This is a genomic window from Bradyrhizobium sp. USDA 4454 (assembly GCF_054822705.1).
Genome location: NZ_JBTRCN010000001.1, coordinates 7725408 through 7782460, shown reverse-complemented (window position 1 = coordinate 7782460; position 57053 = coordinate 7725408). Strand labels below are relative to the sequence as shown.

48 protein-coding genes and 5 pseudogenes (1 of these 53 only partly in view) are annotated in these 57053 nt (G+C 63.1%); 24 read left to right on the top strand and 29 right to left on the bottom strand.

The genetic code is table 11. From position 1 onward, the window contains the following. The first annotated feature begins 121 nt into the window (after nucleotides 1-121). From ACVIW0_RS36215 to ACVIW0_RS36200, 4 genes are all read left to right on the top strand, one after another. Nucleotides 122-1327 carry an HlyD family secretion protein gene (locus ACVIW0_RS36215; RefSeq protein WP_461346282.1) on the top strand — a complete coding sequence of 402 codons (1206 nt, stop codon included), beginning with the start codon at nucleotides 122-124 and terminating at the stop codon, nucleotides 1325-1327. Continuing rightward, complete coding sequence (locus ACVIW0_RS36210; RefSeq protein WP_461356692.1) at nucleotides 1327-3297, top strand: glycosyltransferase; 1971 nt, start codon at nucleotides 1327-1329, stop codon at nucleotides 3295-3297. Before ACVIW0_RS36215 ends, ACVIW0_RS36210 begins: the two co-directional genes overlap by 1 nt. Before the next feature lie 58 nt (nucleotides 3298-3355). After that, nucleotides 3356-4420: a cache domain-containing protein gene (locus ACVIW0_RS36205; RefSeq protein ID WP_461356691.1), complete on the top strand. Its 1065-nt coding sequence runs from the start codon at nucleotides 3356-3358 to the stop codon at nucleotides 4418-4420. Between the two features lie 376 nt (nucleotides 4421-4796). After that, nucleotides 4797-5051, top strand: a complete 255-nt coding sequence (locus ACVIW0_RS36200; protein WP_461346285.1) for a hypothetical protein — start codon at nucleotides 4797-4799, stop codon at nucleotides 5049-5051. Nucleotides 5052-6000: 949 nt separating this feature from the next. Here the strand turns inward: ACVIW0_RS36200 and ACVIW0_RS36195 are convergent. The 7 genes and pseudogenes from ACVIW0_RS36195 to ACVIW0_RS36165 all read right to left on the bottom strand — a co-directional run bounded on the left by ACVIW0_RS36195 (nucleotide 6001) and on the right by ACVIW0_RS36165 (nucleotide 13250). Continuing rightward, nucleotides 6001-6156, bottom strand: coding sequence for a hypothetical protein (locus tag ACVIW0_RS36195; RefSeq protein WP_461346286.1), 156 nt, complete (start codon nucleotides 6154-6156; stop codon nucleotides 6001-6003). 694 nt (nucleotides 6157-6850) lie between these two features. Beyond that, complete coding sequence (locus ACVIW0_RS36190; RefSeq protein ID WP_461346287.1) at nucleotides 6851-7465, bottom strand: hypothetical protein; 615 nt, start codon at nucleotides 7463-7465, stop codon at nucleotides 6851-6853. Between the two features lie 1739 nt (nucleotides 7466-9204). Further along, complete coding sequence (locus tag ACVIW0_RS36185; protein WP_461346288.1) at nucleotides 9205-9747, bottom strand: hypothetical protein; 543 nt, start codon at nucleotides 9745-9747, stop codon at nucleotides 9205-9207. A 134-nt stretch (nucleotides 9748-9881) separates the two neighbouring features. Continuing rightward, entirely contained in the window at nucleotides 9882-10673 is a 792-nt protein-coding gene (locus ACVIW0_RS36180; RefSeq protein ID WP_461357525.1) for a PDDEXK nuclease domain-containing protein, read from the bottom strand. An 81-nt stretch (nucleotides 10674-10754) separates the two neighbouring features. Then, a pseudogene (locus tag ACVIW0_RS36175) lies at nucleotides 10755-11246 on the bottom strand (DUF1016 N-terminal domain-containing protein); the annotation flags it as partial. Further along, on the bottom strand, nucleotides 11243-12484 hold the full coding sequence (locus ACVIW0_RS36170; RefSeq protein WP_461346289.1) for a tyrosine-type recombinase/integrase: 1242 nt from the start codon (nucleotides 12482-12484) through the stop codon (nucleotides 11243-11245). The gene ACVIW0_RS36170 and the pseudogene ACVIW0_RS36175, both read right to left, overlap by 4 nt. 164 nt (nucleotides 12485-12648) lie before the next feature. Beyond that, a pseudogene (locus ACVIW0_RS36165) lies at nucleotides 12649-13250 on the bottom strand (JAB domain-containing protein). A 180-nt stretch (nucleotides 13251-13430) separates the two neighbouring features. Here ACVIW0_RS36165 and ACVIW0_RS36160 point away from each other — a divergent pair. The 3 genes from ACVIW0_RS36160 (at nucleotide 13431) to ACVIW0_RS36150 (ending at nucleotide 16093) form a co-directional block, all read left to right on the top strand. Then, a complete protein-coding gene (locus tag ACVIW0_RS36160) occupies nucleotides 13431-14150 on the top strand; it encodes a DNA-3-methyladenine glycosylase I (RefSeq protein ID WP_461356690.1) in 720 nt (239 codons plus the stop codon). Between the two features lie 62 nt (nucleotides 14151-14212). Next, nucleotides 14213-14836, top strand: coding sequence for a TetR/AcrR family transcriptional regulator (locus ACVIW0_RS36155; protein WP_461356689.1), 624 nt, complete (start codon nucleotides 14213-14215; stop codon nucleotides 14834-14836). Between the two features lie 57 nt (nucleotides 14837-14893). Then, the gene (locus ACVIW0_RS36150) at nucleotides 14894-16093 is read left to right on the top strand and encodes an MFS transporter (RefSeq protein ID WP_461356688.1); all 1200 of its coding nucleotides are present in this window, start codon (nucleotides 14894-14896) and stop codon (nucleotides 16091-16093) included. A gap of 49 nt (nucleotides 16094-16142) precedes the next feature. Here the strand turns inward: ACVIW0_RS36150 and map are convergent, their stop codons facing one another. Next, the gene (gene map / locus ACVIW0_RS36145; RefSeq protein WP_461356687.1) at nucleotides 16143-16967 is read right to left on the bottom strand and encodes a type I methionyl aminopeptidase; all 825 of its coding nucleotides are present in this window, start codon (nucleotides 16965-16967) and stop codon (nucleotides 16143-16145) included. 169 nt (nucleotides 16968-17136) lie between these two features. Continuing rightward, nucleotides 17137-18453, bottom strand: a complete 1317-nt coding sequence (locus ACVIW0_RS36140) for a mechanosensitive ion channel family protein (RefSeq protein ID WP_461356686.1) — start codon at nucleotides 18451-18453, stop codon at nucleotides 17137-17139. 370 nt (nucleotides 18454-18823) lie between these two features. On the opposite strand from ACVIW0_RS36140, the pseudogene ACVIW0_RS36135 reads away from it, so the two are divergent. After that, nucleotides 18824-20618: pseudogene (locus ACVIW0_RS36135) on the top strand (potassium/proton antiporter). A gap of 9 nt (nucleotides 20619-20627) precedes the next feature. On the opposite strand, the gene ACVIW0_RS36130 reads toward ACVIW0_RS36135, so the two are convergent. From ACVIW0_RS36130 to mepA, 6 genes are all read right to left on the bottom strand, one after another. Then, complete coding sequence (locus ACVIW0_RS36130) at nucleotides 20628-21896, bottom strand: hypothetical protein (RefSeq protein WP_461356685.1); 1269 nt, start codon at nucleotides 21894-21896, stop codon at nucleotides 20628-20630. Between the two features lie 189 nt (nucleotides 21897-22085). Next, complete coding sequence (gene modC / locus ACVIW0_RS36125) at nucleotides 22086-22757, bottom strand: molybdenum ABC transporter ATP-binding protein (RefSeq protein WP_461356684.1); 672 nt, start codon at nucleotides 22755-22757, stop codon at nucleotides 22086-22088. 2 nt (nucleotides 22758-22759) lie between these two features. Then, complete coding sequence (gene modB / locus ACVIW0_RS36120) at nucleotides 22760-23455, bottom strand: molybdate ABC transporter permease subunit (RefSeq protein ID WP_456750827.1); 696 nt, start codon at nucleotides 23453-23455, stop codon at nucleotides 22760-22762. After that, nucleotides 23455-24240 (bottom strand): molybdate ABC transporter substrate-binding protein, encoded by a 786-nt coding sequence (gene modA, locus ACVIW0_RS36115; protein WP_461356683.1) that lies wholly within the window; start codon nucleotides 24238-24240, stop codon nucleotides 23455-23457. The genes modB and modA overlap by 1 nt, the downstream gene beginning before the upstream one ends. A gap of 189 nt (nucleotides 24241-24429) precedes the next feature. Further along, nucleotides 24430-24939: a hypothetical protein gene (locus tag ACVIW0_RS36110; RefSeq protein ID WP_461356682.1), complete on the bottom strand. Its 510-nt coding sequence runs from the start codon at nucleotides 24937-24939 to the stop codon at nucleotides 24430-24432. Between the two features lie 133 nt (nucleotides 24940-25072). Next, complete coding sequence (mepA, locus tag ACVIW0_RS36105; RefSeq protein ID WP_461356681.1) at nucleotides 25073-26020, bottom strand: penicillin-insensitive murein endopeptidase; 948 nt, start codon at nucleotides 26018-26020, stop codon at nucleotides 25073-25075. A gap of 252 nt (nucleotides 26021-26272) precedes the next feature. Here mepA and ACVIW0_RS36100 point away from each other — a divergent pair, with 252 nt between their 5' ends. Together ACVIW0_RS36100 and ACVIW0_RS36095 are read left to right on the top strand one after the other, a co-directional pair. Then, on the top strand, nucleotides 26273-26653 hold the full coding sequence (locus ACVIW0_RS36100) for a L,D-transpeptidase (protein ID WP_461356680.1): 381 nt from the start codon (nucleotides 26273-26275) through the stop codon (nucleotides 26651-26653). Between the two features lie 438 nt (nucleotides 26654-27091). Further along, the gene (locus ACVIW0_RS36095) at nucleotides 27092-29296 is read left to right on the top strand and encodes a putative bifunctional diguanylate cyclase/phosphodiesterase (RefSeq protein ID WP_461356679.1); all 2205 of its coding nucleotides are present in this window, start codon (nucleotides 27092-27094) and stop codon (nucleotides 29294-29296) included. Nucleotides 29297-29529: 233 nt separating this feature from the next. Here the strand turns inward: ACVIW0_RS36095 and ACVIW0_RS36090 are convergent, their stop codons facing one another. The 4 genes from ACVIW0_RS36090 to ACVIW0_RS36075 form a co-directional block, all read right to left on the bottom strand. After that, a complete protein-coding gene (locus ACVIW0_RS36090) occupies nucleotides 29530-29973 on the bottom strand; it encodes a DUF1801 domain-containing protein (protein WP_461356678.1) in 444 nt (147 codons plus the stop codon). Nucleotides 29974-30006: 33 nt separating this feature from the next. Next, a complete protein-coding gene (locus ACVIW0_RS36085; protein ID WP_461356677.1) occupies nucleotides 30007-30789 on the bottom strand; it encodes a sulfite exporter TauE/SafE family protein in 783 nt (260 codons plus the stop codon). A gap of 10 nt (nucleotides 30790-30799) precedes the next feature. Next, entirely contained in the window at nucleotides 30800-31405 is a 606-nt protein-coding gene (locus ACVIW0_RS36080; RefSeq protein ID WP_461356676.1) for a TetR/AcrR family transcriptional regulator, read from the bottom strand. Nucleotides 31406-31467: 62 nt separating this feature from the next. Then, nucleotides 31468-31800 (bottom strand): hypothetical protein, encoded by a 333-nt coding sequence (locus ACVIW0_RS36075; RefSeq protein WP_461356675.1) that lies wholly within the window; start codon nucleotides 31798-31800, stop codon nucleotides 31468-31470. A 74-nt stretch (nucleotides 31801-31874) separates the two neighbouring features. Between ACVIW0_RS36075 and ACVIW0_RS36070 the strand changes: the two genes are divergently transcribed. Next, nucleotides 31875-32411, top strand: a complete 537-nt coding sequence (locus tag ACVIW0_RS36070; protein ID WP_461356674.1) for a sterol desaturase family protein — start codon at nucleotides 31875-31877, stop codon at nucleotides 32409-32411. 279 nt (nucleotides 32412-32690) lie between these two features. On the opposite strand, the gene ACVIW0_RS36065 is transcribed toward ACVIW0_RS36070, so the two are convergent. Continuing rightward, complete coding sequence (locus ACVIW0_RS36065; protein ID WP_461356673.1) at nucleotides 32691-34658, bottom strand: methyl-accepting chemotaxis protein; 1968 nt, start codon at nucleotides 34656-34658, stop codon at nucleotides 32691-32693. 340 nt (nucleotides 34659-34998) lie between these two features. Between ACVIW0_RS36065 and ACVIW0_RS36060 the strand changes: the two genes are divergently transcribed. From ACVIW0_RS36060 to ACVIW0_RS36050, 3 genes are all read left to right on the top strand, one after another. Then, nucleotides 34999-36030: a c-type cytochrome gene (locus ACVIW0_RS36060; RefSeq protein ID WP_461356672.1), complete on the top strand. Its 1032-nt coding sequence runs from the start codon at nucleotides 34999-35001 to the stop codon at nucleotides 36028-36030. Between the two features lie 279 nt (nucleotides 36031-36309). Further along, nucleotides 36310-36846, top strand: coding sequence for a TetR/AcrR family transcriptional regulator (locus ACVIW0_RS36055; protein ID WP_461356671.1), 537 nt, complete (start codon nucleotides 36310-36312; stop codon nucleotides 36844-36846). A 71-nt stretch (nucleotides 36847-36917) separates the two neighbouring features. Next, nucleotides 36918-37778 (top strand): DMT family transporter, encoded by an 861-nt coding sequence (locus tag ACVIW0_RS36050; RefSeq protein ID WP_461356670.1) that lies wholly within the window; start codon nucleotides 36918-36920, stop codon nucleotides 37776-37778. Nucleotides 37779-37805: 27 nt separating this feature from the next. Here the strand turns inward: ACVIW0_RS36050 and ACVIW0_RS36045 are convergent, their stop codons facing one another. After that, on the bottom strand, nucleotides 37806-38666 hold the full coding sequence (locus ACVIW0_RS36045) for a LysR family transcriptional regulator (protein WP_461356669.1): 861 nt from the start codon (nucleotides 38664-38666) through the stop codon (nucleotides 37806-37808). 143 nt (nucleotides 38667-38809) lie between these two features. Here ACVIW0_RS36045 and ACVIW0_RS36040 point away from each other — a divergent pair, with 143 nt between their 5' ends. The 5 genes from ACVIW0_RS36040 to ACVIW0_RS36020 all read left to right on the top strand — a co-directional run bounded on the left by ACVIW0_RS36040 (nucleotide 38810) and on the right by ACVIW0_RS36020 (nucleotide 42961). Beyond that, nucleotides 38810-39676, top strand: a complete 867-nt coding sequence (locus ACVIW0_RS36040) for an NAD(P)-dependent oxidoreductase (protein WP_461356668.1) — start codon at nucleotides 38810-38812, stop codon at nucleotides 39674-39676. A 101-nt stretch (nucleotides 39677-39777) separates the two neighbouring features. Continuing rightward, nucleotides 39778-40626: an alpha/beta fold hydrolase gene (locus ACVIW0_RS36035; protein ID WP_461356667.1), complete on the top strand. Its 849-nt coding sequence runs from the start codon at nucleotides 39778-39780 to the stop codon at nucleotides 40624-40626. Between the two features lie 104 nt (nucleotides 40627-40730). Beyond that, the gene (locus tag ACVIW0_RS36030) at nucleotides 40731-41261 is read left to right on the top strand and encodes a VOC family protein (protein WP_461356666.1); all 531 of its coding nucleotides are present in this window, start codon (nucleotides 40731-40733) and stop codon (nucleotides 41259-41261) included. A 247-nt stretch (nucleotides 41262-41508) separates the two neighbouring features. After that, complete coding sequence (locus ACVIW0_RS36025; RefSeq protein WP_461356665.1) at nucleotides 41509-41991, top strand: hypothetical protein; 483 nt, start codon at nucleotides 41509-41511, stop codon at nucleotides 41989-41991. Nucleotides 41992-42394: 403 nt separating this feature from the next. Next, nucleotides 42395-42961: a hypothetical protein gene (locus ACVIW0_RS36020; RefSeq protein WP_461356664.1), complete on the top strand. Its 567-nt coding sequence runs from the start codon at nucleotides 42395-42397 to the stop codon at nucleotides 42959-42961. Nucleotides 42962-43266: 305 nt separating this feature from the next. On the opposite strand, the gene ACVIW0_RS36015 is transcribed toward ACVIW0_RS36020, so the two are convergent. Together ACVIW0_RS36015 and ACVIW0_RS36010 are read right to left on the bottom strand one after the other, a co-directional pair. Next, nucleotides 43267-44520: a flavin-dependent oxidoreductase gene (locus ACVIW0_RS36015; RefSeq protein ID WP_461356663.1), complete on the bottom strand. Its 1254-nt coding sequence runs from the start codon at nucleotides 44518-44520 to the stop codon at nucleotides 43267-43269. Next, nucleotides 44517-45683 (bottom strand): ABC transporter substrate-binding protein, encoded by a 1167-nt coding sequence (locus ACVIW0_RS36010; RefSeq protein ID WP_461356662.1) that lies wholly within the window; start codon nucleotides 45681-45683, stop codon nucleotides 44517-44519. The genes ACVIW0_RS36015 and ACVIW0_RS36010 overlap by 4 nt, the downstream gene beginning before the upstream one ends. Nucleotides 45684-45823: 140 nt before the next feature. Here ACVIW0_RS36010 and ACVIW0_RS36005 point away from each other — a divergent pair, with 140 nt between their 5' ends. Then, complete coding sequence (locus ACVIW0_RS36005; protein WP_461356661.1) at nucleotides 45824-46762, top strand: LysR family transcriptional regulator; 939 nt, start codon at nucleotides 45824-45826, stop codon at nucleotides 46760-46762. Between the two features lie 223 nt (nucleotides 46763-46985). On the opposite strand, the gene ACVIW0_RS36000 is transcribed toward ACVIW0_RS36005, so the two are convergent. The 3 genes from ACVIW0_RS36000 to lepA all read right to left on the bottom strand — a co-directional run bounded on the left by ACVIW0_RS36000 (nucleotide 46986) and on the right by lepA (nucleotide 50781). Next, nucleotides 46986-48158: an acyl-CoA dehydrogenase family protein gene (locus ACVIW0_RS36000; RefSeq protein ID WP_461356660.1), complete on the bottom strand. Its 1173-nt coding sequence runs from the start codon at nucleotides 48156-48158 to the stop codon at nucleotides 46986-46988. Between the two features lie 282 nt (nucleotides 48159-48440). Beyond that, entirely contained in the window at nucleotides 48441-48770 is a 330-nt protein-coding gene (locus ACVIW0_RS35995; RefSeq protein WP_461356659.1) for a hypothetical protein, read from the bottom strand. Between the two features lie 199 nt (nucleotides 48771-48969). After that, the gene (gene lepA, locus ACVIW0_RS35990; protein ID WP_461356658.1) at nucleotides 48970-50781 is read right to left on the bottom strand and encodes a translation elongation factor 4; all 1812 of its coding nucleotides are present in this window, start codon (nucleotides 50779-50781) and stop codon (nucleotides 48970-48972) included. A 162-nt stretch (nucleotides 50782-50943) separates the two neighbouring features. Between lepA and ACVIW0_RS35985 the strand changes: the two are divergent. From ACVIW0_RS35985 to ACVIW0_RS35970, 4 genes and pseudogenes are all read left to right on the top strand, one after another. Beyond that, nucleotides 50944-51960: pseudogene (locus tag ACVIW0_RS35985) on the top strand (caspase family protein). Nucleotides 51961-52128: 168 nt separating this feature from the next. Next, nucleotides 52129-52302, top strand: coding sequence for a YARHG domain-containing protein (locus ACVIW0_RS35980; RefSeq protein WP_461356657.1), 174 nt, complete (start codon nucleotides 52129-52131; stop codon nucleotides 52300-52302). Beyond that, nucleotides 52303-53106, top strand: coding sequence for a M15 family metallopeptidase (locus tag ACVIW0_RS35975; protein ID WP_461356656.1), 804 nt, complete (start codon nucleotides 52303-52305; stop codon nucleotides 53104-53106). A 273-nt stretch (nucleotides 53107-53379) separates the two neighbouring features. Next, nucleotides 53380-54990: a glycosyltransferase family 39 protein gene (locus ACVIW0_RS35970; RefSeq protein WP_461356655.1), complete on the top strand. Its 1611-nt coding sequence runs from the start codon at nucleotides 53380-53382 to the stop codon at nucleotides 54988-54990. 205 nt (nucleotides 54991-55195) lie between these two features. Here the strand turns inward: ACVIW0_RS35970 and ACVIW0_RS35965 are convergent. The 3 genes and pseudogenes from ACVIW0_RS35965 to ACVIW0_RS35955 form a co-directional block, all read right to left on the bottom strand. Next, nucleotides 55196-56185, bottom strand: a pseudogene (locus ACVIW0_RS35965) (IS30 family transposase); the annotation flags it as partial. Between the two features lie 208 nt (nucleotides 56186-56393). Further along, a complete protein-coding gene (locus tag ACVIW0_RS35960; protein WP_461356654.1) occupies nucleotides 56394-56720 on the bottom strand; it encodes an HPr family phosphocarrier protein in 327 nt (108 codons plus the stop codon). After that, a protein-coding gene (locus tag ACVIW0_RS35955) for a PTS sugar transporter subunit IIA (RefSeq protein ID WP_021076632.1) crosses the window boundary here: on the bottom strand, nucleotides 56717-57053 show its 3' portion. The gene runs 65 nt beyond the window's last position; the window shows 337 of its 402 coding nt (coding positions 66-402); its start codon lies off the right edge, out of view; it ends in the stop codon at nucleotides 56717-56719. The genes ACVIW0_RS35960 and ACVIW0_RS35955 overlap by 4 nt, the downstream gene beginning before the upstream one ends.

Genomic DNA, 57053 nt, shown 5'->3' with positions numbered 1-57053 from the left:
TGGGGGCGGAGGGTCGGTTAGAGGAGGACGTTTCGACCTCAAGCTGGTCAGTCTATGTTTGCGCCGGGCTGGCAATACGTCTGTGCGACCTTCCCATCATAGACGTAGTTGGAATGTCCTTATGAAGCTCCTACGTGCAATCGTCGGCTTGGCCATGTTGACAGTGGGATTGTACGTTGTCATCGGTGAACACTTCGCTGGAACATCGGCGGACGCAACGCTCAATGCTCGACTCAACATCGTTCGCGCCCCAATCGAAGGAAAAGTAACGCTTGCGACAAAGAGCATCGGTGCGCGCATTAGCCCCGGAGAGCTCGTAGCAGAAATCAACGACCAACGCTTTGATATCGCGAGGCTACTCGAGCTCGATCGCGATCGCGCAAACCTGCATATCGAGCTCAACCGCCTTCTTGGCCAGCGAGAGGCCTTGTCGGCATCCAGGTCTCGCTTCGATACTCAAGCTACTGAATACCAGCGTGGCAGGGTTCGGCAGATCGAGGCCCGAATTGCTGAAACCAAAGCAGCGCAAGACGCTGCGGCCGCGCGCCTTCGTCAAGCTGACGCAGAATTCAAGCGAGCAAACGAACTGAGCACGCGTGGTGTACAGACGGCGGCGAATCTGGATCGCGCTCGCGCAACTTACGACGTCGCGCAACAAGAACTGGAGAGTGCGCAGCAGCGAGTAAATTACCTAGAGACGGAACTCACGTCCGCTCGCGACGGCGTCTTCATCGGGGAGTCGTATAACGACGCTCCCTCCTCGGCTCAACGTATCAGAGAGCTCCAGCAGCGACTGGCCGAACTAAATGTCGACAACGAACAGGTGAAAGCGCGTATTGTCCAGCTCGATCGGCAAATCGATGCCGAGCGTCTTCGTGTCAATAGTCTGAGCTTCGCTACGCTTAATGCCACCGTCGTTGGTCTAGTCTGGGACATATTAATAGACGATGGCCAATATGCGCGGCGCGGCCAGGATCTTGTCAAGGTCGTCGACTGCAATACGCTTATCGTCACCGCGGGCGTCAGCGAATCTCTATACGATAGTCTTTCGGTGGGAACGGCCGTCCAATTTCGGTTGTTTGGAGATGATCGCATTTTCAATGGGACCATAACCCGCCTTGGGGGATCTGGTGCAGCTTCACTCTACACCAATCTAGCGGTGGGTCCGAGTGCGCAACATCTCCAGCGCTTTGATGTCACCGTGACTATTTCAGACCTCGCAACAGAGCCAGATCTCAGCTGCGCAATTGGGCGTACTGGACGCGTTATCTTCACAAGTGGCCCAATCGCTCAATTCCGTCGGTTTTTTACGCGGTACGGATTCTGATGCTTCTGCTGTCACCAATCGCTGCTGCCTTCGCAGGCGCCGCTTTCATAGTTGGCCTCTGCTTTACTGTCTTTCCGTTGCTTAATCCGATGAAGTGGTATTGGCGCACTCTCGTCCTAGGGACGGCTGCTTTACTGTCTTGGCGTTATACGACTTGGCGCTTCAGCGAAACGCTGGCGCCGCTCGACTGGACTGCTGACGCGTTGTTCAGTTGGGGATTCGCCGTGCTCGAAGCTCTGACCGTGCTGTCGTCTACCATCGCATTTTTTATATTGTCGCGGGTGAAAGACCGGACGGCCGAAGCAGACCAGTACTCCGAATGGTGGCTGCCGGGAGAAGCGCCGCACGTTGATGTCTTCATCACGACTTACAACGAGCCCTCGGAAGTACTCGAGCGCACGATCGTTGGTGCGACGGAAATCCGCTATCCACGCCTTCGGATTTTCGTTCTCGACGACGGTGCCAGAAACTGGGTGCGGCAACTTTGCGAACTGCACGAAATCGGATACCTCGCTCGCGCGAATAAAGAGCACGCTAAGGCAGGGAACATCAACCATGCACTTCGCGCGCGCGCTCGAGATCCCGCACCGCCAGCCTTTGTTGCTGTACTTGATGCCGATTTCGTTCCCCATGCGGACTTCATCGAGCGGACGCTAGCGTTGTTTCACGAGCCAAGCGTAGCGCTCGTGCAAACCCCGCAGCACTTCTTCAATCCCGACCCGATCCAACACAACCTGGGAATAAGCACCGCATATCCGGATGAGCAACGTCATTTCTTTGACAACGTTGAGCCGGCGCGGGATGCTTGGGGCATCGCCATCTGCTGCGGAACCTCATCCTTAATGCGGGTCCAGGCCGTCGAGCAGATTGGCTGGATTCCGACACAAAGCGTAACCGAGGACTTCCTGCTCACGCTTAAGCTCGCGGAAAACGGCTGGCAAACAGTGTACCTTAACGAGCCCTTAAGTGAAGGCTTGGCTCCCGAAGGGCTGAAAGAATATATCACTCAGCGTGGACGGTGGTGCCTTGGTTTGATGCAAATCGTCCGCAACTCCTATAGCCCCTTTGGCATGCGCAGCCTTAGTCTGATGCATCGAATCGGCATTGTTGATTCCTTGCTCTACTGGATCAGTACCTTTCCCTTCCGGCTTGCCAGCCTGATTCTCCCTCTCTTGTACTGGTGGTTCGGCATCACCATCGTGAACGCGTCATTGGTGGACATCATCAAATATTACGTACCGTATTACCTCATGGTTCTGATGTCCCTGAACTGGCTTTCAAAGGGGTTGTTTGTCCCGCTTCTCAACGATACGGCTCAGCTGATTGCGGCATGGCCCATCAGCCAGGCGGCTGCTCTCGGGTTGCTGACCGGAAGATCGCATAAATTCTCGGTGACGGCCAAAGGCGGCGACCGAACCAAAGTAGTTGTTCAATGGACTTTGATGCGACCATTTTTACTCCTGCTCGGACTGACGATCGGCGGCCTGATCGTGCCACTGAACTCGGATTTCGTCTTCAATACGTCTGCGACAGCCGGCGACGGCACGGCTGTCGTGATGTTCTGGACGGTTTACAACATTCTGGTGTTGCTCGTGGCAGTCGTGGTGTGCATCGAACGACCGCGATACGATCGACCTCAGCGCCAGATCCCAGAACCGATCACCCTGGTGATCCAAGGTGAGAAGCACCGCGGATGGCTCCTTAATCTGGGCCGAGGAGGCGCGCGAATCAGTGGTCCGTCCGGACTATCCACCGGAGCAGCAGGGAAGCTCAACCTGCCTGGAATTGGCGGAGTAGACGCGCATGTTGCTGCGACAACGCGTGACGGCTATCGAGTCAAGTTCTCTCCAACTCCCGCGCAAAGGGCGAAACTTATCAAGAAGCTTCATACCGAATCCGCCACGCCAGGAGCCGATCGAGGGAACATCTGGCAAATGATCCGGGAGTTGGCGCGAGCTCTAACGAGGTGAGGAGCGCGAGATGCCTAAAAGACCTAGCCTACTTTCCTTGGTGTTCTGTGGAGGCGCCTTGCTCATATTGGTCCCTGCGATGGTGACCGCAACGGTCTACACGGCTTTGCTACAGCAGCGGGGAGAGCAGCTGCAATTCGACGCGTTAAGGATTCGCGGCGAGTTAAGCTCCGCGCTGCTGGCACGCCGGCTCTATGGCGTCTGGATGGATGTAGCTCGGTCCGCTCAGCTCATTGACCTAACGGATCTTAAAAATGCACGGGAACAAATAGACTTCTTGAGCCGCCTTGATGCGCGCTACACTTGGCTCGGCGTGGCGGATATCGAAGGGACCATTCTTGTGGCTAAAGACGGCATGCTCGAAGGAGTGAGCGTTGCACAGCGACCCTGGTTTAGGCGGGGCCTTGTCTCGCCGACGGCTATCGATGTCCATGCTGCTCAATTATTGGCCACCCAGTTGCCCGCAGCTCGTGAGCCATATCGGTTTATCGACCTGGCTGCGCCGTTGCACCACGCCGGCTCCGTTGCCGGAGTCATCGGCGCTCATCTTGACTGGAAATGGGTCGCAGAAGGCATGGACTCGTTACAGGTACCCGGCATTGACGTGCTGCTGCTTTCGGGTGATCGAACCATCCTATTTGGTCCGCCGGATCTCATCAACAAGCCGCTTAACATCGGCTCCGCGCTTGCAGCTAGCCGCGTCACGACTGCGTCTCTACGCGAGCGCTGGCCTAATGGTAGGGACTACTTCACGGTGATCGTTCCGACGATCGGCTTCGCGAACCTTCCAAGCTTTGGCTGGTCTCTTCTGGTTCGGCAGAGTGCCGACGAGGCGCTTGCGTCCACCCGTGATTTGATACGATCGTTCTGGATTAGTTTCGGTGCTTGCGCCGCTGCCACACTGGCGCTGCTCTTAGGTGCGGCTCAGTGGCTGAGGACGCCTATCGGCCGGCTCTCAAATACAGCGGAAGCCCTCGTACACGACGCGTCCGCGCGCCCGCCATACCCGGAAACACGATTTAATGAAGCGGCGAGGCTCAGTGACGCTCTAGCTCGAATTCAGTCGAAGCTGATGGGCCACTCGGGTCACAATTGGACCCAATCACTGGATGGAGACGACTAGCTGAATGACGAGAGACTGTTCTGACAAATCGAAGTTTTGTATCGAAAAAGGATTTCTGGTTCATCGCAGCCACCGGTATCATAGACGAAACAGAACTCCGATCGACAAGGGGCGGAGAATAAACGCTAAGGGATATCCGGCGTCACATCCGCTTACTTCGGCCGGATGGTACGGTCTCTATACCACCGATTGGAGGGGAGGCATACGATCCGGTGAAGGCCGCCTTGCCGGGTGAGCGTGTTATTGAGAACTATCCTGATGGACATGGTTGGACACCCCATTATGGCTGGCAGAGCATAAATTAGCAGGATGGGTTGGACTGTCATTAAGGTGGTCCACGCCCTATTGCGCTTGGGGTATTGGCGGTGCTGGTGCCATGGACCACGCTCGCTATCGTCGCAACGCCGCGCGCATTCCTATTTCATACTGGCACGGAGTGGCAAGCTTCGTCGCCCGATACATAGCGACGCTCGTGATGATCGTGATCGTGGCCCCCATCGCCGCCGTAGGCTCGATGATGGCGGCCCGGCTCATCGCGCGGCGAAAGCTGAGTCGATTTGACACTGAAGCCTGCGAGCCCCGATGCTTGCCAAAAGAACTGGTCATCCAGTATGCTGCAACGGATGCGTAGTCTGGGCGCATTCATAGCTCGATGAGGCCACGCTCGGCAGCAATGCGGCGAGTGCTGACTTCAAGGTAGAGACCCGCACGTGTCGCTTGCTCACGAGCCCAAGGGCTTTGCCCTAGTAGCCGTTGGAGCCGTGACCTACGCCATTCCTCCACGCGACGAAGTCGTCCAAGGGACCGCCGGCTCCACTACAACACAGAGCCGCTTCTTCCTAGTCACTTCGGCTGCTCGCAATGCTCAACTGCCCGTTCGAGGCCGGGATGTTGCAAACTGTGGGCTTAGAGCTCGGAGAGCTGATCGTTATGCACAAAGACGAGATTGATCCGATTAATGCGCGACATCGGCGTCATTAGCGGCATGTCCGATCCCGTTCAACCGCGTCGGATTGACGACATGCATGTCCGAAATCCCACAAGCGGTTAGCTGGCGTGCTCTGATAGCGCGCCGCTTCTCCCCCTCGTCTTTCTCGAGTGATCTGGCACGTGGGCTGCTGAGCCTGGTATGGCTTGGTCACCTATCGAATGACCCTCGTGAGGGCCAAATCTTGTTAGCGGCGCCACGGTGTGCGGGCGATCCAGCAGCCGTCCGCATGCTTTCGGGGCGCGTTGGCCTTAGCCGCTGTACCTTGATTGCTCGCTGTTTGTATCGACTCCTGCACAGCGACCGTGTGGCATGCGAATTGCTGAGAGGCTTACGGCTCGGTTGTTTTATCCTCACGCAACCCCAGACAGCCAAGCTTGACGATCCAACTTAGCGCGGATGGATCCTCCCGATCCCCGCGCGCTTTTTTTGTATCGGTAGGTCGCGCGGTTCGCAATGCCGCCTCGGGCCGGAAGCGGTCGCGCAGCGAGGCAAGATCGGGTAACTTGTCCGGCGTCCAGATCCATCGCGATCGCCTCGGCGAGTTCTGCTTCGCATGCGCGCTCGCGAGCCAGCGCCAGAAGCTCGACCGTCACTTGCAGGCGCGCCGGTCATCACCATGCTCCCGCAAGGTCTCGAACAGACGTTTGTAAGCTGCGCGCGGGAAGAGTTGGTCGCGATAAACGAGATTTAGGAGCGCCATCGGCTTGCGCCGCAGGGCATGGATGACGTCGGTAATCCACGACATGACCGCCCGATCTCTCGGACGCAGGCCGACCGCGCCGCAGCGTCAAGGCCGGTGTGGCGCCAAGGGAGCATTCGAGCCGGTCGTCGAAGATGCGCACACGCAGGCGATGGCCGATCAATCTTGAAGGCACGGTGTAGAACTCGCGCCGCAGGATGAAGCACCTGACGACGTCACCGAGATCACTTTCTCGTGCGGCCTTTTGGCAGCGGCGCCAACGCCTCCGTCTCGAGCGCGATCGACTTGGCGAGGTGGCGTTGCATCGGCCGACAATCTCGTCGACAAAAGCCCGGTACGCATCGAGACTGGCGAAGTCGCGCGTCCCCGCAGCAATAGCGCTTCTTCCAGTGCCCGCTTGAGATGGCCGTGCGCGCTTTCGATCGAGTCGTATTCTCATGCGCGATGCCCGCATTGTTGCGCGTTGGCCATGCCATAGTGACCCATCAGTCCGGAGTAGCGCTGCGTCAGATCCTCCTGTGCGTCGGCGGCCCCGATGCCGGACTGGTACCATTACTGCTGCGCAGAGTTATGCTGACGGCCGCCTGGAAATTCGATACTTGGATGCGCGCTCCGCGGACGAGGTCGGGACGAGGCAGCGCGCGCTAAGGCCGCTGACCCGGCAACCGCAGAATGACTCAATTTGAAATTTGGCACCCCGAAAGCCGACGGAAGACCATCGCGTGATCATGGTCCTGTGTCATGGCACTCCATCCGTACTGCTGCCCCGCCGGTCACCCTTCGTAACCGCTTGTTCTGGAGTTGCGCAGAATCGGCTATGGCATACCATCTCACCCTTGTAGTTGGCCAGCGTTTGAACCAATTGCGACGCTGCACGCTCCTTCCAGTCCTCTGCGATCAGATCCGAGGTGCCGAGCGACCCGAGCGACAGCTCCACCAATTCGACAGCGCGCTCCTTGTTGTCGATTGCATAATAATATTGAGCGACCGCCTCATACGAGCATGTTTTCATGCCGCTACAGCCGGGAGGGTTGAGCTTGAGGATACGTTCCGCCAGGTCTTTCCCGATAGCGAGGCGCTCGGCCGATGGAAAATCGGAGTTATCCTTCGATGGATCGAATAGTTCGCCCATGGCGAAGGCCATCCAGACTTCCGAGTTTCTGTCGATCGCTTCGCGGACCAGCTGACGCATCACCGGCGGTCCCTGGACGTCATGCATTTTGTGAAGCAAGAGATCCGCCTCTCGCGTCCGTAAGGTGACATCGTCAGGCGTTGCACGAAGAGCCAGCTCGATGACGGAGAGCGCAGCAGGCCAGTTCCCGGCCTTCACGGCTGACGTGAGCTCGTCCAGCATTGCAAATCTGCGTGCAAGCTGTCATTTTGAAGCGATCCGGTGCCTTTCTTCTATCCTGGCTTCGTCACCGCCAGTTGCCGTCGAGAACCCTGGGCAATAGATCATCGAGGCGAGACAGGATCAGCGCAAGAGAGAGGTGGCTTGGCGGTCAATTTCACGGAGTTCCTCCTTTCGTCGCGAGCACCCGGGTGCGCGAGGCGTGTCTGTCAAATCGGCTTCAACCACGAGCTCCCGCGGGGGGAACAACAAACCTGCTTGATCCAGTAGTGGTCGTGGTCGAATAGCTCGGCCATTTGGCTTTGCCCTAACATATCCGAGCGGGCGGCTCTCCCGCACCCGGATCTTCCCAAGAGTAACCCGCGTCATATCCGCGCCCATTCGCGTCCTCTTCCCTCGTCAGAATGATCGGCATTGCTCAGGATGAACGCGCTTGACCTCTGCGTTCGGATCGCGGGTCAAGAAGTCGAACACATCGATGGTAACTTTTGCCTTCCATTTTCACTCCCTCCATCCACAAGGACAACAAGTAGTAGGCGATCGACTTGATTACCAGCTTGATCCCTGAAGAATGATCATCAGGAAGGGCCGGAGACTATGACTGCCTTCGTCCGGGGCCGGTCCAGCGAAAGGCCTCCTGCCGCCGTCCATGCGCTGAGGTCTCTCCAATCCTGCCGGCTAAGTGGAAGCCTGAGAAAGAAAAGTGCCGGATTGCAATCGAGGGCTGCCATGACGTCGTAGGGCGTAAAGTCTCGCTTGCCACACAACTCGGCAAGCCTTTTCCTGAGCTCTGACCTTAACTGCAACGGGTTGGGTTGCCGTGGCAACATCGATGCTTCTTGCAGTTCCGCTGCGCGCTTCACGCAGGCATCCTCACGTTCGAAAATCTGCTTTACGCGCGCCGCGGAAATGCCGAAAGACCTTCCAATCGAGCTTAAGCTTTCACCATTCTGGCGGCGTTCCAGAATCGCCTGGTTACGAGGGCTAGGTCTTCGTTTCGGAGAGGCCATGGTTCACCTAACTGAACAGGATGCAAGCGAGGCGATCAATAAAGCGGGCTGCGCAAGCCAGAGGCCCAAACATAGGCCATTGCGCAAGCTGTCGCTCCTGACAGGAATGATAGGTCATCTAGCCTAGGCGACGCAGAAGTTTGCGCCAGAATAAAGTCTCGAAGACTTGCAAAATCGCAAATATGATTCTGCGTGGGCGAGGGTTCCGCATCGTCCGGGGCAACCTGACGAGCAACTGCAGACGGCTCCGCGGCTATCAAACGGAGCCAAGCTAAGGTTGCCAATGGGCGTTCCGCGCGAGGCTGCGCGAAGGCTATTCTCTCAAGAACCGATTCCGTCGGTCAAGACAGCCGAGGCCAGCGCCCCAATTATCAAGCGGTCCGCTTATGCCGCGTCTAACGCTGCGGCCGCCAGGAATTCAGCTCATTTCGCGAGGCCGCGGCTCTTCCCGTAGCGCTCGGTCATCACTGGAAACGGCGATGCCGCCAACGCAGTTGTACGGTCATCGCTGATCACACCGATGTTGCTACTGCAACGATTTAAAGGTGCGGCGGATAGGTTCTTGATCCGCGGCATCGTCGTCTCAATGACCCGATCGGTTTGATGAGAAGTCGAGGCGGGGGTAACTCCCCGACCCATGGCCATGCGGGTTCCGAACGTGAATGAAGTAGGCCTTCAACGTGTCTCCCTCCCATGGGACAAGGCCGTCCGTTCTGATGGCTAACAAGATTGTCAATGTAATTGGGCGCCACGCTCGCGGCCCGTCGACCAGCCCTTGTCGTCGGATATGATCTTGATTGTGCTCTCGAGCGCCTTCGCCGCATGAAAGGCTTCATCATGGTGCTGCACGTCGGCGTGCTCGATTGCTTCCTTCAGTTCGCGATCGACGTCTGCCCATTTGCATCTCGCATTAACGCCTAGCAGGGCATCCGCGATGCGCGTCTTGGTCAGCTCGTCTCGCGCAAAAGTAGGATCCCGTCGTGATAGTGCATCCCCATCCGGGCCTGCCGGAATCGACTGTTCAGCGCGTGCGACCTTGGTGATTGCCTCTGGGGCAGCTCGGCTGAGTTCGCGAGCACGCTCTTCCGCCGAACGGAAGAGCAGCTCGACTAAGCTGAGACGCACTTTCAGAGAGGTGTCTGTGGTCCCATGACAATCCTTCCATAGTTCATACACCTCGGTCAGGAATTCAAGCTGCGTCCCAGGACGGCGCGTCGTAGAGACACTCGCGTCTGTTTCGCGTGCGAGCGCGTCGTGCGCGCTTGAAGAAGTCATTGTTGAGCTACAAAGGCTCAACAAGGTCGCAAGATGATGTGTGCAATCTGAACGAAAAGTTGGTGAATCTCAGCGGCCCGGCAGATCGCCCCATTAGATCTGGTGAGGGTAACGGCGAAAAAACACGTCCTCGATCATGATGTTTCCCCCTTAACGGGGCCATTTCCACGCAGGTTTTGAAGTTCGTTTAGAAAAATTGTGCCGACATCGACGGCTTGCTTCGCGGTCGCCGGGTCGACGTCCATACCGTGCGCGGCCTCGTTCATGACTCTCAGTGAGTCCAGAAGCTGCGCGGTGCTGGCGGAGGCGAGGCTGCGACGATGCAGTTCGCGCAGCATGTTGCTGAGGCCAGTCGGTCGAGTCGGAGCAAAGCCGTGGTCGTCCATAAAGTCGTGCAGGGCTCTCTCGATCTCCATGCGCATTTTGACGAGAGACATGAGCGGAAATTCACGAGCGAACTCCTCCACAGTCGGCAGGTCTTGCTGAAGCTGGGGCGGCAGTGCAGGTGAGAGCTGATATTGCGCTACACCCATCGGCTTGCTCGCGTCGCGTAGAGCATATTCGACGATCACCTCGTTACGGCCCTTACAGAGGATGATGCCGATCGTCGCCTGATCGTCGCGGTGCCGGAGTTGATCGTCAACTGCCGAGAGGTAAAAGTTCATCTTCCCTGCGAATTCGGGCTTGAAGTCGTCGATCTTCAGTTCGATTACCACGAAGCAGCGCAATCGAAGGTGATAAAAGAGTAGATCAAGATAGTAGTCCTGGCCGGCGACCTCGAGATGATACTGGCTGCCGACGAAGGCAAAGCCCTTACCAAGTTCGAGGATGAGCGACCGGAGGTGCTCGATCAGCCCACGTTCGAGGTCACGCTCGAGCATCTCGGGGCCGAGCGATAGAAAGTCGAAAGTGTAGGAGTCTTTCAGGATCTGCTGGACGAGCTCCGATTGCTCGGCTGGCAGAGTCCGCGAGAAATTTGTGAGCGCGCTGCCCTGGCGCGCGAACAGGTTGCTATCGATCTGATGGATGAGGACGTTGCGGCTCCATCCGTGTTCAATCGCTTGGTGGGCGTACCAAGCGCGCTCCTCGGGCGCCTTGACTGCATCCAGCAGGCGGACGTTATGGCCCTAAGGCAAAAGTGCAACAACCTGTTGCACAAATCCGCCATCCGGCCACGCCTCCGCGAAGGCGCGCATATACTTCAGGTTTCGGGCCGAGAGCCCGGTCATCTCAGGGAAGGCTCGGCCCAGGTCGTCGGCTAGACGATCGATGACCTTGGCGCCCCATCCCGCCCGGTCCTGTCGCGCGAGGATATCGCGTCCGATGTTCCAATAAAGCAGGATCAGCTCACGGTTCACCGAAAGAGCGGCACGATGCCGCGCCTCCGCGATCTTCCGTTTAACGTCGCTGACGAACGCCGAATAGCTTTGGGCGTCAATTTCGGTCGTTGGCTTGGCCGCTTTTCGGGCCGAGAGGGATTTGGAAGGTCGCTTGCTCACGCGGCCACCTTCAAGCGCTTCTTCGCCAGCATGGCGCGCACGAACTTGTCCCACTTTGCCATTCCCGCGCGCTTCTCGGGCATGTAATGCCAGCGATCATAGTTCTTGGAACTGACGTCCTGGAGCGCATGATTTTGCAGACGATCTCGAATTTCTTTGGACACGCCCGCCTTGCCGGCCAGCGTCTTGAAGGTTCGTCGAAGGTCCCGATTTGTTGCGTAGGGGATCACGCCGCGGTCCCGCTGACGCCAAACGAAGCTATAGAGCGTACCGTGGCTTACGGGCTTGGATGGGTCCTTCGCTGAGGGAAAGAACCAGCCGTACTTATTTGGCTTGATCGACTCAATCAATTCGGCGGCGGTCGACGGCACTGGAACAGCGTGCGGCTGAAGGTTTTTGGTCTTCGACCAATCGATGATCTTCTCCGGCGCATCCCATTGATCGACATGCAGGCGCGCGATTTCTTCGACGCGTTGACCAGTCAGCATGATCAGCTGCACGGCGCGAGGATAGGAGGGATGAACCGGCGTATCGGGGCATTCCAGCCAGCGATAGAGTTGCACGAACTCTTCTTCGTTGAGCCAGCGCGTGCCCTGAACCTTAGGTTCGGTCGGAATTTCCGAGGCCGGATTGAATGGGATACGGAAGCGGCGCGGGGATGTATTCCGATAATCGTTGTCCGATTTCATCCCCCAACTATAAGCCGCGTGGATGTAACATCGCACGTGATCGGCCATCGAGCGGGCGCCACGCTCGTAAATCGGCCGGATAAGCTCGACGATCTCCTCAGATTCGATCTCGCGCGCGAGCCGGTTGCGTCCGAGCGTATCGGCGATCTTGTTGAGGCCCTTCTCCGTCTCCTTCCAGGACGGCTTCCCGGCGGCCTTCAGCGACCCGACGTAGCCTTCGAACAGATCAGCGACGGTGCCGGGGCGGGTGTCTGTTGCGATCTTGATGCTCCGGCCCTTCTGGATCACATCGGCGTAGTCACGCTTGAAGACCTCGCGCGCCTGGGCCAAGGACGTTGACGGATAGGCGCCGAGCTTCTTTTTAGCGCGTTTACCGTCGCGCCATTGCTGCGCCATCCACTCAGCGGTCACCCGCTTGGGCATCGGTTTGAGGACAAGGACGAGACGGCCGGTGCCGCGACCTTCACCATCTGCGAGGTTTTCTTGTTTCCGGCTGAGTTCGACGCGTTTCATCGCATGTCGGATCGCGGTGTCGGTCAGGCTTGGCATGGCGTCTCTACTGTTCCGCAACTGGGATCGGTCGGGGAGAAACGGGGATCGTTTACTGGGATCGGAAAACCGTTTTCTATCCCTCTAACCGCTCCCAATTTGCCATGAACACCCTCACCACGCAATGCGAGGAAAGAACTAATTTTATAGGTGTTTCAGAGGGATCAAGCGTGATCTAGCGTGATCGAATAGGGGTAGTGGGGTGGTTGTGCACCAGGATCAGCGCGGTGGCGGACAATTCAAGCGCGCGCTTGATCACCTCGCGCGGATAAACAGGCGTGTGATCGACGGTGCCGGTCTGCTGCACCTCGTCGGCGATCAGCTGGTTGCGCTTGTCGAGGAACAGCAGGCGGAACTGCTCCTTGTCGGCGAACGCCATGCCGGTGCGGCAATAATCAATGACGTCGTTCCACGATGACAGTGCGATGTTGCGCCTGATCTCGCCCTTGGCGATGCGCCCGGCGGCGGCGGCGAGCAGCTTGATCTGGTTGATCGAGGCATCCTTGACGCCGTCGACCTCGCGCAGCCGCGCCACCGGCGCATGCACCACCTCGGCGAACGAGCCGAACTTCTTCAAGAGAGCCTTGGCCAACGGCTTGGTGTCGCGGCGGGGGATGGCGGCGAACAGCGCCATCTCCAAGAGCTCATAGTCGGTCAGCGCGTCCGGCCCGGCGGCATAGAAGCGCTCGCGCAGCCGTTCGCGATGGCCGTGATAATGCGGCGTCTCGTCGACTTCGTCCTGGTTGGCATCGGGTTTGGCGGGCATCGGGCACAACCATGCCGTGCCTGCCGCGATTTGCAAGGGGCGACGCAACTTCCCGGTTTGCCACAATGCGACGGGCGAATTACCGTCGGCCGCAACGTTCGGGATCGAAAAGAGTGTTTTCGAGCGAAGTGGATACCGGTTCGCGTAAAGAAAACGCGTCAAAACTAGGGGGAGGGCGGGGTGACATCGTTCAAGGTGATCCGCGCACGCGCCGAGAAGCGCAAGGGCGGGCCGAAGGCATTGGAGAAGCTGCTGCGGCCGCCGGCCGGCGCCAAGGCGCTGGCCAAGCTCGGCGACGACCGCGTGCTGGCCGAGATGACCAGACGCGTGTTCTGCGCGGGTTTTGCCTGGAGCGTGATCGACGCCAAATGGCCGGGCTTCGAGGCAGCGTTCTTGGGCTTTCAGCCCGCCAAGCTCGCGTTCAAGCCCGACGAATTCTGGGAGAAGCTGACCAGCGACGCCAGGATCGTGCGCAACGGCGCCAAGATCATGTCGGTGCGCGACAACGCCCGCTTCGTGCAGGAGATCGCCCGCGAGCACGGCAGCTTCGGAAAATTCCTTAGCGCCTGGCCGTCGTCGGATGAGGTCGGATTGCTGGATCTGCTGACGAAGCGCGGCAGCCGGCTCGGCGGCAACACCGGGCAGATGCTGCTGCGCTTCCTCGGCTGGGACGGTTTTGTCACCTCGCGCGACGTCGTCGCCTGCCTCCGCGATGCCGGCCTCGATATCGCCGAGGAGGTCAAGTCGAAGCGCGATCTCGCCAAGGTGCAGGCGCAATTCAATGCCTGGGCCGAGGAGACCGGGCTGTCCTATCTGCATCTGTCGCGGATCTGCGCGATGTCGGTCGGCGAGAACCACACGCCGGAGGAGATCGTTGCGCGGACGCGGAGCGACTATTGATTTTTGCGCACCGCACAAAGACGTGAATTGATTTAGGGAACGATCCCTCCCTAAAAGAGGCAATGACGACCATGGTCCAGCGATTGCAGCAGTTGGCCCGCCCGCGCGGCCGGCCGCGGGAATTCGACGTGGACCAGGCGCTCGACAAGGCCATCAGGGTGTTTCGCGAACAGGGCTACAACGCCACCTCGATCGAGGACCTGACCGCGGCGATGGGGCTTGCGTCCGGCAGCATCTACAAGGCGTTCAAGGACAAGCGCGCGGTCTTCCTGGCGGCGCTCGACCGCTACATGCGGCTGCGCAACGATCAGGTTGCCTCGATTGCCCGGACGCAAGGGTCGGCGCGCGAGCGGCTGCGCGCGGTGCTCGGCTTCTATGTCGATTCGGCCAAGGGCATCGAAGGCCGGCGCGGCTGCATGATGGTCGGCAGTGCGGTGGAGCTTGCGATCGCCGACCGCGAGGTGGCCGCCCGGGTCGGCGCGACGCTGGCGCGCAACGAGGCGTTCTTGGCCGATCTGATCCGGCAGGGGCAGGCGGACGGATCGATCTCGAGCCGGATCGATCCGGAGGATACGGCACGGATGATGGTCTGCCTCACGCAGGGCCTGCGCGTGGTCGGAAAGTCCGGGCGTGCTCCGGCGGATACCGCCGCCGCCGTCGATATCGCAATGAAGCTGCTGGCATGAATGGCCGGCCAGTTTCGTGGCTATTTAGGAAATGAACATTCCCGAAATGGAGTCCCTATGACGATAATCACCTCCGAGGCCGGCCCGGAGCCGGATTCGGTTTCGACCTGGCTGACTTTCCTGCTGGCGCTGTCCTGCGGGCTGGTGGTCGCCAACATCTACTACGCCCAGCCGCTTGCCGGGCCGATCGCCGCGGACCTCGGCCTGTCGCCGGAACATGCCGGCCTGCTCGTGACCATGACCCAGCTCGGCTACGGCGCGGGTCTTTTGTTGATCGTTCCGCTCGGCGATCTCATCGAGAATCGCCGGCTGGTCTCGACCGTGATTGCGCTTGCCGCGGTCGCGCTGGCTGCGGCTGCGCTGTCGAGGCATCCGCTGCCGTTCCTCGCCGCCGCGCTGTCGGTCGGCTTTTCGTCGGTCGCCGTGCAGATCCTGATTCCCTATGCCGGCCATCTGGCGCCCGCGCGTATCCGCGGGCAGGTGGTCGGCAATGTCACCAGCGGCTTGATGATCGGCGTGATGCTGGCGCGCCCGGTGTCGAGCTTCATCGCTTCGGTGTCGTCCTGGCACATGGTCTACTGGATCTCGGCCGCGCTGATGGTGTCGCTTGCGATCCTGCTGCGCTGGACGTTGCCGACGCGGATGCCGCAAGCGCGCCTGAGCTATGGTGCGCTGCTGCGCTCCATGGTTCACCTCGCCCGCACGACGCCCGTGCTCAAGCGCCGCGCGCTCTACCAGGCCAGCCTGTTCGGGGCGTTCAGCCTGTTCTGGACCACCGTGCCGCTGGTGCTTGCCGGACCTGCTTTCCGATTCACACAGTCGGGCATCGCGCTGTTTGCGCTGGTCGGCGCGGCCGGTGTCGTCTCGGCGCCGCTTGCCGGCCGCGTCGCGGATCGCGGCTGGACGCATCCGGCCACGGCAGCGGCGCTGCTGCTGGCGAGTATCGGCTTCGCGCTCACCATGATCGTTGAACCGGGGTCGTCCCTGTCGCTGGCCCTGTTCGTCGTCGCGGCGATCGCGATCGATTTCGGCGTGCAGGCCAATGTCGTGCTCGGCTTTCGCGCATTGTTCGTGCTCGGCGCCGAATCGCGCAGCCGGCTCAACGGGCTCTATATGGCGACGTTCTTCCTCGCCGGCGCGCTCGGCTCGGGCGTCGGTGGCTGGGCCTATGCGTCGGGCGGATGGTGGCTGGCGGCCGCCATCGGCGGCGTGCTGCCGCTCTGTGCGCTCGCTTATCTTGCGACGGAAACCAAATAGGGCGTGCGGGTCGCTGCCGCCTCGGGCGGCGACCCGATTATGAACCCGATCACACCTGCACCCACGGCTTCTCGCCGTGGCGCTCGGACAGCGTGAAGATCTCGACGCCATCGGCGGTGACGCCGACCGAGTGCTCGAACTGCGCCGACAGCGAGCGGTCGCGGGTCACCGCGGTCCAGCCGTCGGACAGGATCTTCACATGCGGCTTGCCGAGATTGATCATCGGCTCGATGGTGAAGAACATGCCCGGCTTCAGCGGCGCGCCTTCGCCCGGGCGGCCGATATGGATGATGTTCGGCTCGTCGTGGAACAGGCGGCCGAGGCCGTGGCCGCAGAAGTCGCGCACCACGCTCATGCCCTGCGGCTCGACGAAGCTCTGGATGGCGTGGCCGATATCGCCGGTGGTGGCGCCGGGCTTCACTGCCGCAATGCCGCGCATCATCGCCTCATAGGTCACCTCGATCAGCCGCTCGGCCTTCCGCGCGATGGCGCCGATCGCATACATCCGGCTCGAGTCGCCGTACCAGCCGTCGACGATGAAGGTGACGTCGACATTGACGATGTCACCTTCCTTCAGCGGGCGGTCGCCCGGCATGCCGTGGCAGACCACGTGATTGATCGAGGTGCAGGTCGAGTAGCGATAGCCGCGATACATCAGCGTCGCCGGATAGGCGCCGTGGTCGAAGGCGAACCTGCGGACGAACTCGTCGATGACGGAGGTCGGGACACCCGGCTTGACGATGTCGGTCAGCGCATCGAGGCACTTCGACACCAGGGCACCCGCCTTGCGCATGCCGGCAAAGCCGCTCGGCCCGTGCAGCTTGATCTGGCCGGTCTTGCGAAGCGAGGTGTCGGTGGCGTCGATATAGCTCATGGGCGGGATGTTTCTGCGGGCAAGGGGCTGATTTCAGGCTCTAATTTAATGATCGGCGCGCCCGGCGCAAGCCAGGCTTGGGCCATGGGGGTAATGTCCAAACGGCTTGATTTCCAGGCGAAATCCGGAAACGACGGCCTCCGGCGGTCCGAAAAGATGGTGCCAACCGCTAGCTGGAGACCTCCACCACGCTCTCGACCGGCAGCGCGCCGCCGCGGATGCGGAGTTCCCGCACCGGATAGGGGACCTTGATGCCGTCCTGCTTGAAGGCGTCCCACAGCGCCAGCATGACGTCGCTCTTCACGTTGTCCATGCCGTCGGGATCGGCGATCCAGAAGGTCAAGGAGAACTTCATCCCCGCCTCCGCGAACTCGGTCAGGATGCAGTTCGGCGTCCGGCCCTTGGTGGCGCGCGGATGGGCCGCTGCGGTTTCGATCCCGAGCTTGCAGACCTGCCGCGGATTGGCATCGTAATCGGTGGCGAAGGCGATCTTCACCAGCGTGTTCTTGTCGGTATAGGTCCAGTTGGTGACCTTCTGCGTCACCAGATCCTCGTTCGGGATCAGGAACTCGCGGCCGTCGCCGGCGGCGACCGAGATGTAGCGGGTCTTCATCGCGCTGATGCGGCCCGAATTGTCCCCGATCGTGACCAGGTCGCCGGGCTTCACCGATTTGTCGACCAGCAGAATCAGGCCGCTGATGAAGTTGGCGACGATCTTCTGCAGACCGAGACCGATGCCGACGCCGGCCGCACCGGTGAACACTGCAAGCGCGGACAGGTTGATGCCGACCGCGCCGAGCGCGATCACGATCGCCAGCACCATCAGCCCGATGCGGATGATCTTGACCAGCAGCACCTGGATCGACGGTGTCAGGTCGGTGGCGCGGTTGATGCGGCTCTCGGCGAAGTTGCCGGCGAGGTTGGTCAGCCACAGCGCCACGATCAGGAGCGCGCCAGCCTTGATTGCCAGCAGCGGGGACAGGCGGAGGCCGCCGACGACGACCGCATACGCATCCAGCGTGTCGGCCGCCCAGTCGAGCTGGCCGATGATGCTGAGGGCTGCGACCACCCAGGCCGAGATCGACACTGTCTTCACGATGAAGGCGTTGTCGATCACCGAGGTGACAAGCCGGATCACCAGCCAGGCCAGCGCCAGCTTGGCGGAGACCGCGATCAGATAGCTGCGGCTCGGCCAGGTGGCGTGCCACATCACGATGCGCGAGATCACCATCAGCACCGCGAAAACCGCGGTGGAGGCGCTCTCGACCACCACGCGGACGAAATGCCGGAGCGGCAGCGGCCAGCGCATCGCCAGCGATGCCATGTTGACCCGCGCATGGATCGCGGTATCGGCGGCGTAGGCGAGGCCCGCGGCGGCGAGGATGATGCCGAATTGCAGATAGAACCAGGGCGAAGCGACCTCGGCGCCGACCGAGCGCGCCGCCAATTGGATCGATTCCAGGACGTCCTTCCAGCTCATGTCCATCGGCAAAGTCTCAACTTGAAGCGCGGGTCAGGCAAATGTGATTCGAGGCTGCGCGCAGAATCCCACATTGGCGCGCACGCGACCATCGATACACCACAGTGTCGGGGCGACCTAGGGCTGTGTCTCTGACAGCCCATTCCGTCATTCCGGGGCGCGACGAAGTCGCGAACCCGGAATCCAGAATTTGTGGATCGAGATTCCGGGTTCTCGCTTCGCGAGCCCCGGATGACGCCGAGTGATCACGCGTCAGAGACACAACACTGTGGCGCACGGGACCGGGCACATTGCCGCTCATGGCAGAAATCGGTTGGCGTCCCAGTGTGGCGACGATAAGGATGCAATTGCAAGTATTTGAGACCTTTGAAGGCGCATGGCATCCCTCGACTCCGTCAGTATAGCGATCCTGCTCGGCGCGGTGCTGGTGATGGCCGGCATCCTGTCGAGCCTGCTGGCGTTGCGGTTCGGTGCCCCCCTGCTGCTGGTGTTCTTGCTGGTCGGCATGCTGGCGGGCGATTCTGGGCCCGGCCGGCTCCAGTTCGACGACGTCCGCACAACCTATCTGGTCGGCTCGGTGGCGCTGGCGCTGATCCTGTTCGACGGCGGATTGAAGACGCGATTTGCGAGCATCCGCACCGTGCTGGCGCCCTCGATGATGCTGGCCACCGCCGGCGTGCTGCTGACCGCGCTGATCACGGCGCCGGTCGCCCGCTACGTGCTCGACCTCAACTGGACCGAGTCGCTCCTGGTCGGCGCCGTGGTGGCCTCGACCGATGCCGCGGCGGTGTTCCTGCTGGTGCACACCCAGGGCCTGCGGCTGCGCCCGCGCGTCGGCGCCACGCTGGAGGCGGAATCCGGCACCAACGATCCGTTCGCGATCTTCCTCACCTTGATGCTGGTCGAGTTCATCTCGATCGGCCAGAGCTCGGCCTCGCATATCGCACTGGAGTTTATCCAAGAGGCGGTGCTCGGCGCCATCATCGGGGTGATCGGCGGCCGGCTGGTGGTGATCGCGCTGAATTACGTGGCGCTGCCGCAGGGCCTGCATGCGCCGTTCGTCACCACGGCAGCGCTCGTCATCTTCGGCGGCTCGCAGATCGTGCACGCCTCGGGATTCCTCGCGGTCTATCTCGCCGGTATCATCATCGGCAACCGGCCGACCCGCGCGCATAATTCGGTGGTGACGTTCCTCGACGCCGCGACCTGGCTGGCGCAGATCGTGATGTTCGTGCTGCTCGGCCTCCTGGTCTCGCCGCATCGGCTGCTCTCCAGCGCCGGCGGCGCGGTGCTGGTGGCGTTCGCGCTGATGCTGGTGGCGCGGCCGCTGGCGGTGCTGATTTGCCTCGCGCCGTTCAAGTTCAACTGGCGGGAGAAGGTCTTCATCGCCTGGACCGGCTTGCGCGGCGCGGTCGCGATCTTCCTCGCCTCGATCCCGATGCTGGTCGGCCTGTCGAAGGCCTATCTCTATTTCGACGTTGCCTTCGTCGTCGTCATCATCTCGCTGCTGTTGCAGGGCTGGACGCTGGCGCCGGCAGCGCGGAAGCTGCATGTCGCGCTGCCGCGCACCGAGCGCGGCCCGCGGCGTGTCGAATTGGATCTGCCCGGCCAGCTCGAGCAACAGCTGGTCGGCTATCCGGTACGGCCGAAGAGCCTGTATTTCCGCCGCGGCCTGATCCCGTCCTGGTCGAAGCCGACGCTGGTGATCCGCGACGAGCGGATCCTGACGCCGACCGAGGCCGATCCGGTCGCGGCCGGCGACTACATCTATCTGCTGGCGCCGCCGGAGCGCGCCGAGGCGCTCGATCGCTTCTTCGTCGACATGGCGCCATCGAGCGCGCCCGATCCGCATCTGCTCGGCGACTTCATGGTGTCGGCCGAGCATACGCTGGGCGAGCTCGCCGAGATCTACGGCGTCAAGGTCGACGAGCAGCAGGCCAAGCTGACGCTGGCGGATTATTTCGACATCAATCTCGACCGCGCGCCGAAGGAAGGCGCCGAGCTTGCGCTCGATGAGATCGTGCTGGTGGCGCGCAGCATCAGCGGCGGCCCGCGTCAATGTCGTCGGCCTGCGCCTGCCCGAGGAAGAGGAGAAGGTCGCGCCGCAAACGCGGATGCAGATCGTGCGGCGCAAGCTCGCCGATATCTGGGCGTCGGTGGCAGGGGTCTGAGCCGCGGCCTCACTGCTTGCGGAGGAAGTTCGAATCCGGGGCGAACTTCCTGATCATGTCGGACAGGCCGTCGTTGGCCGGCGCGCCGGGGTCCTTCGCAGCCGGCTCGTCCTTGAGCTTCTTCTGGCCGGAGATCTCGGCCAGCGCCGCGAGCAGCGTCTCGTCGAGATTGTCGGCCACTGTCTTGGCAGGCGCCGTATTGGCAGGTGTTGTCTCGGCAGGCGCCGTGTTGGCGGGCGGAGGTGGCGCCGGCGGCGGTGGTACCGTAGCCGCGGCCCGCGGCGGGGTCGGCACCTCGGGCTCGCGCTTCGCCGGCGGCATTGGCTCCGGCGCCGGCGGAGGCCTGGATGCGTCCGCCCGCCGGGCTGCGGCCTCGCTGACGGCCGCGATCAGCGATGCTTCGAGGTCAGTGGGCGTTTCAGCCGGCATTGGCGGCGGTGCAGTCGGTATCGGCGATGGCACAGCGGACACCGGCGGCAATGGCGCATCCGGCTTCACGTCCCGGGCTGCGCGCCCGAACAGCGGTTCGCGCTGGCCCGCCATCGCCGGACGGCTGTCGGTAACCTTGCCGGGCTCCTTGTTGGATTCCTTGGCCGACTTGAAGAGACCGGCACGTTCGGCGGCAACCCTGGCAGAAGCCTCCTCGACCGCGCGGAACAGGGACGCTTCCGACGCATCGGCGGGATTGCTCGGCGGCGTCGCCGGCTTGGCGGCAGGGGCGGCCGGCGGCTTTGGCTCCGGTCGCGGCGGCAGCGGCGCTGGCCGCGATCCTTCGACCGGCGCGGGCGGAGCGGCGGTCTGGCCGTCGCGGGCGCGTGCGATGATGCCGTCGACGATCGCCCCGAGGCGGCTCTTGTCGGGGGCGTCGAGATAGCTGGCGGCCAGCTCGTCGACATATTGCGGGCCGTAATCGGCCAGCACCTTGGCGAGCTGGGCCAGATCTGGGTCGCTCTCGACCAGCCGGCGCCAGGTCTGCCGGTCGTAGGGGGCGTCCCCCTGATGGTCGGGCCAGGCCACTCGGCGCGGCTGGCGCTGCGGTCCGGTATCCTGACCGGTGACGGGGGCGAGGGTCGGCGGCTGCAGCCCGGCGCTGAGGCGGGGAGGGTTAAATCCGCCAGCGCCGGCCAGCACGGGGTCATCGGCTTCGCGCCGCCGCCGCTCGGCAACCTGGAGCGAGATCAGGCCAATGCCCATCAGCAGGAAGCCGAGTGCAGCCCACGAAATCGTGGCGCACAACAGTCCGCCGATCAGCAGCAATACCCAGCCAGTCAGTCGCACGATGCACCTTTCCCCATGGCCCGATCGGGAAGTCCCGACGCGGGCCTAGCAGACAAGATGGGCTATCTTATGCCGACTTTCGGAAAAACGGCCAGCTGGAGCAGGATGAAGTTAGGTTGGATCGGTTTGACCGCGGGTTTTGGTCCACCTCTCCCCAGGGAGAGGTGACAGGTGAACTTCCGCCACGCTTTAGGCACCCGACGTCAGCACCTTGACACCGCCGAATGCGGTCACCTGGCCGTGGCGCAGCATCACGATCTGGGTGGCGAGCTGGCGCAACTCGGCGGCGTCGTGGCTGACATAGACCATCGGCACGCCGGCCTCGTCGCGCAGCCGGATCAGGTAGGGCAGGATCTCGAGCTTGCGGCTTTCGTCGAGCGCGCCCAGCGGCTCGTCCAGCAGCAGCAGCCGCGGCTTGGACAGCAAAGCGCGGCCAAGCGCGACGCGCTGCCGCTCGCCGCCGGAGAGCTTTCCGGGACGGCGGTCGAGCAGGGCGCCGATGTCGAGCAGATCGACGACGCGCTTGTGTTGCGCGGGGTCCTCGGTGAGGCCGTTCATGCGGCGGCCATAGTCGAGGTTCTGCCGGACATCGAGATGCGGAAACAGCCGCGCATCCTGGAACACGTAGCCGATGCGGCGGCGCCAGGTCGGGATGTGGATGCCGGCGGCGGTATCGTCGACGGTCTCGCCATCGATCACGATGGTGCCGCGATCGGGACGCAGCAGCCCGGCGATGGTGTTGATCAGCGAGGTCTTGCCGGAGCCGGACGCGCCGAACAGGCCGGTGACGCGGCCCTCGCTGGTGAACGACGCCGCGAGCGAGAACTCGCCGAGCTGCTTTTTGATGTCGACGCGCAGCATCGCTATTGCCCATGCAGCCGCGCGGTGGCGCGGCGCGCAAACACTTCGGCGGCGATCAGTGCGCCGACCGCGAGCACGATCGAGATGATCACGAGCCGCGCGGCGGCAGTGTCGCCGTCCGGTGTCTGGATCAGCGAATAGATCGCCGACGAGATGGTCTGGGTCTCGCCGGGAATGTTGGAGACGAAGGTGATGGTGGCGCCGAACTCGCCGATCGCCTTGGCAAAGCCGAGCACCATGCCGGCCAGCACGCCCGGCAGCGCCAGCGGCAGCGTCACCGTCGCGAATACCCGCCAGGGCGCCGCGCCGAGCGTCTCGGCCGCCTGCTCGAGGCGGCGGTCGACCGCTTCGATCGAGAGCCGGATCGGGCGCACCAGCAGCGGGAACGACATCACGCCGCAGGCGAGCGCCGCACCGGTCCAGCGGAATGCGAACACGATGCCGAGATGATCGGCGAGCCAGCCGCCGACCAGGCCGCGCTTGCCGAAGGTCAAAAGCAGCAGATAGCCGGTGACGACCGGCGGCAGCACCAGCGGCAGATGCACGGCGGCATCGAGCAGCGATTTGCCCCAGAAATCGCGCCGCGCCAGCAGCCAGGCGAGCGCGATCCCGAACGGGGTCGCCACCAGCGTTGCGATGACGGCGACCCGCAGCGACAGCAGGATCGCCGTCCATTCGGTCGGCGAGATCTCGAACATCAGGTGGTCGGGCTGACCAGGAACTTGAAGCCGTACTTCTCAAGGATCGTCTTCGCCGCGGACGAGCGCAGGAAGGCGAGATACTCGGTGGTCTCGGGCTTGGCGGTCGTGGTCGCCGCGACCGGATAGATGATGGCGGGATGGCTATCGGCCGGGAAGGTGCCGACGACCTTGACGCCGGTCTCGACCTTGGCATCGGTCGAATAGACGATGCCGAACACGGCCTCGCCGCGCGCCACCAGCGTCAGCGCCGCGCGGACGCTCTCGGCCATTGCGAATTTCGGCTCCGCGTCCTGCCAGGCGCCGAGCTTCTCGAGCGCCGCCTTGGCGTATTTGCCGACCGGCACCGCCTTGACGTCGCCGGTTGCGATCTTGCCGTCGCCGGCGAGCTGGGCGAGAGCGAAGCCCGGTCCGATGTTGACATTGTCGATCTTGGAATCCTTCGGCGCGATCAGCACGATCGAGTTGCCGAGCAGATTGACCCGCGTCGGCTCATTGATGGTCTTCTGCTTGATCGCATAGTCCATCCAGTCGGTGTCGGCGGAGACGAACACGTCGGCCGGTGCGCCCTGCGCGATCTGTTTTGCCAGTGCTGAGCTCGCCGCATAGCTGGCGCTGATCTTGACGCCGGTCTTGGCGGTGTAGGCCGCATCGATCTCGTCGAGCGCGTTCTTCATCGAGGCGGCGGCAAAGACGGTGAGCGTCTTGTCCTCGGCTCGCGCAGGCGAATGGATCGCGCCGAGCAGGATGACGAAGGCGGTGAGAAGGCCGGCGAGTCGTGGCATGGAAGCGCTCCGTGCGAGATCGCGCGCGAGCGAGCGCGCGCAAATCAGGCGTTCAATGAGGTCTGGGCGCGATGGACGGAAGCGCTGTTCCGTGGATCCCCGACGGACTTACGGTCCTCGGGGATATCGCACTGCAAACATAGCAGGCTGGGGCTTACGGTAAAGCCACTCTTTGTCTAACGGATCGTCCTATTCGTCCGACGGCTGGATCGCGATCGACAGCGAATTCTCCTTTGCGCCGCTGACCTGCAGCACGACAGGGCTGGCGGCGAGGTCGTACTTCATGGTCTTGCGGATACCGTCGCAATCGGTCGCGCCGCTGAATGCCTTCGGCTTCAGGAAATGCCCGTCCTGCACCAGGTCGACCCAGGCGCCAGCCGAGAGGCTGACGGTATAGAGCCCGGCCTTCGGCGCAGCCTTGAAGCCGGTGAAGCCGGCGAAGGTGCCGTCCTTCGGCGCGCGCTCCGGCGGCAAGGGCAATTTGGCATCGCTCGGGGTTACCAGCGCCAGCGTGATGGCGGTCGACGGCCATGCGGTCTGCTCGCTGCCCGAGGCGAGCTTGGCGCGATCGGGCGCGGTGAGCGCGGCGCGGGCGCGGTCGATCGACCATTTGAACTTGTCACAGCCGCTCGGCTCCTCCGCCGCGAAAGCGGGAACTGAGACGAGCAGCAGCGATGCGGCGAGGAGCGATGTGCGCATGTCTGGTCCAATACAATTGTGACGGATGAAAGTGATCGGTGGCCCCGATCCATCGCTCGCGCGCGCTTACGGCGCGCCGACGTCAGATTATAACGCAGTTCGCGCCGGCCGGCATAGCCGCCTGACGAAGATGTTATTGCTTGGCGTCGGGTGCGTTGAGCACCGTCTTGCAGGCCGCCGGCATCTGCGCCAGCGTCATCGGCGGGCGCGGTTTCGGCGGCTTCGGCGGCGGCTTCGGATGCAGCACCGTATCCTTGAACCAGAACGCGAGATCGGACGGCTTGCAGCCTTCGCCTTCCGCTTGCGGTTTCTGTGCCTCGCAGGCTGGGCTGCCGGGCGGACATCGCATGCGGATGTGGAAGTGGTAGTCGTGGCCCCACCACGGTCGGATCTTCGACAGCCAGCTGCGGTCGCCCTTGGCCTCGCGGCACAGCGCCTTTTTGATCGCCGGGTTGACGAAGATGCGCTGCACCGCCGGCTCCCGCGCAGCGTCGCGGATAACCAGCATATGACCCGGCGTGAAGACGCGCGGATCGACATCGAGCCGGTCGTCGCGCACCATCATCACCGCCGACATCTCCTCGCGGTCCTCGCGCGGCAGTTTGCGATCCGGCATCGGCGTCAGCCAGATGTCGGCGTCGAGCCCGATCTGGTGACTGGCATGACCTGACAGCGCCGGGCCGCCGCGCGGCTGGCCGATATCGCCGACCAGGATGCCGGGCCAGCCGGCGTCCCTGTGCGCGCTGGCTGCCAGCCGCTTCAACAGCGCGATCATGTCGGGGTGACCCCAGTAGCGGTTGCGCGACAGGCGCATCACCTGCCAGGTGTCGCCGTTGAGCGGCATCTGCACGGCACCGGCGAGACAGCCTTTCGCATAGCCACCGATCGATTGGGTCGGCATCGCCGCCGGCAGCACCTTGCGCGCGAACAGTTCCTTCGCCCCGATCTTTGGATCGTTAGGGTTAGCGAGCGGCGGCAAGGACTGCGGATTGAGCGAACCCTTGTCCTGCGCCCGCGCGGAGATCGTGCAGGCGACGAGGGCGGAGATCAGGAGCGGGATCAGACGCAGGCGGGGTGTCATTCGGATCACTCTGTCCGGGCAAGGCTAACATGGATTCGTGCGCGACGAACCGTGCGCTCATCGCAATTGCTTGATCGCCCACAGGGCGGATTAAGATTACCCGCGGCTTCCCGGTCCGCATGTGAGCCGCGCCACTTTACAAGCATGCGTTGCAGGCGACATCATGCGCGCAATAAATTTCAGGCAGGCGTTATGATGACGAGCGTATGTTGCGTACGGCCGGCATTTGCCGCCGCGATTGCGGCGTCGATATTGGCCCACTCTCCGGCGCGCGCCGACGTCGTCGTTCATATCGATAAATCGTCCCAGCGCATGGCGGTCAGCGTCGACGGCGCGACGCGCTACAACTGGCCGGTGTCGACCGGACGCCGCGGCTACGGCACGCCGAACGGCGTGTTCCGTCCGCAGATGCTGGCGCGGCGCTGGTACTCGAAGAAGTACTACAACTCGCCGATGCCGTACGCGATCTTCTTCCATGGCGGCTTTGCCATCCACGGCACCTATGAGCTCACGCGGCTCGGCGGCCCGGCCTCGCATGGCTGCGTGCGCCTGCATCCCTCGCACGCGGCACAGCTCTATGGCCTGGTCGGGCGCAACGGCCGCAGCGGCACCCGGATCGAGATCACCAACTAGAGCGTTTTCGAGCGAAGTGGACACCGGTTCGCGTGAAGAAAACGCGTCAAAACAAAAAGCTGGAGCTTCGGTTCTGATTCAATCAGAACCGAAAATGCTCTAGCCATTCGATGGTGTGGGCGCAGTCGCGCCTTTACCTCGCGATAACCCTGTCCCATGCTGGCAAACATTGATGCGCGTCGGCGCATTCATTGTGCAGTCTCGCGCCGGTTTACGCTTCCTTCACCACGCTCCGGCGCTTCCACGCAGCAAATAGGCGCAGCATGCCGCCTGCGCGGCGGGCGCAAGGCGCGCGATGTGCGGATTCGCCTGCAAAGCAGGCATGCCCGGCGTTTCTCATCGAGCGCGCCTCTTCGCCAAGAGATCGCCAAGAGATACCAATTTTTCAGAGACTTATCGCAGAAGTATCGCCGAACTGGAATGCGCGTGGGGCGTGCGATGCCGATGATGCGGCCGAAGAAGATCAAGAAGCCAAAACAGGCCAAACTGTCGGGCCCGCGGGGCCGCCGGCCCAAGCCGATACCGAGAGTGTCGGGCGGTTCGCGCCGCACCGCCGTCGAGATCGGCGAGCTGGTCCGCCAGCGCGCGCAGGCCGAGGCCGCGATCGCCGAGGCGCGCAAGTCCAATGCGCGGCTGCGCGAGGCGGTCGACATCCTTCCGCAGGGGATCGTGTTCCTGGACTCGGAAGGCCGCTATCTGCTCTGGAACAAGAAATACGCGGAAATCTACAAGCGCAGCTCCGACCTGTTCGAGCACGGCGCGCGTCTCGAGGATACGATCCGCGTCGGTGTCGCGCGCGGCGACTATCCCGAGGCCATCGGGCGCGAGGAAGAGTGGATCGCCGAGCGGCTCAGGAAGATGTACCAGCCGGGCGAGCGGCACGAGCAGGTGCTGGCCGACGGCCGCGTGGTGCTGATCGAGGAGCGGTTGACCTCGGACGGCGGCATCGTCGGGCTGCGCGTCGACATCACCGAGCTGAAGCAGCGCGAGGCCTCGTTCCGCCTGCTGTTCGACGGCAATCCGGTGCCGATGATCCTGTGCGCGCTCGATGGCGAGCGGATCCTTGCGGTCAACGACGCCGCGATCGCGCATTATGGTTATGTGCGCGCCGAATTCGAGAAGATGACGATCAGGAGCCTGCAGGCGTTCGATGCCGAGCTGCCCTGGGCCGCCGGCCGCAGCAGCGACGAGCAGGCCGCGCGGACCTGGAAGCATGTGCGTGCCGACGGCACGCTGATCGATCTCGCGATCTATTCGCGCCAGCTGATGCATGGCGACCAGCCGGCGATGCTGCTGGCGCTGATGGACATGACCGAGCGCAAGCGCGCCGAGGCACGGCTCGCCTTTATGGCGCAGCACGACAGCCTGACCGGCCTGCCGAACCGCAATCTGCTACGCCAGCAGATGGACGACATGCTGCAGCATACCCGCCGCTCCACCGACAAGGTCGCGGTGCTGATGCTCGGTCTCGACAATTTCAAGGCGGTCAACGACACGCTCGGCCACGGCATCGGCGACAAGCTGCTGCGCGCCGTCGCCAAGCGGCTGCGCTCGACGCTGCGTGACGAAGATGCGCTGGCGCGTCTGAACTCCGACGAGTTCACCATCGTGCAGGGCGGCGTGATGCGGCCCGAGGACGCCGTGCTGCTGGCGCGCCGGATCCTCGACGCAATCGGCGAGCCCTATCTGCTCGAGGGGAATTCGGTGGTGGTCGGCGCCAGCATCGGGATCGCGATGTCGCCCGGCGACGGCGAGGATTCCGAAAAGCTGCTGAAGAGCGCCGACATGGCCTTGTCGCGCGCCAAGAGCGAATTCCGCGGCACCTTCTCGTTCTTCGAGGCGGAGATGGATGCGCGGGCGCAAAGCCGCCGCAAGATCGAGATCGATCTGCGCGATGCGATCCAGAACGAAGGCCTGCAACCCTATTATCAGCCGCTGGTCGATCTTGCGAGCGGGCGCATCACCGGCTTCGAGGCGCTGGTGCGCTGGCCGCATCCGGAGCGCGGCATGATCTCGCCGGGCGAGTTCATTCCGGTGGCCGAGGAGACCGGCCTGATCAATCCGCTGGGTTCGCTGATGCTGCATCGCGCCTGCATGGACGCGGCGCAATGGCCCGACGACGTGCGCGTCGCGGTCAATCTGTCGCCGCTGCAATTCCGCACCGGCAATCTGCTGGCGCTGGTCACCGACGCGCTGCGCCAATCCGGCCTGCCGGCGCGGCGGCTCGAGCTCGAGATCACCGAGACGCTGCTGCTCGAAAAGAGCAGCCAGGTGCTGGCGACGCTGCATGCGCTGCGCGCGCTCGGGGTACGGATGTCGATGGACGATTTCGGCACCGGCTATTCCAGCCTCAGCTATCTGCGCAGCTTTCCGTTCGACAAGATCAAGATCGACCAGTCCTTCGTGCGCGACCTCGGTGCCAACCCGGACGCGCAGGCGATCGTGCGCTCGATCGTCAGCCTCGGCGTCGGGCTCGGCGTCACCATCACCGCCGAGGGCGTCGAGACCGAGGCGGAGCTGAGCTGCCTGCGCGCCGAAGGCTGCCACGAGGGCCAGGGCTTTTTGTTCAGCCGCGCCCGGCCGAACGGAGAGGTCATCAGTCTCTTGAAGGCGCAGCGCGTCGCGATGGCGCTGGTGGCGTAGGGAAACCCAGAACGAGAATGTTCCTCGAATCGAGCGTCGCGCTCCGCTTACCTCGCCCCGCGTGCGGGGAGAGGTCGGAACGCATCGTTAGATGCGTTCCGGGTGAGGGGGAGTCTCCGCGAACGCAGCTATCACCGAGTGCGCGGAGACGGCCCCTCACCCCAACCCTCTCCCCGTAAGAACGGGGCGAGGGAGCGCACCGCCGTCGCTCTTCCACCTAATCTGATTACGCTTCACGTCGCCTTGTTCAAATGATAGGTCAGCGCCAACCCGACGCAATGGCGCAGCGCGACCTCCGGAAGCTTGCCGGAGACGTCGAGCAGGATCGCGCGATTGCCGCTGTAGCTGAGCTCGGGATAGAGCTCGCGAAACGTCTCGACCAGATTGGTCTGGCAGTGGAAGTAGACCGCGACCTGGTCGGCGGCCGGCTTCACCTGATCGATCCGGATCGTGCTGCCGCTGCCGGTCTCCGGCGTCAGATAGCTCGGCTGACCCCATTTTAGCGTCTCTTCCAGCGCGCCGACGCCCTTGGTCGCCTTCGCGGTCTCGAAGATCAGCCGCCGCAGCGCCAGCAGCTTGGCCTTGACCGGGGCAGGGTAGGCGTCGAACAGCACATCGCCTGATTTTTTCGGCGGTCGTCGTGTCACCTTGCTGGTAGAGGTTGCCGGCTTGCGCATGGAAGCTCCTCGCGGCAGGACTGTCGCGCCTGTCTACCACAGGGCGTTGAAGGTCATATAGATCGCCATCAGCGACACGAAGAAGATCATCGCGCCGCGCAGCGTCGCGCGGTCGATGCGGTTGGCGGCGCGGGCGCCGAGGTCGGTGCCGGCGAGCAGGCCTGCGATCACGCCTGCCAGCACCGGCCAGGATGCGAGCGCGCCCTCGTTCCAATAGATCCAGGCTGACGGGATCGTGGTCGGGATCAGCGACATCACGAGGCTTGCCATCTGCGCCTGGTGCTGCGGCATGGCGAGCACGGCGCTCAAGCCCACCACGGTTGCCAGTCCGCCGCCGATGCCGAGAAAGCCCGACGACAGGCCGGCCAGCAGCCCGACGATGAGCAACGCCGGCGAGGATGTGTCGCGCACCGCGCCGCTGGCTTCGTCATGCGTCTTGTCGCGCCCGCCGCGCAGGATCAGCATCGCGTCGAGCGCGACGAGATATGCGACATAGGTCCAGCGCAGCGCGGGCTCGGCGACATGGTTGGCGGCGAGCGCGCCGGCTGCGCCGCCGGCGACGAAGCCGACAGTCAGCAGCGCGATCCAGCGCGGCGGCGTGCGGTTGCCGCTCTGCCAATAGCGCCTGATCCCGGTGAGGCTGGTCGGCGGTACCTGCGCGACCAGCGAGATGCCCTGCGCGACATGCTGGCCGGCGCCGAGCAGCAATACCGAGAACACCACCAGTCCGCCGCCGGGGCTGACGCCGAGCAGGCCTGCGGTCAGGCCGCCGGCAAGGCCGGTGACGATGCCGAGCACGAGGTCGTGGATCATCATCGCATCCCCGTCAGCGCCTGGCGGCCAGGCCGGCGAGGAAGATGTCGAAGGCGTGCATCGCCTCCGCGGTCGAGACGGTCTCGCCCCACAGCCGTTGCAGCACGATGCCCTGGAACATCGCGACCATCGCCCGCGCCGCGCCGCGCGGCTGCACCTGAGGATCGATCGCGCCGCCCTTCTGGCCGCGCCGCAGCAGGTCCACGATCATGGCGATCGGCTGGCGGATGCCGCTCGTCACCTGGTCGCGGACCACGTCGTCGCGCAGCGCCTCCGCCCAGAGCTGCAAGGCGACGCGGCGGGCGCGCAGGCCTTCCTCCTTCTGCAAATCGCCGAGAAAGCCGCGGGCGATCGCCCGCAGGCTCTGCAACACATCGTCCGATTGGTCCTTCACGGCGAGCAGCGCGCTGTCGCGGCCATGGCGGCTTTCGCCGATCGCCCGGATCAACTCCTCCTTGCCGGCGAAATGCCCGTAGATGCAGCCGGCGCTGAGCCCGGACTCCTTGATCACGTCCTGGATCGTGGTCTGGTGAAATCCCTGGCGCGCAAAGCAGATTTCTGCGGCCTGCAAGATCTCCTCGCGGCGGATCGCGAGCGTTTCGGCCTTCACCTTCGGCATGGTCGGTCCTTGGTCATTGCCAAGCGGGGCGTGGGGGCAGGCTTGACGATCGCTGGCCGTCATTATAAAGAACGAATATTCGTTTTGTAAAGAGAGGAGCAATCGGCATAATCGGCTTTGCAAAGCTTTTGTGGCATCCGGGGGCAGGCGAGATCGCCAATGTCGAGCTGCCGGCGACCGGCGCGCGGATCGCGTTCCTGCTCGCGTCGTTCGCGATCGTGCTGCTGTTCGAGGCCGCGTTTCCGCTTTTCAGCTACGCGCGCGGTGACCGGATGCGCAACATCGGCCGCAACGCCGCGATCACCGTGATCTTCCTCGGCGTCAACCTGCTGCTCAGCCCGATCTCGCCGCTGGCGGCGCAGTGGACGCTGGATGCGAAATTCGGCCTGTCGCACTGGCTCGGCCTGTCGCCGCTGAACCAGCTCGTGCTCGGCATCGTCGGGCTCGAACCTATTTCGCCCACATCTCGATGCACAAGCTCGGCTGGATGTGGCGCTTCCACCGCATGCACCATGCCGACCGCTTCGTCGACGTCACCACCGCCTTCCGCGAGCATCCCGGAGAGACGCTGTGGCGGATCGGCTGGCACATCGCCGGCGTCATCGTGTTCGGAACGCCGGCCTGGGTGCTGGTCACTTACTTGACGCTGTCGGCGCTGAACGCGCAGTTCGAGCACGCCAACATCCGCCTGCCGGAGCGGCTCGACCGCTGGCTGCGGCTCGTCGTCGTGACGCCGAACATGCACAAGATGCATCATTCGCGGCATCAGCCGGAGACCGACAGCAATTATGCCAACCTGCTCTCGATCTGGGACCGGCTCGGCGGCACGTACAATCGCGGCCCGCGCTTCGCCGAGCTACGCTACGGCCTCGACGGTTTTGACGATGCCGAGAAGCAATCGCTGTCCGGGCTGCTGAAGATGCCGTTCATGGCCAAGTGGGGGCGGTCCGGGGCGGCGCCGGACGACAAGGCGGATCGCTCGGCGCCGCCGCTGCCCTGGCCATGACTTGAAGTCTCGCGCGATCGGCCAAAGCAATAGGTTGACCTGGAACGGCGTCGCACGTCAGCCGTACCGCTAATTCCATCGTCGTCCCGGCCTAGTGCGCAATTGCGCACGGGGGCCGGGACCCATTACCACAGGGTCATGTTGTCGAAGCTAGCTGTGGCCCCAGCTCGCTACAAATCAAACGGCGGTGGTTATGGGTCCCCGCTTTCGCCGGGACGACACTTGTGTTGTCGCTAGCAGCTTTGTTGACTACTGGCTCGCCCACATGACGCGCTAGAGCTAGGCCGCGTTGCGCAGGCCGGCGAGGAAGGTGTCGACGCTGTGCGACAGTGCGGAGGCGTGGTCGCCGAGCTCGCCGGAGGTTTCCAGCACATTTCCGGTGAGGGCGCGGGATTGGCCGGCAGCCTGGCTCGCGCCCGCGATATTGCTCGAGACCTCGCGCGTCCCTGACGACGCCTGCTGCACGCTGCGGGCGATCTCCCGCGTTGCCGAGTCCTGCTGCTCGACAGCGGCGGCGATCGCGGTGGCGATGCCCGAGATCTCGCGGATGGTGCCGCTGATGTCGCCGATCGCGCTGACGCAATTGCCGGTGGCGGACTGGATCGCGCCGACCTGGCCGGCGATCTCGTCGGTCGCCTTCGCGGTCTGGCTCGCCAGTTCCTTCACCTCGGCGGCGACCACCGCGAAGCCGCGGCCGGCTTCGCCGGCGCGGGCGGCCTCGATGGTGGCGTTGAGCGCCAACAGATTGGTCTGGCTCGCGATCGCGCTGATCAGCCGCAGCACGTCGCCGATCTTCTCGGCGGACGCGGCAAGGCTCGTCACCATCTCGGTGGTTTCAGCCGCCTTGGCCACGGCATTGTCGGCGACGCGGCTGGAATGGGTGACCTGGCGGCCGATCTCGGTGATCGAGGACGCCAGCTCTTCGGTCGCGGCGGCAACCGCATTGACGCTGGCCGACGCCTCCTCGGACGCGGCGGCCGCCGCCGAGGTCCGTTCCGAGGTGCCGTTGACGCTGGTCGTGATCTCATTGGCGACGCGCTGCATCGCGCTCGACGACTGCGCCACGGCGGCGACCATGCCCTTGACGTCGGCCTCGAACCGGTCGGCCATCTGGCGCTGCAAGGCCTGCTTGTCGGCCGCCGCCTTCACCTTGTCGGCCTCCTGCGCGTCGCGCAGCGAAGAGGTCTCGATCATGCTGCGGCGGAACACGTCGACCGCCCGCGCCATGGTGCCGAGCTCGTCGCGGCGCTCGCTGCCGAGGATCGTGACGCTGGTGTCGCCGCTCGACAGGCGGTTCATCACCGCGGTGATCGCGGCGAGCGGCCGCGACAGGCCGCGGCCGAGCAGGAACGCGAGCAGCACGGCAGCCGCCAGGATCGCGACCACGCCGAGGATCAGGTTGCGCTGCGCGCTCGCGGCCGCGGCCGCATAGTCGCTGGTGTCCTTGATGATCTCGAGCACGGCGACCGGCTGGCCGGCATAATTCTTGATCTGGCCGAGATAGAGCTCCACGGCATGGCCGTCGAGCGTAGCGTCGCGCAGCACGGCTGCGCCGTTCATCACGCTCTTGAGCTCGTCCGGGGTCGCGACCGCGGCGTCGCCGAAGGTCGACGACAGCCGCCTGAAGCTCTGGCCGTCGAACGAATGCACGGCGAGGTCGATGCCGAAGCGCTTCTTGGCGCGGTCGACGAATTCCTTGCCGAAGGCGACGCCGATGTCGACATTGCCAAGCGTCTTGCCGTCGCGCACGACCGGCGTCATGCCGAAGATCGAAAGCGCCTCGCGACCGGGCTCGACGCCGACGATCGGCTTGCCGGCCTTGATCGATTCCACCACCGTGGTGCGCCGCGCGGAGGCGTCGTCGCCGAAGGTTTTCGGCACGTGAACCCGGTAGAAGCTGGTCGCCGGGGCCTGCCAGAACGAGATCAGCGGGATGCCCTGCGCCTTGATCGCCGCCCAGGGGGCGCCAAGCAGCTTGCCGAGGCCGTCACGGTCGCCCTTGGCGATGGCATCCTCGACCGGCGGCAGCGCGGCGATCACGGCGGAGACCGCGAGCGCGGTGCGGCCTTCATAGTCGATCGCCGCGATCACGCTGTCATATTGTAGCTTGAGCTGCTGATCGAGCGCGAGCCGGGTCAGCGCCCGTTGCTGGCTGATAGAGAAGCCGCCGAGGATCGCGCAGGCGACCGCAACGGTCAGTGAAATCGCCAGAATCAGGCGGGCGGCAATCGATCGAAGCGTGAACATGGGACCAGCGGAACTCCAGGCATTAGCGCCGGCCGCACAATCTCAGAAAAATCTTAACAACCGTATGTTGCGCTGCCAAAAATTCGTACCGGGAGAATCGTCGCCAGCCTACTTCCGTACCATGTGTCACGGGTGGGCGAGGTCCGACCCGGCCGCCTGCCCAGCGATTGCCGTTTGGCGATGCCGCGGCTAATCTTTCGGTTTCCCGGAATGCGCGCAAAGTTTTTCGTACGCATCAAGCCCGGGACGGCTAGGTTGTCGGCGCGCGGAAGATTTGCGTGAAAATCATTGTGATCGAGGCGCAGACATTCCTGCGCTCACAGCTTCAGGTCGGCCAGTTATGGCTTTTTTTCAGGAGGCAATCTTGATTTCCTTGAAAAGACATTTGATGCGCGCGTTGATCCTGCTGGCAATCGCGATTCCCGCCAGCGACGATGGTTTCACGCAGGGCGTTGTTGGCTCACCCGTGGCCCAGGCGCCTGATGAGTTTCCGGCTTGGGCCTTCTTGTGGGACCCGACCGTTCAGGTGCCCCCGCCCAGCGATACGCCCAACAAGCTTCCAGGTAGCGACGCCATGTTCAGTTGGAAACAGGCGCGGGACCTCTTCGTCGCGCCTGACTGGCATCCGGATGACCATCCCGCGATGCCTGACATCGTCGCGAACGGCCGCAGACCCGAGATTCGCGCGTGCGGATCATGCCATCGTGTCGAGGGAACCGGCGGACCCGAAAATGCAAGCCTCGCCGGTCTGCCAGTCGCATATTTTGTCCAGCAGATCGCCGACTTCAGAAGCGGAGCGAGAAAGATGTCGGGCCCTCAGAGGCCTGCGACGCAACTGATGCTGGCGTCGGTCAAGGGCATGACGGACGCCGACATTCGTTCCGCTGCGGAATACTTCTCCGCGCTGGGCCGCAAGCGGATCGTCAAGGTCGTGGAGACGGAGACGATTCCGAAAACAGGACCGTCGCGTCTGTTTTACGTCAAGAGCCCGGAGGGAGGACTCGAAATACTCGGCCAGCGCATCGTCGAGATGCCCGATGATACCGACCAGTTCGAACTTCGCGACTCGCGAGCGACATTCACGGCTTACGTCCCGGTCGGCAGCCTGGCCAAGGGAGAGGCGCTCGCAAAGACCGGCGGAGCCGGCGCGACCGTCGCCTGCAATCTCTGCCATGGACCGGACTTGAAGGGCGCTGACATCGTTCCGGCCATTGCGGGGAGATCGCCGACCTACATCGTGCGTCAGCTCTACGAATTCCAGCACGGCGGCCGATCGGGAGCCGCAAGCGCCCCGATGAAACAGGCTGTCGAAAAGCTTTCGCCGGCGGACGTGATCGCACTGGCCGCCTATGTGGGCTCGCTCGATCCGTAACCGACGCGTTTGCAGTTCATGACTGCACGTGCTGACCCTGATGCCCAGGCCAATTCGTCGCCTCGGTGCGACATTCCATTCGCTGGCGACCGCTGGTCAATGCGGCACCGGTCGTCCCGATACCGCTGACGATGAGGTTGCATTCGTCGTACGAACGAGCCGGCCACTTGATTTAAAGACCGATCGGTCTATATTTGCCCCATGAACAACCGAACCTCGGCGCCATTGCCCCGCGGTCGCCCGCGGAGTTTCGATGAGGACGCAGCCGTCGAACGCGCGATGGGCGTGTTCTGGTCGCGCGGCTATCATGCCACGGCGCTGCCGGACCTTCTGCGTGCGACGAAGCTCTCGCGTGGCAGCCTCTACGCCGCCTTCGGCGACAAGCACTCGCTGTTCCTGCGCGCGCTCGATCGTTACATCGACGATGCCGTGACACGCTTGGATAGCGAGCTGGACCCGCGCAAGGATCCGGTGGACGGCCTGCGGGCCTACCTCGCCGGATATGTCGAGCGCACGAGCGGCGCCCATGGTCGGCGCGGATGTCTGGTGATCGCCACAGCCATGGAACTGGCCGGGCGTGACGCCGACGTCAATCGTCGCATCGCGGGCTTTTTCAATGTCATGGAGGCGCGGGTGGCGGATGCGCTTTCCCGTGCGAAGGCGGCGGGCAAGCTGGCCGATGGTGTCGACCCTGCAAATGCCGCCCGCATTCTCGTCTGTTTCGTTGAGGGGCTGCGCGTCATCAGCAAGACGGCGTCCGCGGGAGCCATCACGCCCGCCGCCGCCGACGCTCTGCTCGACCGTTTCATCAGGTAGGCAAATCCTGGGCCCGTCCTCGCAATCGGCTCGCCGATATCTGGACCAGTCGGTCTTTAAAGGAGAATACGATGTCTGCGATCCAGACGATTTGCGCGGTGGCCGTTCCCTTGATCTGGGGTTACCAGTTCGTGGTCATCAAATTGGGCGTTACGGAGTTTCCGCCGTTCTTCTTCCTGGCGCTGCGTTTCCTGGCCACTGCGCTGCTGCTGATTCCGTTCGTCAAGAGGCCCACGCGTGAACAGTTGCGTCCGATCGCAGCGATCTCGTTCTTTCTCGGTGGGCTGAACTTCGGGCTGTTCTATGTGGGCCTTGGGCTCGGCTCGGGAAGCATGACGGCTGTCGCATATCTGCTCTCCACGCCCTTCACCGTCCTGTTGGCCTGGCCGCTGCTGGCGGAGCGGCCGTCTCTCACGACCCTCTCCGGGGTGCTGCTCGCATTCGCCGGCGTCCTGGTGTTGAGGGCGGAGCCCGGCCTGTCGGCAAGCGGGTTGCCGCTGCTGCTGGTGGTCGGAGCCGCCTTCGCGTTCGCGGTATCCAACGTGCTGACGAAACGCTACGGCCCGTTTGACCCCTTGATGTTGATGGGCTGGTCGTCGCTGTTCACGGTGCCGCAGGTGATGTTGATGTCGCTGCTGCTCGAATATGGACAAGTGGCGAGCCTCCTCGCCGCGGATGAACGAGGATGGCTGGCGCTCGCCTACACGATCTTCATCGGAGGAATCGTCGGATTTGGCCTTTGGTTCTGGCTGATCGCGCGCTGCTCCATGGGCCGCGTCGCCCCGTTCGGTCTGCTGCTCCCGGTGTTCGCCCTGATGTCGAGCGCATTGTTCCTTGGCGAGCCGATGACCCCGAAGTTGATGATTGGCGCACTGCTGGCGATCTCTGGTGTCGCATTGACGCAGTTCAGACCGAGCGCCCGAACGGTTTGAATGCGAAAGCTGCGCTCGGGCCGCAGATCATGCGGTCGCGTTCGCGAGATGGTCCGCTACCGTCGAGATGAACGCGCGAAGACGCTCGAGACGCCGTAGGTCCCGGTGGTATCCCATCCAAATGTCGCGCGCTGGCGGCGGCGTCGGCAGTTCAAGTCTGCGGATGCCCGGGATCTGATTGCCGACCACGCGCGGCAGGACAGCGATGCCGACGCCTTGCCTGCACATGCGCCCCTGCACGTTGCGGTTGTTCGATCGAAGGACCGGTCTGGCGTTGGGGAAACTCTCGATGAGCCACACGATGTCGGGGAAATGGCCCGTGGATGTGTCATGGGTGATCAGCCGGAAGCCGGTCCCATCGCCATATGTGGGATCAGCCGCCTCCTCGGCGATGTAGACGCCGTATTCGAGCCTGAACAGCCGCCGCTGAATAACATCGGCAGTGTCGAACGGAACGATGCGAAAAGCGATGTCGGCCTCCCGTTGCGCAAGGTTAACCCGGCGCGTGCCGGTCAGGATCTCGACGTCGACATTGGGGTAGGCTTTCGAGAAATCCGCCAGGATAGGAGGCAGGACATAGGCCCCGAACCAGTCCGCTGACGTAATGCGCAGACTGCCTTTGAGATTCTGCTCCTGCCCCGCAAGCCGGCGCTCCATGGCCAGCGCGCCTTCTTCCATTTGCTCGGCCAGCGCGATGATCCCGTGGCCCTCGTCGGTCAGAACAAGACCGTCCGCTGTGCGCTGGAAGAGCGTGTGACCGATCGCCTGCTCAAGTGCGCGAAGGCGCCTGCCGACGGTCGGATGGCTCGTCCGAAGAGAACGTGCGGCGCCGCCGAGCGTGCCGGATCGCGCAACAGCAAGAAAGATTCTGACGTCACTCCACTCCATCTCGAGACCCACACAAAACTGAACGCCGACAGTACAATTATGTCAGTTAAAGAACAAATCTAAGCACCTAGGTTCCTGCCATCGCCCGGCAGCGTGCGTCCGATCCGGCGCGCAGCTCTGACCCGGACAACATGAGATAGAACATGCAGATCGGATTTATCGGTCTCGGCAGTATGGGCTCGGCAATGGCCCTGAACCTGGTGAAGGCCGGCCATGACGTGCGGGCCTGGAACCGGACCAAGGTCGCCCAGGATAGCGTCCCCGGGGTAACGCTGGTCGAGCTCGCGGCGGATGCTTTCCAGGCTGACGCCGTCTTCACGATGCTGTCCGACGACGCGGCCATTCAGGAGGTGATCCTCGATGCCGGCTTGCTGGCAAGCGCGCAACCAGGGCTGACCCATGTCGTCACCTCGACGATCTCCGTCGCTTTCGCGCGGCAATTGGAGCTCCTGCACGAAGAGGCAGGCCTCGGCTATGTGTCCGCGCCGGTCCTCGGTCGACCGAACGTAGCGGCGAGCGGCCAGCTCAACATCCTGGCGGCCGGGAAAGCCGATGCAATTGCCGCGATCAAGCCGCTGCTCGCCCCCCTCAGCAAAAAGGTCTGGAAGTTAGGGGAGAACCCCGCCCGGGCGAATACGGCAAAGCTCGCCTGCAACATGATGATCGCCATGGCTATCGAGGCGATGGCCGAGGGTGTCGTGCTGACCGAGAGCGTCGGCCTCGACCGTGCGGATTTCTTTGAACTCATCCTGGGCACCCTGTTCTCGGGCCGCGCCTATGAGAGCTACAGCGCGCAGATCACGGAACGATCATTCGAGCCGGGTTTCAAAGCCAGGCTCGCTCTCAAGGACATGCGCCTGGCGACCGAGGCCAGCAACGAGATCGGACGCACGCTCCCGATGCTTGAAGCTGTCCGCGAGGGGCTCAGCAAAGCTGTCGCGGCGGGCCTCGGGGAGAAGGACTGGTCGATCATGGCTGATATGACTGTTCGGGGCGGCGACGGCGTCTGAAAACAACGCGGAGAAGAAGCAATGAAAACATTGGCTCATCACTGGCCTGAGCGCGGGCCACGAGCTACGTTTGAACGTCACCATCTGACTGGAAAGCGATCATGATCGCAACTTTGAAGGGCTTTACCCAGCAGCTGGTCCCGGTGAACGGCATCAAGATCAATGCCGTCACGGGAGGATCAGGCCCGCCGATCCTTCTGCTTCACGGCTGGCCGGAAACATGGTGGGAATGGCACAAGGTGATGCCCCTGCTGGCCGAGCATTTCCGCGTGGTGGCCATGGATCTGCGCGGCGCGGGCTTTTCCGACTGCCCCCTCGACGGCTATGACAAGGCAACGATGGCGCGCGACGCGCATGAAGTGATGGTTGCCCTCGGGCATGAACGCTACGCCGTGTGCGGACATGACATCGGCGGAATGGTCGCCTTGCCGCAGGCCGCCATCCATCGGAAGGCTGTTACACACCTGGCCGTCCTCGACGTTCCGCTTCCCGGCTGGACCGGATGGGAGGCGACGACCGCAAGGCTCTGGCACTTCAGCTTCCATATGAACCGGGACCTGCCCGAGCGCCTGATTCATGGCCGTGAATATGACTACGTTTCGACCTTCATGGCGGAGCGGTTCTACGATCACAGCACCTTCAATCCGGCGGATATCGAGATCTACGCCAAGGCGATGGCGCTTCCTGGCCGCACGCGTGGCGGCATGGAATGGTACCGCACCTTCGCCGCCGATCATGCGACTGCGCTCGAGTACAAGAAGCAACCGCTCGAGATACCGGTGCTCGGCCTGGGTGGGGACCAGCGATTCGGTGCGCAGATGGTGCCGATGCTCAAGGAGTTCGCCAGCAATGTGAGGGGCGGCTCGATCGCGCGGTGCAGCCACTATGTCGCGGACGAGCGGCCGGATGAAGTCGCAGCCGCCCTGATCGAGTTCCTCAAGGCCAATTGAAAATCAGCGCCCGCGCCGTCGTGGGCCGGGCAGATCGCGAGGCTGCGGGCGAATTGCGCCCGCAGTGCTCGCGATGGATCGCACAAATAGCAAAGGAGCCTGTCATGACCGCACCCGTCATTCGCGGCGTCAATCATATCGGCATCACGGTGCCCGACATCGAAGCGGCAAAATCGTTCCTGGTGGAAGCTTTCGGCGGCCAGGTGATCTACCAGTCCTTCGGACCGCAGGATCCGTCGCGGCAGGGAGCCGAATTCGAGCGGGCCGTCGGCGCTTTTCCCGGCACGGTCGTGCGCGCGCAGGCGATGGTCAAGATCGGAACCGGACCCGATATCGAGCTCTTCGAAATGCACGGTCCCGAGCAAGCCAAGCCGATCCGGGCGAGCGACTTCGGCATTACGCACTTCGCTGTCTACACCGACGACATCGACGCATCGGTCGAGCGTTTCGAGAAGGCGGGAGGCACGCCCCTCACCGCGCCGCGCGCTATTCCCTATGCAACCGAGAAAGGTCCTGGAAACAAGGTCTGCTACTGCCGCATGCCGTGGGGCACGACAATGGAATTCATCACCACGCCGGACCGCATGGCCTATCATGACCAGACGGATCTGCGCAGGTGGCAAGACGAGGGCTGAGCAGGCGCGAAAAGAGACCCGCATCGATCAAGTCGCGGCGATGCTGACGCTGCGGAAGGTTCGACGAGAGCGCAGCCGCGATGGCTGCGGTGACGGATCGACCGCGCCGGCGCTTCTGGACCGACAGCGGAACTGATCTAGGCTTGCGCCGGCGAACGAAGCTGTGACCCGCACCCGCGCAGAGGCGCTATTGTCTGAGCATCTAGTTGTGGTAGCATTGAGAAGAGGCGACTACCAAAGAGGCACGATGAAAACCGTGCGCACATCTATCCTGTTTGTGCTGGCGGCGTGGCTAGTCATATTCTTTTTTGGGGTGCTACCGTACGTGGGTAGCCAGACGCTAAAGGTGGAAAGTCGCGCCCACGTAATGGGATTTTTCTCAAACTACCGCGAGGTTTCCGGCACAAAAGGTTCTGGATACGTTGTTGTTACTCTCGACTTCGATCGACCAAGCCCTCAAGGCCCGGTTCACTGCAAGGTTGACCCCTATACACTGGGCTCAGTTGACACTGAGGTGTCAAAACTTTCGAGCGCCCAATTCGCCGTACAGGAGGGCACATGCGCGGCGGCGATACAATTGCCGCTCAATAGCCCGCATGACCTTTGGGGCTGGATACGGCTTCTTCTTCTCGGCTCTATGTACGCAGCGATCATCGGATGTGTCTTTGGTTTCGCTGTGCTGCACGACTACGTTTGGAAACGCGGAAATCCCCACCAGACCGTGACCTGAGCGTGTGCATGAACATGCCGCATGGCCCGTAGCCGAAGGTCCACTCGTTCGCCTGCACGTCAGTTCGTTTGTTCCGAGCGGAAACTCCGCTCGGATAGACCGCTATAGATAGCTTTTGACCCCAAAGCCGACATGCCATGGTCACCCGGCGATGTCCGGTGTTAGGGGCAGAGCCGACATGGCGGATGAGTACGCCCTGTTCAATCTGACTTCATCGCGCCTTAGCGCGCCGTCGGCGGGGCTGCGAGATTGCCCGCCAGGATCGCCTTGCCGGCGTCCTCATACTGGGTGTCGCGGGCCTGGTCTGCTAGGCGATCGCATGTTCGCTGGTTGCTCGATTCGCGAACGCGAGTTAAATTGGCTTATACAATTATTGATTGCGCTCCTGAATCGGATCGTCAACATGTCCACCGAGCTCGATGCGAACGGCTGCGTGGAAATCTGCGAGTCCCGCGTCCGGCTCGCAATTTTCGCTGCCTTGGGAATTGTCATGACTGCCGGTGCGCTGTTCATGAGCGGAGTGTGTGCTGGCGTTCTTCTCGGCTTGCTTGGTCCTCCGTCAAGGGAACGCGCACTTGTTGGTCCTATTCTGGCCTTCCTGATGGGGGCGGCCGGCATCATCCTGTTCGGATCGATTGCCATTCATGCCCTTGTCAGGTGGTTCGGCCCCCGCCAACCAGTGCTCTTCATGACGCTAGATGGCTTCAAAGACATTCGGATCAGCGCCGATTGGATTCCATGGTCCGCGGTTCTGTCTTTGAAATTACGTGGTAAGGGCATCGTGATCGATGTTGATCCTGACTTCGTTCGGAAACACCTGCGGCTGGGTTCTGTGACCCGGTTCGCGCGAATGGCGAACGGCCTCTTTGGCAATCGTGGCCTATGGGTCGCTGCCTTTCCGCTAGGCATATCAGCGCGCGAACTTCTCGACGCTATGGCAAATCTATATCGGCCGGCGCGCAGGACGTAGCTGAAACGCTGCCCTGAATATTGAGGATGCCGACTACTCACTTCCGCTGTGGCCCGTAGCCGACCTTTGCCCCGAAGGCTGCAATGCCTGCTTCGGAGATGAAGTAAGGTCTCGACAGTGAGTAGCTTTTTTGTGGTCGACGGACCAGCGTCTCCAATTGGCCCTGAGCTGCCCAACGCAACGGCGACCCGCCTCGTCGGCTGTCTGCGGAAGACCTGACGTTGGACGTTGGTTGCTGTGAGCGCCGCTCGTGACCTTTCAGCGACCTCGGGAGATGGTTGGCCCGCCCCGGGCCGCAATCGTTCTCAGCGAGTGACGTAGGACGGCCGAAGATTGACCGTCTCGACGTCGAGACCTGCGGCCCTTGCAAACGAAGCGACGATCGCGTCGAATTCGCCACGTGAGATGACGTCGTCGATGTGGGCAAAACCATTCGGTGCGCGCTCTTCTACAAGCTGCATGGCGGCTTCAGGCCCAAGGTTGCGGTTGCGCAGGATCAGTTCGTTCATTGGGGGACGCCGCTCGGCGTCGTAGCGCTTGAGCGCGGCGACGGCGTCACCGGTGTCCAGCAGGGCCCGGGTCAGCGCGCGAGCGTCGAGGATGGCTTGGGAGCCGGCTTGGCTACCGATTGGCTGCATGGGATGAGCGGCGTCGCCGAGCAGGGTGACGCGTCCGAACGACCAAGCGGCGACCGGATCGCGATCGACCAATGGAAACTCGTAGATGTCGGGTGACTGCTCGATCAACGCAGGCAAATCCAGCCAAGGGAATCTCCAGCGACCGAAGGCGGCGAGAACCTCCTCCTTTGCAACACGACGGTTCCAATCCTCGCGCGGCGCTGGCCGGTCCGACACCGCTTTCTGGCAAATCCAATTGACTAGCACTTTCCCCCCTCGCCCTCTTCCGATCGGGTAGATGACGATGCGCTGGTGAAGATGGCCGGCGATGACCATCGTTTGGCCATCGAGGAACGCTTCAGCCTCTACCGCTGCCCGCCATAGCATCTGCTGGGCGAAGCGCGGCGCGCCTTCCGAGGGATAAAGCTGATGCCGAACGGTGGAATGGATTCCATCGGCGCCGACAAGAAGGTCAGCCTCGTCGACACGCTCCGATCCGGATTGACGATCAGCGAACCTGACCCTGACCCGACCATCCTGCTCAAATCCAGTCAGCTTCAGTCCGGTTCGAACGTTGTCGTTGCCGATACGGTCGCGGACGGCGCGCAGCAGGAGAAGCTGCAACTCACCACGATGGATCGAATATTGCGGCCAGCGGTATCCGGCGTCGATTCCGCGACGCTCAGCGTGAATCAGCTGGCCGAACTTGTTGCAGAGATTGAGCCGACGCGTTGCGACGCCGGCGTCCGAAAGTGCGCCGCCGAGCCCAAGCTCGGTCAGTTCGCGCACCGCGGTGGGCTGCAGATTGATGCCGACACCGAGAGGAGAAAGATCGCGCACGGCCTCATAGACCCGGACCGCTATTCCAGCCTGATGCAGGCTGAGCGCAAGGCTCAGCCCGCCGATGCCGCCGCCGGCGACGATGATTTCGAGTTTCCTCATTTTGCGGCGACGCGAGGGTCGCGGACGTTGCTGAACGTCTCAAATTCGATGTTACGCAGGTCGCCGTTGGTCTTCTCGACCTTGCGGATATAGATGTTGTGCACGACTTCGCCGGTGTTGCGATCGATGCCCATCGGGCCGCGCGGGCTTTCCCAGGTCATGCCCCGCATCGCGGCGATGAGAGCTTTGCCGTCCGTTGAGCCGAACGTCTTGAGCAGTGCTTCGTAGATCGCATGCATCCCGTCATAGCCGGAAACTGCCATGAAGTTCGCGCCGTCCTTTGCGTCCTTGCGATAGGCGTCGGTGAATGCGGCGTTGACGGCGGATGGATGCGACGCCGAGTAGAAGTGCGCGGTGACGACGCCGAGCATGGCGTCGCCCATATTCGGCAAGGCCTCGTCGTCGGTGAGGTCACCGGGGCCGATCAGCGCGATGCCGGCCTTGTCGAGACCGCGCTCGACAAACTGCTTGGCGAAAGTCGCCGCTTGCGTCGAGGGAATGAATACGAACAAGGCTTGCGGGGCCGCTTCCTTGACACGTTGCAGGAACGGCGCGAAATCGGGACTCTTCAGGGGAACGCGGATCGCTTCCGCGATCTGGCCGCCGGCGGCCTTGAAGTTGTTGGAGAAGGTTTCTTCGGCCTCGAGGCCGGGCGCGAACTCGGTGATCAGCGTCACAGCCTTGGCAAAGCCCTTCTTCATGGCCCAGTCGGCCAGGATCGCCGAGGACTGCGCGAGCGTGCAGCTGGTGCGGACGTAGAACGGTGATTTCTCGACCACCGCGGTCGTGCTCGAAAGCATGATCACGGTCGGCTTCTGTGCCTCCGTAATGAGTCCAGCGCTCGCGAACATATCGGCAGTTACGCCGCCGCCGACGATGTCGACCTTTTCATTTACGATCAGCTCTTGGATCAGGCGTTTGCCGGTTTCTCCTGAGGAGGCTCCGTCCTTGACAATCAGCTCTATCTTTTTGCCGGCGACCGCGTCGCCATGCTGCTTCATGTAGAGGCGGGCGCCCGCCACCACTTGCTGGCCCGCCGCGGCGAGCGGACCGGTCAGCGGCATGACCATGCCGACCTTGATCGTGCCTTGCGCGCTGGCGCTTCCAGCCAGAGCGACCGAAAGAACGAGACTGGCAGCGCAGAAAGGTCTTCGCTTGGACATCTCTCCCTCCATCAGAACCGGCTCGGCTCCGGGACCGGAATAGCCTAAGCCGATCGCGTCTTGAATGCTGCCTCAGGGCCATGTAGCTTGGAAGCTCGATTTCGAGACATCCCTGTAGCCGAGAACCTAAGGGGGTCTAGATGGAATGGTCCGACCGGATTGGTCTACGTATCAGGCTGCGCGATCTTCACATCGTGATGGCCGTAGCCGAAGCCGGCGGCATGGCGAAAGCGGCCCAAAAGCTGGCGATATCGCATCCGGTCGTCTCCAAGACGATTTCCGATCTGGAACAGACGCTCAAGGTCAAGCTGTTCGATCGCACGACGCAGGGCGTCGAGCTAACCGAGTACGGACGCGCGCTGCTCAGTTGCAGCGTTAATGTATTCGAAGAGATGCGTCAGGGCCTGAAGCGGATCGAGTTCCTGACCGATCCGACGTCGGGCGAGCTCGCTATCGGGTGTCCGGAAATCATGAACGCCAGCATGATTCCCGCAATATCGGAACGGCTGCTGCAACAGCACCCCCGGGTACAGCTGCGCGTCATTCATGCCGATATGGGACTTGCGCAATACGGCCCTCTGCGCGAACGCAAGGTCGAACTCCTGATCGGTCGATTGCCAGAGCCCTTCATGGAAGACGACCTGATTTTCGAACGGCTGATCCAGGAGCCGTTTGTTGCGATCGCCGGTGCAAACAGCCAATGGATCCGACGGCGCCGCATAGACCTTGCCGATTTGATGGAAGAGTTGTGGGTGCTGCCGCCGCATGATAGCGCGCCGGGATCGATCATCTCCGGAATTTTCGCCACCAGCGGGCTGAGGTTGCCGCGGCCCGCGATTGCCACATTGTCAGTTCAGCTGACCACGACGCTGGTCGCAACCGGCAAGTTCGTCGGCATCTTGCCGAACTCGGTTGCCCAGTTTAGCTCCCGGCGCACGGGATTGAAAATCCTTCCGGTCAAGATCCCGGCCACGCAATATGCCATCGCCATTCTCACCTTGAAGAACCGCACGCCGGGTCCGCTGGCGCGGCAGTTTATCGAGCACGCGAGAAGCGTCGCGAGATCGGTATCGGCTTGAACTTCTGTCCGACCGAGGTCTGCTTTGGCCCGAAACCGACATGCCATGGTCACTGGTGATGTCCGGTTTTAGGGCGTAGAGCCGGCAAGGCGGACGTATGAGTGGCGCCCCGGCTCAGCCTGACCTCGTCGTGCCTTAGCTTCTTGTGTAAGCATGATCTCCGCGCAAACGCGTTCCGCGTTTGTCGCGACTGAAACCGCTTCGCATTTTTCCGGATCGCGCCTTAGCGCGTCGTCGGCGGCGCTGCGAGATTGCCCGCCAGGATCGCCTTGCCGGCGTCCTCATAATGGGTGTCGCGAGCCTGGATCTGCTGGGCGATCGCATGCATGTCGCGAAACCGCCGCTCGAACGGGTTTTTGGCGAACACTGCCGTCGCGCCCGACATGTGATAGGCGATGTCGACCACGGACGCCGACTGGTGGATGGTCCAGGTCGAGGCGATGCGGATCGCGATCCGATGCGCCTCGGTGATCGCGTCGCCGCGGGCGAGGTCGCTCCAGACCTCGCGGGCGGTCGCATAGAGATAGGCGCGCGCCGCGCGCAGGCTGGCCTCGGTGCGGCCGATCTGGCCCTGCACGGCGTTGTTGTCACGCATCGCCTTCAGCCCTTGCGGGGTCTTAGCCCGCGCAAGATCGGTCGCCGCATCCAGCATGGCGCGGGCGACGCCGAGCGAGGTGGCGGCAAAGCCCATGCTGAACACCATGTTGGTGGAGAGCTTGTAGAGCGGGCCTGCCTCGCGGCACGCGCTGGGATCGTCGCGCAACGCGGCGAACTTCTCCGGGATGAAGAGGTTGTCGACCGAATAGGAATCGGTGCCGGTGCCCTTCAGGCCGATCACGTCCCAGACGTCGTACATTGTCGCAGATGACATCGGGAACAGGATGGTGCGGATTTCCGGCGAACCGTCGGCCTTCTTGCGCGGCGAGCCGTCGGCCTCGACGACACGGACATGGGCGCCGAGCCAGCTCGCCTGCCGTGAGCCCGAGGCGAAATCCCAGCGCGCACTGGCGCGGTAGCCGCCGGGTTCGGCGCGGACCTCATGGGCGATCGCGCCCCAGGCGAGGATGCCGGGCGCGGTGTTGAAGATCTCGTCGGCCGCGTCGGGATCGAGATAGGCCGCGGTCATGGCGCAGACGCTGCACTGGCCGAGGCACCAGGCGGTCGAGGCGTCGGCCTTGGCGATCTCCTCCTGCATCTGCATGAACGATTCCAGCGTCGCCTCGGCGCCGCCGAAGCGCTTCGGCAGCAGCGCACGATACAGCCCGTTCTCGACCAGGGCCGCGGTGACAGACGGCGTCAGCCGTCGCGTCCGTTCGATCTCGTCGGCTTCGGCAATGATCAACGGCGCCAGCGCGCGCGCCCGCTCGACAAGGTCTACTCCCTGCGGCTTGTTCATGCGTGTCCTCGGCCCGTTCTGACATTCTTGTTGGGGGGCGCACGCGATGGTGACCCATCCGGCAAGGGAGGGCAAGGCGGGACAGTGCCGACGCAGATCAGCTATCCGTCACCGATGCGCGCGCGCGAGCGGGCGAATGCGGCCGCGCTCAGGCGGCGGCGCGGAAGTCTGATGAGATTAGGTCGAACTGGAACGGCGCCGAAAGTTCACCTCTCCCAGGGAGAGGTCGATTTGCGCAGCAAATCGGGTAAGGGGTTTCGGTCTATCGAGAGAGCAAGAGCCTCAGCCGCACTGCCATGCCCGCCCGATCGGCGTCCAGGTCCAGCACGGGCCAAAACTGCCGCCATTGTAGCGGCCGCGGTAGAAGCCGGGGCGGCCGAAATAGTGCCAGTCGCCGCCATACCAGTATTCCGGCGAATAGTCCGGGTAGCCGCGCGCGGCGCCGCGCGGGCCGAACACCGGAATGGTTTCGTTGCGCGGCTGCCGGTAGCCGGGCAGGAAGCCATAGCCATGCCAGCGGGCGGTCTGCCGCTTCTTCGAGGAGGCGGCCGCGCTCAGGTCCGGCTGCAGTAATACGAGGATGACGATCGAGAAGGTGAGAATGCGCAACATGATCGGAGCTTAGTCGGGCCGTCCGGTGATGGCGATTCAAATCATGGTGCGTTTTGTTGCTGGGACAAGGATGGGCAACACGCGAGCCTGCGGCAACGTGTCGGCTGTCCGGCTCCTTTGCATGGGGTTGTTTTCGCGATTTGGGCGGGAGCGGATTGTCGCACCTGCCGGCAGGCCGGCGACGGTCCGCGGATGCGCCTCAGCTATCCACCTTCAGCGCGGCAATAAAAGCTTCCTGCGGGATGTCGACCTTGCCGAACTGCCGCATCTTCTTCTTGCCTTCCTTCTGCTTCTCCAGAAGTTTCCGTTTGCGAGTGATGTCGCCGCCGTAGCACTTCGCGGTGACGTCCTTGCGCAGCGCGCGGACGGTTTCGCGCGCGATCACCTTGCCGCCGATAGCCGCCTGGATGGGGATCTGGAACATATGCGGCGGGATCAGCTCCTTCATCTTCTCGACCATGGCGCGGCCGCGGCCCTCGGCGCGGGTGCGATGCACCAGCATCGACAGCGCGTCGACCGGCTCGGCGTTGACCAGGATCTGCATCTTGACCAGGTCGGCCGGCTTGTAGTCGGTCAGGTGATAGTCGAAGGAGGCATAGCCCTTGGAGACCGATTTCAGGCGGTCGTAGAAATCGAACACCACTTCGTTGAGCGGCAAATCGTATTTCACCATCGCGCGCGAGCCGACATAGGTCAGCTCCTTCTGCGCGCCGCGGCGGTCCTGGCACAGCTTCAGCACGCTGCCGAGATATTCGTCGGGGGTGAGGATCGTGGCCTCGATCCACGGCTCCTCGATCTCGGCGATCTTGACCACGTCGGGCATGTCGACCGGGTTGTGGATCTCGAGCTCGGTGCCGTCGGTCAGCTTCATCTTGTAGATCACGCTCGGCGCGGTCGCGATCAGGTTGAGGTCGAACTCGCGCGACAGCCGCTCCTGGATGATCTCCAGATGCAGCAGCCCGAGGAAGCCGCAGCGGAAACCGAAGCCGAGCGCGGCCGAGGTTTCCATCTCGTAGGAGAAGCTGGCGTCGTTGAGCCTGAGCTTGCCCATCGCGGCGCGAAGCGTTTCGAAGTCGTTGGCGTCGACCGGGAACAGACCGCAGAACACCACCGGGATCGCCGGCTTGAAGCCGGGCAGCATCTCGCTGATCGGCTTCTTGTCGTCGGTGATGGTGTCGCCCACTCGCGTGTCGGCGACTTCCTTGATCGCCGCGGTGATGAAGCCGATCTCGCCGGGGCCGAGCTCCTCGACCTGCTGCATCTTCGGCGTGAAGAAGCCGACGCGCTCGACGTCGTAGGCTGCACCCGTGCCCATCATGCGGATGCGGCTACCCTTCTTCATGATGCCGTCGACGACGCGGATCAGCACGACCACGCCGAGATAGACGTCGTACCAGCTGTCGACCAGCAGCGCCTTCAAGGTCGCGTCGCGGTCGCCCTTCGGCGGCGGCAGGCGGGTGACGATCGCCTCCAGCACATCGGGCACGCCGACGCCGGTCTTGGCCGAGATCATCACCGCGTCGGACGCATCGATGCCGATCACGTCCTCGATCTGCTGCTTGACCTTCTCGGGCTCGGCGGCCGGCAGGTCGACCTTGTTGAGGACCGGCACGATCTCGTGATTGTTGTCGAGCGCCTGGTAGACGTTGGCGAGCGTCTGCGCCTCGACGCCCTGGCTGGCGTCGACCACCAGCAGGGAACCCTCGCAGGCCGCCAGCGACCGCGAGACCTCGTAGGCGAAGTCGACATGGCCGGGCGTGTCCATCAAATTGAAAATGTAGTCCTTGCCGTCCTTGGCGCGGTAGTTCAGCCGGACGGTCTGCGCCTTGATGGTGATGCCGCGCTCGCGCTCGATATCCATCGAATCGAGCACCTGCTCCTTGCCCGCCATTTCACGATCCGACAGGCCGCCCGTCATCTGGATCAGGCGGTCGGCCAGGGTCGACTTGCCATGGTCGATATGGGCGACGATGGAGAAGTTGCGGATGTTGGAAATCGGGGCAGTTGTCATGGGGCGCGGGATAGCATCCGCACCCCCGCGCGGGCAACCATATTGCGGTATTTTGCAGGGCTGTGACGGCGAATCACGGGGGTGTTTTCCGCGGGGTTGCAATGCTCGATTTCCGGGCATGTTTCTGCTAGGTCTGGCGGCCCGAAAATCGTGGATTTGACGATGCGCTGGACCCTTCTCGCCGCCGGATTGCTGGCCATGTTGTTCGCGTCGCCCGCGGCTGCTGACAAGCGCGTGGCGCTGGTCGTCGGGAATTCGACCTATCAGAACGTGGCGCGGCTGCAGAATCCGAACAACGATGCGCAGCTGGCCGAGACGTTGCAGCGGCTCGGCTTTGCGCTGGTCGGCGGGCAGGCCCAGGTCGATCTCGACAAGGCCAGCTTCGATAGCGCGATCCAGCGCTTCGGCAGCCAGCTGATGGGCGCCGACGTGGCGTTGTTCTACTACGCCGGCCACGGCATCCAGGTGCGCGGCACGAGATAGTTCGTGCCGGTCTCCGCCAACCCCACGCGCGAGGCCGATGTCGATTTCCAGATGGTCGATGTCGGTCTGGTGCTGCGGCAGATGGAAGGCGCGGGCACGCGGCTCAACATCGTCATCCTGGATGCCTGCCGGAACAATCCGTTCGGCGGCCGCGGCCTGCGCGCCGCCGACGGCGGCCTCGCCCAGATCCGTGCGCCGGAGGGCACGCTGTTATCGTATGCGACCCAGCCCGGCAACGTCGCGCTCGACGGCGATGACGGCCACAGCCCCTACACGCGGGCGCTGGTCGACACCATGCAGAAGCCCGGGCTCGACGTGTTGCAGGCGTTCAACCAGGTCGGCCTCGTCGTCAAGCGCGCCACCGGCAGCGCGCAGCAGCCCTGGGTCTCGACCTCGCCGATCGACGGCTCGTTCTATTTCGCAGGCAATGCGCCGGCACAGGTTGCAACCGCCGATCCGCCGGCGACCGTGATCCCGCCGCAGCAGACCCTGCCGCCGCCGAGTGCGTCGCCGCCGGTGGCGCGCGCGCAATCGGACTTCATCATTCCAGATTCCGACAACCGCCTGCTGTCGGAGTCAGATCTCAAGTCGCTCAGCAAGGACGATCTGCGGATCGCCCGCAATGAAATCTACGCGCGGCGCGGACGCTACTTCAACGCGCCGGACCTCACCGCGCGGTTCAGCAGGTTCGCCTGATACGCGCCCCGCTCCTGGGATCCGCCGCTCAATGCGGTCGAGAGCGCCAATGTCGCGCTGATCGATCGCTTCGAATCCGGCGGCGCGACGCCGAGCGGATTCATCTTCCCGGATTCCGACCGGCGGCTGCTGACGCCGGCCGATCTGCGGCCGCTGTCGCGCGACGAGTTGCGGATCGCGCGCAACGAGATCTTCGCGCGCCGCGGACGCTATTTCGACTCCGCCGATTTGAAGGCTTATTTCTCGCGCTTCGCCTGGTACGCGCCGAACAGCTGGAATCCGCGATTGAACGCGATCGAGGAGGCCAATGTCGCCCTGATCGACCAGGCCGGGAAGCGCTGAATGGCCGCGCGCGAGATCGCCTGTGTCGTTGCCTTGTTTGCGCTGCTGCCGCAGCTCGCGCGCGCTCAGAGCAAGAGCGAGATGCTCGACCGCCTGGTGCGGGCCTATCCCGACGCGCTGGCCGGTCATGACGACACCACGATCACCTGGCGCGATGGCACGGTGATGCCGGTCGATGACGGCGTCTCCGACAAGCGGTTCGACCAGCTGTTGCGCAATGCGTCGATCCTCGACCAGATGCGGAAGCCCTATCCGTCCGGGCCATCAGCGCCGCCGGCTGTGAATGTCGATCCCGGCCGCTTCCGCAACGATGCCTTCTTCAGGAAGATGTATGGCGACTGCAACACGGGTGAGGTCCGGCGGAACCTGGTGACGATCAGCTGGCTGCCGCGGTCCTGGGGCAAGCCGGTCCAGGTCACGCGGGTCAACGGCATTGCCGAGCGGCTCACGCAGGTCTCCGCCGAGATCGAGGCGCTCGATCCGGCCCTGCGCGCCGCGGCGTTTCCGATCGCGGGTGTGCTGTCTTGTCGCGCCGTCGCCGATACCGGCCGGATGAGCATGCATGGCTATGCGGCTGCGATCGACCTCAACCTGAAAGTCTCGGATTACTGGCTGTGGGCGGGCAAGGGGCAAGGCAAGGGAGAAGACAAGGGAGAAGGCACGGGCAAAACCGTCCCCTACAGGAACCGGATGCCGCGAGAGATCGTCGACATCTTCGAGCGACACGGCTTCATCTGGGGCGGCAAGTGGTATCACTACGATACCATGCACTTCGAGTACCGGCCGGAGCTTCTCGACAAGTGAACCGGCCGGCTGGAGCATGATCCGGAAAAGTGTGCGGCGGTTTTCCGAAAAGATCACGCTCAAAACAAAGGGGTAGAGCGGGAAGGCGATTCGAAGAAAAGTCATCCCGCTGCTAAAGGCATTCTCACGCCAAGCTGATTTCACTGGCCACAAAAACGCGCTAAAGGGCGCTGAAGTGCTGGTGAGCATTCACTCATCGCACGTTCGTTTCCATTCGGCATGATCCTCCGGAAAGCTACTCTGACTTTCCGGGGCATGCCTCAGGCACAGGCCATGTCGACCGTCACGCTTCCCGCCGCAAGGCGCACCGCCCGCAGGCTAACGATCCGGCGGATCGCCGCCTGGATCGCCTCGCGCGCCATCGATCCTAAGGCCAGCCTGTGGCTCGTGACCGGATTCGCACTGGTTCACGCGGTGCTGTGGACGCTGATCCTGGTCAAGCTGAAGGCCGCGCAGGACGTCCATATGGACGTCGCGGAGGCCTATGCCTGGGGCCAGCGCTTCCTGCTCGGCTATGGCAAGCATCCGCCGCTGTCGGGCTGGATCGCAGGCGTCTGGTTCAGGATCTTCCCGGTCACCAACTGGTCGACCTATGCGCTTGCGATGGCGACCGTCAGCTTCGCGCTGGTGGTGTGCTGGCTGATCGCGCTGCGCGTGGTCGATCGCCGCCGCGCGTTCTTCATGGTGGTAATGCTTGCGCTCTACCCGATCTTCAATTTCAAGGGCTTCAAATACAACGCCGACCTCGCGCAGCTGGTGCCGCTGCCGCTGTTGGTGCTGGCTTATCTGAACGCGTTCGAGAAGCGCAGCGTCAGATCGGGCCTCTGGCTCGGCTTTGCCGGCATGCTGGCGCTGATGACCAAGTACTGGGTGGTGACGATGATCGGCGCCATCGGGCTCGCCGCGCTGATCCATCCGCAGCGCAAGCAGTTCCTGCGCTCGCCGGCGCCATGGGTTGCGATCGGCACCATGATCGTGGCGATGATCCCGCATCTGGTCTGGCTGGAGCAGGTCAACTTCGTCCCGTTCACCTATGCCGGCGATGTCTACGCGCTGTCGAGCCGCGCGCTCAACGTGCAGCTCGTGATCGGCTATGTCGTGCACAATCTCGGGCTGCTCGCGATTCCGACCGCGCTCGGCCTCGTCGCGCTGCTGTTGGGATCGGTGCCATGGCGGCCCTCGGACGTGCTGGCACGGGTCTGGTCGCGTGGACCCAATCCCGCCATCAACCTGCCGCAGGCGCTCAACGTCTGGATCATCCAGGCGATCGTCGCGATCGGGCCGCCGCTCGGCGCGCTGGCGTTCACTGTCTACATCAAGACCGATTGGGGCATCCCGCTGTTCTTCCTGGTGCCGCTTGCGCTGGTTGCGATTCCCTCGCTCAGATTCCCGCGGATGGCGCTGTTCTCGATCGTTGCGGTCTGGTTCGTGGCCACGATGGTCACGCTGATCGCAGCACCCTCGATCGCGACGCAGGAGATCGCGTCCAACCATGTCGGCGGCTCGACCTACGCCGCGCGCTCCGAGCTCGCGCGCGAACTGACCGAGACCTGGCAGGCGAAATTCCATTCGCGCTGGGCGGTGGTGGTCGCGCGCTCCGACATCGGCGAGCCGATGACGTTCTACAGCCCGGATCATCCGGCCTCGCTGGTGCCGGGCGAGGCGTGGACCTCGGGGCTGACGTCGCTCGACGAGGCCAAGCGTCTCGGCTTCATCGGCGTCTGCGACACCACCGATCCGGTGTTCCTCAAGCCCTGCGAGGCGTGGATGGCCGAGCATGCCAAGGATGCCGAGCCGCTGGTGATGACCACGATGCGCTTCTTCAACGGCCATCCCGGTCCGTCGACGGCATGGAAGGTCTACCTGGTGCCGCCGGCGAAGTAATTACGTCCGGACATCAGTTCCGTCATCCTGAGGAGCCGCGAAGCGGCGTCTCGAAGGATCGACGGCCACCGGCCGGGCCGTGCATCCTTCGAGCCGCGCGTTCCGCGCTCCTCCAGCGAAATGGCGTAGCCATTGCGCCGGGATGACGGTCTGAGAAATTGTGGCGAGCGGTCTCCCCACGCCGTCGTCCTGGCGAAAGCCAGGAGGTGGATTCACACTCGAAATGCAACACTTGAGCAGCAAAGGTCTCCGCTGGGGTCCTGAAGTCAAGGCATTTGCGCGGGGTGTTGTTGTATGCGGCGATGAACTTGCTGAGGCGTCGGGTTGGGAGCTTGTCGAGATCGGTTTTGCGCGGGATGAAGCGTCGCATGCGACCGATGGCGTTCTCGATGCCACCTTTCTGCCAGGGGGCGTGCGGATCGCAGAAGAAGGTCTTCATCAAGAGGCTTTGCAAGGAAAGGTGAGATGCGAACTCGGTACCGTTGTCGAAGGTGACGGTCTGGCGCATCTGCTCTGGCAGCGCCTTGAACAGACGCACGAGATAGCTTGCGACACCGGAAGCGAGCTTGCTTGGGAGGCGGACGCCGAGCAGCAGGCGGGAGGTGCGCTCGTGCACGGCCAGGATCTGCTGACGGTATTTGGAGAACATCATCAGATCGGCCTCCCAATGGCCGGGAGTGTTGCGATCGGCGACCTCGACGGGCCGTTTATCCAAGGAAACACGGCCTTCGATGAAGCTTGCGGGACTTCCGCCCCGCTTGCCACGGCGGCCGCGCTTGCTCTTGGCGCGTGGCAGATAGTGCCGCCAGCTGCCGTCCGTGGTGCGTCTGATCTGGGCATAGATGAAGCGGTAGATGCTCTCGTAGGAGATCACCTTGCGTCCATGCTCGATGGCCAGCCGGCCGGCGACCTGTTCGGGCGACCAGCCACGGCGAAGGCCATCCAACACCGCGCGGCGCAGGACGGGCTCCCGTTCGAGGCGTCCGCCCGTCCAGCGCCGCGCTCGCATCCGTTGCTGGGCATAGTCGGCCTTGTAGCCGGCCTGAACGCCATGATTACGGTTCATCTCCCGAGAGATCGTTGATGGCGGGCGATCCAAAGCTGCAGCGATTTGCCGGATCGAGGCCCCATTGGCCGAAAGTCTGGCAATCTCGCATCGCTCGTCCAGTGACAGCTGCTTGTAAGTCCGGCCCATCGCAACACCTCCAGTCGGAAGTGTTGCACTTCGTTTGTGAACTCAGGGGACCCATAGCCACCGAGTTCGATTGAGAGTGCGATCGTGGCCCAGCATCGCACAGCAGCAAGCGAATGGGGTAATGGGTCCTGGCTTTCGCCAGGACGACACTGAATACATTCACACTCGCAGGATGACGGGGAGAGGCTTTCGCTTGGCGTAGCGGCGCCTACGTGCCTTCCTCGTTGAACTTGCTGGCGACGAGCTCGGCGATGGCGTCGAGTGCCTGCTGTGCTTCTTCGCCTTTCGCAGAGACCACGACCGTGGTGCCGGGCCCGGCGGCGAGCATCATCAGGCCCATGATCGAGGTGCCGCCGACGGTCTCGCTGCCGCGCGTCACCCAGATCTCGGCGTTGAAGCGCTCGACCAGCTGGACGAATTTCGCCGAGGCCCGCGCATGCAGGCCGCGCTTATTGACGATCAGGAGTTCGCGCGAGATGGCGCCCGCTGGCACGCCCGGGCCGACATGGTTTGCACCCGGGGCTTCGTCGCTCATTTGCCTGCGAGAACGCGGCTGGCGATGGTGACGTATTTGCGGCCGGCTTCCTGCGCCATCGCGATCGCGTCGGGCAACGAACGTTCCTCGCGAACCTTGGCAAGCTTGACCAGCATGGGAAGGTTGATGCCCGCGAGCACTTCCACCTTCGGGCGGCTCATGCAGGAGATCGCAAGGTTCGACGGCGTGCCGCCGAACATGTCGGTGAGGATCGCAACGCCGTCGCCGCTATCGACGCGGTTCACCGCCTCGATGATGTCGCTTCGACAGAGATCGGAATCGTCTTCGGCCCCGATCGTAATTGCTTCAATTTGTTTCTGCGGACCCATGACG

Excerpts from the sequence above, each read along its gene's own strand:
- ACVIW0_RS36215 (WP_461346282.1), top strand. The coding sequence starts at position 122 with ATGAAGCTCCTACGTGCAATCGTCGGCTTGGCCATGTTGACAGTGGGA.
- ACVIW0_RS36210 (WP_461356692.1), top strand. The coding sequence starts at position 1,327 with ATGCTTCTGCTGTCACCAATCGCTGCTGCCTTCGCAGGCGCCGCTTTC.
- ACVIW0_RS36200 (WP_461346285.1), top strand. The coding sequence starts at position 4,797 with ATGGACCACGCTCGCTATCGTCGCAACGCCGCGCGCATTCCTATTTCA.
- ACVIW0_RS36195 (WP_461346286.1), bottom strand. The coding sequence starts at position 6,156 with ATGTCGTGGATTACCGACGTCATCCATGCCCTGCGGCGCAAGCCGATG.
- ACVIW0_RS36190 (WP_461346287.1), bottom strand. The coding sequence starts at position 7,465 with ATGCTGGACGAGCTCACGTCAGCCGTGAAGGCCGGGAACTGGCCTGCT.
- ACVIW0_RS36185 (WP_461346288.1), bottom strand. The coding sequence starts at position 9,747 with ATGACTTCTTCAAGCGCGCACGACGCGCTCGCACGCGAAACAGACGCG.
- ACVIW0_RS36170 (WP_461346289.1), bottom strand. The coding sequence starts at position 12,484 with ATGCCAAGCCTGACCGACACCGCGATCCGACATGCGATGAAACGCGTC.
- ACVIW0_RS36155 (WP_461356689.1), top strand. The coding sequence starts at position 14,213 with ATGACGACCATGGTCCAGCGATTGCAGCAGTTGGCCCGCCCGCGCGGC.
- ACVIW0_RS36150 (WP_461356688.1), top strand. The coding sequence starts at position 14,894 with ATGACGATAATCACCTCCGAGGCCGGCCCGGAGCCGGATTCGGTTTCG.
- map (WP_461356687.1), bottom strand. The coding sequence starts at position 16,967 with ATGAGCTATATCGACGCCACCGACACCTCGCTTCGCAAGACCGGCCAG.
- ACVIW0_RS36140 (WP_461356686.1), bottom strand. The coding sequence starts at position 18,453 with ATGGACATGAGCTGGAAGGACGTCCTGGAATCGATCCAATTGGCGGCG.
- modC (WP_461356684.1), bottom strand. The coding sequence starts at position 22,757 with ATGCTGCGCGTCGACATCAAAAAGCAGCTCGGCGAGTTCTCGCTCGCG.
- modB (WP_456750827.1), bottom strand. The coding sequence starts at position 23,455 with ATGTTCGAGATCTCGCCGACCGAATGGACGGCGATCCTGCTGTCGCTG.
- modA (WP_461356683.1), bottom strand. The coding sequence starts at position 24,240 with ATGCCACGACTCGCCGGCCTTCTCACCGCCTTCGTCATCCTGCTCGGC.
- ACVIW0_RS36110 (WP_461356682.1), bottom strand. The coding sequence starts at position 24,939 with ATGCGCACATCGCTCCTCGCCGCATCGCTGCTGCTCGTCTCAGTTCCC.
- mepA (WP_461356681.1), bottom strand. The coding sequence starts at position 26,020 with ATGACACCCCGCCTGCGTCTGATCCCGCTCCTGATCTCCGCCCTCGTC.
- ACVIW0_RS36095 (WP_461356679.1), top strand. The coding sequence starts at position 27,092 with ATGCCGATGATGCGGCCGAAGAAGATCAAGAAGCCAAAACAGGCCAAA.
- ACVIW0_RS36090 (WP_461356678.1), bottom strand. The coding sequence starts at position 29,973 with ATGCGCAAGCCGGCAACCTCTACCAGCAAGGTGACACGACGACCGCCG.
- ACVIW0_RS36085 (WP_461356677.1), bottom strand. The coding sequence starts at position 30,789 with ATGATGATCCACGACCTCGTGCTCGGCATCGTCACCGGCCTTGCCGGC.
- ACVIW0_RS36080 (WP_461356676.1), bottom strand. The coding sequence starts at position 31,405 with ATGCCGAAGGTGAAGGCCGAAACGCTCGCGATCCGCCGCGAGGAGATC.
- ACVIW0_RS36070 (WP_461356674.1), top strand. The coding sequence starts at position 31,875 with ATGCACAAGCTCGGCTGGATGTGGCGCTTCCACCGCATGCACCATGCC.
- ACVIW0_RS36065 (WP_461356673.1), bottom strand. The coding sequence starts at position 34,658 with ATGTTCACGCTTCGATCGATTGCCGCCCGCCTGATTCTGGCGATTTCA.
- ACVIW0_RS36060 (WP_461356672.1), top strand. The coding sequence starts at position 34,999 with ATGGCTTTTTTTCAGGAGGCAATCTTGATTTCCTTGAAAAGACATTTG.
- ACVIW0_RS36055 (WP_461356671.1), top strand. The coding sequence starts at position 36,310 with ATGGGCGTGTTCTGGTCGCGCGGCTATCATGCCACGGCGCTGCCGGAC.
- ACVIW0_RS36050 (WP_461356670.1), top strand. The coding sequence starts at position 36,918 with ATGTCTGCGATCCAGACGATTTGCGCGGTGGCCGTTCCCTTGATCTGG.
- ACVIW0_RS36045 (WP_461356669.1), bottom strand. The coding sequence starts at position 38,666 with ATGGAGTGGAGTGACGTCAGAATCTTTCTTGCTGTTGCGCGATCCGGC.
- ACVIW0_RS36040 (WP_461356668.1), top strand. The coding sequence starts at position 38,810 with ATGCAGATCGGATTTATCGGTCTCGGCAGTATGGGCTCGGCAATGGCC.
- ACVIW0_RS36035 (WP_461356667.1), top strand. The coding sequence starts at position 39,778 with ATGATCGCAACTTTGAAGGGCTTTACCCAGCAGCTGGTCCCGGTGAAC.
- ACVIW0_RS36030 (WP_461356666.1), top strand. The coding sequence starts at position 40,731 with ATGACCGCACCCGTCATTCGCGGCGTCAATCATATCGGCATCACGGTG.
- ACVIW0_RS36025 (WP_461356665.1), top strand. The coding sequence starts at position 41,509 with ATGAAAACCGTGCGCACATCTATCCTGTTTGTGCTGGCGGCGTGGCTA.
- ACVIW0_RS36020 (WP_461356664.1), top strand. The coding sequence starts at position 42,395 with ATGTCCACCGAGCTCGATGCGAACGGCTGCGTGGAAATCTGCGAGTCC.
- ACVIW0_RS36015 (WP_461356663.1), bottom strand. The coding sequence starts at position 44,520 with ATGAGGAAACTCGAAATCATCGTCGCCGGCGGCGGCATCGGCGGGCTG.
- ACVIW0_RS36010 (WP_461356662.1), bottom strand. The coding sequence starts at position 45,683 with ATGTCCAAGCGAAGACCTTTCTGCGCTGCCAGTCTCGTTCTTTCGGTC.
- ACVIW0_RS36005 (WP_461356661.1), top strand. The coding sequence starts at position 45,824 with ATGGAATGGTCCGACCGGATTGGTCTACGTATCAGGCTGCGCGATCTT.
- ACVIW0_RS36000 (WP_461356660.1), bottom strand. The coding sequence starts at position 48,158 with ATGAACAAGCCGCAGGGAGTAGACCTTGTCGAGCGGGCGCGCGCGCTG.
- ACVIW0_RS35995 (WP_461356659.1), bottom strand. The coding sequence starts at position 48,770 with ATGTTGCGCATTCTCACCTTCTCGATCGTCATCCTCGTATTACTGCAG.
- lepA (WP_461356658.1), bottom strand. The coding sequence starts at position 50,781 with ATGACAACTGCCCCGATTTCCAACATCCGCAACTTCTCCATCGTCGCC.
- ACVIW0_RS35975 (WP_461356656.1), top strand. The coding sequence starts at position 52,303 with ATGGCCGCGCGCGAGATCGCCTGTGTCGTTGCCTTGTTTGCGCTGCTG.
- ACVIW0_RS35970 (WP_461356655.1), top strand. The coding sequence starts at position 53,380 with ATGTCGACCGTCACGCTTCCCGCCGCAAGGCGCACCGCCCGCAGGCTA.
- ACVIW0_RS35960 (WP_461356654.1), bottom strand. The coding sequence starts at position 56,720 with ATGAGCGACGAAGCCCCGGGTGCAAACCATGTCGGCCCGGGCGTGCCA.